51 protein-coding genes are annotated in these 56,842 nt (G+C 32.3%); 31 read left to right on the forward strand and 20 right to left on the reverse strand.

Annotated features, from left to right (window positions below):
- Positions 1-126 precede the first annotated feature (126 nt).
- Together AA088_RS16630 and AA088_RS16635 are read left to right on the forward strand one after the other, a co-directional pair.
- Positions 127-510 carry a hypothetical protein gene (locus tag AA088_RS16630; RefSeq protein ID WP_046746174.1) on the forward strand — a complete coding sequence of 128 codons (384 nt, stop codon included), beginning with the start codon at positions 127-129 and terminating at the stop codon, positions 508-510.
- Between the two features lie 18 nt (positions 511-528).
- Positions 529-1,317, forward strand: a complete 789-nt coding sequence (locus tag AA088_RS16635; protein WP_046746175.1) for a tRNA pseudouridine synthase A — start codon at positions 529-531, stop codon at positions 1,315-1,317.
- Between the two features lie 41 nt (positions 1,318-1,358).
- Here AA088_RS16635 and AA088_RS16640 read toward each other — a convergent pair whose 3' ends face one another.
- Together AA088_RS16640 and AA088_RS16645 are read right to left on the reverse strand one after the other, a co-directional pair.
- On the reverse strand, positions 1,359-3,536 hold the full coding sequence (locus AA088_RS16640; protein ID WP_046746176.1) for a T9SS type A sorting domain-containing protein: 2,178 nt from the start codon (positions 3,534-3,536) through the stop codon (positions 1,359-1,361).
- Positions 3,537-3,593: 57 nt separating this feature from the next.
- Positions 3,594-4,808, reverse strand: a complete 1,215-nt coding sequence (locus AA088_RS16645; RefSeq protein WP_046746177.1) for a multidrug effflux MFS transporter — start codon at positions 4,806-4,808, stop codon at positions 3,594-3,596.
- A gap of 103 nt (positions 4,809-4,911) precedes the next feature.
- Between AA088_RS16645 and AA088_RS17820 the strand changes: the two genes are divergently transcribed.
- Complete coding sequence (locus AA088_RS17820; RefSeq protein ID WP_157547313.1) at positions 4,912-5,631, forward strand: DUF6090 family protein; 720 nt, start codon at positions 4,912-4,914, stop codon at positions 5,629-5,631.
- A gap of 260 nt (positions 5,632-5,891) precedes the next feature.
- On the opposite strand, the gene AA088_RS16655 is transcribed toward AA088_RS17820, so the two are convergent.
- Entirely contained in the window at positions 5,892-8,414 is a 2,523-nt protein-coding gene (locus tag AA088_RS16655; RefSeq protein ID WP_046746178.1) for a DEAD/DEAH box helicase, read from the reverse strand.
- 494 nt (positions 8,415-8,908) lie between these two features.
- On the opposite strand from AA088_RS16655, the gene AA088_RS17825 reads away from it, so the two are divergent.
- Positions 8,909-10,921 carry a sensor histidine kinase gene (locus AA088_RS17825; RefSeq protein ID WP_157547315.1) on the forward strand — a complete coding sequence of 671 codons (2,013 nt, stop codon included), beginning with the start codon at positions 8,909-8,911 and terminating at the stop codon, positions 10,919-10,921.
- 4 nt (positions 10,922-10,925) lie between these two features.
- On the opposite strand, the gene AA088_RS16665 is transcribed toward AA088_RS17825, so the two are convergent.
- On the reverse strand, positions 10,926-11,819 hold the full coding sequence (locus AA088_RS16665; protein ID WP_046746179.1) for an EamA family transporter: 894 nt from the start codon (positions 11,817-11,819) through the stop codon (positions 10,926-10,928).
- Positions 11,820-11,992: 173 nt separating this feature from the next.
- Between AA088_RS16665 and AA088_RS16670 the strand changes: the two genes are divergently transcribed.
- Complete coding sequence (locus tag AA088_RS16670; protein WP_162199697.1) at positions 11,993-12,805, forward strand: hypothetical protein; 813 nt, start codon at positions 11,993-11,995, stop codon at positions 12,803-12,805.
- Positions 12,806-12,864: 59 nt separating this feature from the next.
- Here the strand turns inward: AA088_RS16670 and AA088_RS16675 are convergent, their stop codons facing one another.
- The gene (locus tag AA088_RS16675; RefSeq protein ID WP_046746181.1) at positions 12,865-14,019 is read right to left on the reverse strand and encodes an endonuclease/exonuclease/phosphatase family protein; all 1,155 of its coding nucleotides are present in this window, start codon (positions 14,017-14,019) and stop codon (positions 12,865-12,867) included.
- Positions 14,020-14,332: 313 nt separating this feature from the next.
- Here AA088_RS16675 and AA088_RS16680 point away from each other — a divergent pair, with 313 nt between their 5' ends.
- The gene (locus tag AA088_RS16680) at positions 14,333-15,208 is read left to right on the forward strand and encodes a M50 family metallopeptidase (protein ID WP_046746182.1); all 876 of its coding nucleotides are present in this window, start codon (positions 14,333-14,335) and stop codon (positions 15,206-15,208) included.
- Positions 15,209-15,418: 210 nt separating this feature from the next.
- On the forward strand, positions 15,419-16,345 hold the full coding sequence (locus AA088_RS16685; protein WP_046746183.1) for a M23 family metallopeptidase: 927 nt from the start codon (positions 15,419-15,421) through the stop codon (positions 16,343-16,345).
- A gap of 68 nt (positions 16,346-16,413) precedes the next feature.
- Here AA088_RS16685 and AA088_RS17830 read toward each other — a convergent pair whose 3' ends face one another.
- The 3 genes from AA088_RS17830 to AA088_RS16700 all read right to left on the reverse strand — a co-directional run bounded on the left by AA088_RS17830 (position 16,414) and on the right by AA088_RS16700 (position 21,501).
- Positions 16,414-18,498, reverse strand: coding sequence for a DUF2306 domain-containing protein (locus tag AA088_RS17830; RefSeq protein ID WP_052752942.1), 2,085 nt, complete (start codon positions 18,496-18,498; stop codon positions 16,414-16,416).
- Between the two features lie 147 nt (positions 18,499-18,645).
- Positions 18,646-19,386, reverse strand: a complete 741-nt coding sequence (locus AA088_RS16695) for a LytTR family DNA-binding domain-containing protein (protein ID WP_046746184.1) — start codon at positions 19,384-19,386, stop codon at positions 18,646-18,648.
- A gap of 138 nt (positions 19,387-19,524) precedes the next feature.
- Positions 19,525-21,501, reverse strand: a complete 1,977-nt coding sequence (locus tag AA088_RS16700; protein WP_046746185.1) for an alpha-ketoacid dehydrogenase subunit alpha/beta — start codon at positions 21,499-21,501, stop codon at positions 19,525-19,527.
- A gap of 258 nt (positions 21,502-21,759) precedes the next feature.
- Here AA088_RS16700 and AA088_RS16705 point away from each other — a divergent pair, with 258 nt between their 5' ends.
- From AA088_RS16705 to AA088_RS18495, 6 genes are all read left to right on the forward strand, one after another.
- The gene (locus tag AA088_RS16705; RefSeq protein ID WP_046746186.1) at positions 21,760-22,710 is read left to right on the forward strand and encodes an isopenicillin N synthase family dioxygenase; all 951 of its coding nucleotides are present in this window, start codon (positions 21,760-21,762) and stop codon (positions 22,708-22,710) included.
- Positions 22,711-22,868: 158 nt separating this feature from the next.
- Positions 22,869-23,219, forward strand: a complete 351-nt coding sequence (locus AA088_RS16710; protein ID WP_046746187.1) for a translation initiation factor — start codon at positions 22,869-22,871, stop codon at positions 23,217-23,219.
- A complete protein-coding gene (locus AA088_RS16715) occupies positions 23,220-24,149 on the forward strand; it encodes a hypothetical protein (protein WP_046746188.1) in 930 nt (309 codons plus the stop codon).
- Positions 24,142-25,011: a nucleoside phosphorylase gene (locus AA088_RS16720; protein ID WP_046746189.1), complete on the forward strand. Its 870-nt coding sequence runs from the start codon at positions 24,142-24,144 to the stop codon at positions 25,009-25,011. Before AA088_RS16715 ends, AA088_RS16720 begins: the two co-directional genes overlap by 8 nt.
- 10 nt (positions 25,012-25,021) lie before the next feature.
- Positions 25,022-25,876, forward strand: coding sequence for a substrate-binding domain-containing protein (locus tag AA088_RS16725; RefSeq protein ID WP_046746190.1), 855 nt, complete (start codon positions 25,022-25,024; stop codon positions 25,874-25,876).
- A gap of 340 nt (positions 25,877-26,216) precedes the next feature.
- On the forward strand, positions 26,217-26,381 hold the full coding sequence (locus AA088_RS18495) for a hypothetical protein (RefSeq protein ID WP_157547317.1): 165 nt from the start codon (positions 26,217-26,219) through the stop codon (positions 26,379-26,381).
- A gap of 79 nt (positions 26,382-26,460) precedes the next feature.
- On the opposite strand, the gene AA088_RS16730 is transcribed toward AA088_RS18495, so the two are convergent.
- Positions 26,461-27,126: a uracil-DNA glycosylase gene (locus AA088_RS16730; protein ID WP_046746216.1), complete on the reverse strand. Its 666-nt coding sequence runs from the start codon at positions 27,124-27,126 to the stop codon at positions 26,461-26,463.
- Positions 27,127-27,379: 253 nt separating this feature from the next.
- On the opposite strand from AA088_RS16730, the gene AA088_RS16735 reads away from it, so the two are divergent.
- The 13 genes from AA088_RS16735 (at position 27,380) to AA088_RS16795 (ending at position 40,710) form a co-directional block, all read left to right on the forward strand.
- Positions 27,380-28,081 carry a hypothetical protein gene (locus tag AA088_RS16735; RefSeq protein WP_157547319.1) on the forward strand — a complete coding sequence of 234 codons (702 nt, stop codon included), beginning with the start codon at positions 27,380-27,382 and terminating at the stop codon, positions 28,079-28,081.
- A gap of 52 nt (positions 28,082-28,133) precedes the next feature.
- Positions 28,134-29,294, forward strand: coding sequence for an alpha/beta hydrolase-fold protein (locus AA088_RS16740; protein WP_046746192.1), 1,161 nt, complete (start codon positions 28,134-28,136; stop codon positions 29,292-29,294).
- A gap of 205 nt (positions 29,295-29,499) precedes the next feature.
- Positions 29,500-31,671 (forward strand): endonuclease MutS2, encoded by a 2,172-nt coding sequence (locus AA088_RS16745; RefSeq protein WP_046746193.1) that lies wholly within the window; start codon positions 29,500-29,502, stop codon positions 31,669-31,671.
- Between the two features lie 567 nt (positions 31,672-32,238).
- Entirely contained in the window at positions 32,239-33,000 is a 762-nt protein-coding gene (locus AA088_RS16750; protein WP_046746194.1) for a hypothetical protein, read from the forward strand.
- The gene (locus AA088_RS16755; RefSeq protein WP_046746195.1) at positions 32,987-34,108 is read left to right on the forward strand and encodes a hypothetical protein; all 1,122 of its coding nucleotides are present in this window, start codon (positions 32,987-32,989) and stop codon (positions 34,106-34,108) included. Before AA088_RS16750 ends, AA088_RS16755 begins: the two co-directional genes overlap by 14 nt.
- Positions 34,098-34,997, forward strand: a complete 900-nt coding sequence (locus AA088_RS16760) for a radical SAM protein (protein ID WP_046746196.1) — start codon at positions 34,098-34,100, stop codon at positions 34,995-34,997. Before AA088_RS16755 ends, AA088_RS16760 begins: the two co-directional genes overlap by 11 nt.
- A gap of 142 nt (positions 34,998-35,139) precedes the next feature.
- Positions 35,140-36,657 (forward strand): DUF4041 domain-containing protein, encoded by a 1,518-nt coding sequence (locus tag AA088_RS16765; RefSeq protein WP_046746197.1) that lies wholly within the window; start codon positions 35,140-35,142, stop codon positions 36,655-36,657.
- A 209-nt stretch (positions 36,658-36,866) separates the two neighbouring features.
- The gene (locus tag AA088_RS16770; RefSeq protein WP_046746198.1) at positions 36,867-37,367 is read left to right on the forward strand and encodes a GNAT family N-acetyltransferase; all 501 of its coding nucleotides are present in this window, start codon (positions 36,867-36,869) and stop codon (positions 37,365-37,367) included.
- Positions 37,364-37,777, forward strand: coding sequence for a GNAT family N-acetyltransferase (locus AA088_RS16775; RefSeq protein ID WP_174442410.1), 414 nt, complete (start codon positions 37,364-37,366; stop codon positions 37,775-37,777). Before AA088_RS16770 ends, AA088_RS16775 begins: the two co-directional genes overlap by 4 nt.
- Before the next feature lie 140 nt (positions 37,778-37,917).
- Positions 37,918-38,337 carry a thiol-disulfide oxidoreductase DCC family protein gene (locus tag AA088_RS16780; RefSeq protein ID WP_046746199.1) on the forward strand — a complete coding sequence of 140 codons (420 nt, stop codon included), beginning with the start codon at positions 37,918-37,920 and terminating at the stop codon, positions 38,335-38,337.
- Between the two features lie 190 nt (positions 38,338-38,527).
- Positions 38,528-39,391 carry a GIN domain-containing protein gene (locus tag AA088_RS16785; RefSeq protein WP_046746200.1) on the forward strand — a complete coding sequence of 288 codons (864 nt, stop codon included), beginning with the start codon at positions 38,528-38,530 and terminating at the stop codon, positions 39,389-39,391.
- Between the two features lie 68 nt (positions 39,392-39,459).
- Positions 39,460-40,200, forward strand: a complete 741-nt coding sequence (locus tag AA088_RS16790) for a hypothetical protein (protein WP_162199698.1) — start codon at positions 39,460-39,462, stop codon at positions 40,198-40,200.
- A gap of 84 nt (positions 40,201-40,284) precedes the next feature.
- Positions 40,285-40,710 (forward strand): hypothetical protein, encoded by a 426-nt coding sequence (locus AA088_RS16795; protein ID WP_157547321.1) that lies wholly within the window; start codon positions 40,285-40,287, stop codon positions 40,708-40,710.
- Between the two features lie 67 nt (positions 40,711-40,777).
- Here the strand turns inward: AA088_RS16795 and AA088_RS16800 are convergent, their stop codons facing one another.
- Complete coding sequence (locus tag AA088_RS16800) at positions 40,778-42,979, reverse strand: TonB-dependent receptor (RefSeq protein ID WP_052752943.1); 2,202 nt, start codon at positions 42,977-42,979, stop codon at positions 40,778-40,780.
- A gap of 73 nt (positions 42,980-43,052) precedes the next feature.
- Positions 43,053-43,439, reverse strand: coding sequence for a DUF6660 family protein (locus AA088_RS16805; RefSeq protein ID WP_052752944.1), 387 nt, complete (start codon positions 43,437-43,439; stop codon positions 43,053-43,055).
- Between the two features lie 52 nt (positions 43,440-43,491).
- Between AA088_RS16805 and AA088_RS16810 the strand changes: the two genes are divergently transcribed.
- Positions 43,492-44,577 carry an adenylate/guanylate cyclase domain-containing protein gene (locus AA088_RS16810; RefSeq protein WP_046746203.1) on the forward strand — a complete coding sequence of 362 codons (1,086 nt, stop codon included), beginning with the start codon at positions 43,492-43,494 and terminating at the stop codon, positions 44,575-44,577.
- A gap of 127 nt (positions 44,578-44,704) precedes the next feature.
- Here the strand turns inward: AA088_RS16810 and AA088_RS16815 are convergent, their stop codons facing one another.
- The 4 genes from AA088_RS16815 to AA088_RS16830 form a co-directional block, all read right to left on the reverse strand.
- Positions 44,705-45,367, reverse strand: a complete 663-nt coding sequence (locus AA088_RS16815; protein ID WP_052752945.1) for a LamG domain-containing protein — start codon at positions 45,365-45,367, stop codon at positions 44,705-44,707.
- Between the two features lie 161 nt (positions 45,368-45,528).
- Positions 45,529-46,263: a hypothetical protein gene (locus tag AA088_RS16820; protein WP_046746204.1), complete on the reverse strand. Its 735-nt coding sequence runs from the start codon at positions 46,261-46,263 to the stop codon at positions 45,529-45,531.
- Between the two features lie 420 nt (positions 46,264-46,683).
- The gene (locus AA088_RS16825) at positions 46,684-47,085 is read right to left on the reverse strand and encodes an acyl-CoA thioesterase (protein WP_046746205.1); all 402 of its coding nucleotides are present in this window, start codon (positions 47,083-47,085) and stop codon (positions 46,684-46,686) included.
- A gap of 102 nt (positions 47,086-47,187) precedes the next feature.
- Positions 47,188-48,087: a DUF72 domain-containing protein gene (locus AA088_RS16830; RefSeq protein WP_046746206.1), complete on the reverse strand. Its 900-nt coding sequence runs from the start codon at positions 48,085-48,087 to the stop codon at positions 47,188-47,190.
- Positions 48,088-48,242: 155 nt separating this feature from the next.
- On the opposite strand from AA088_RS16830, the gene AA088_RS16835 reads away from it, so the two are divergent.
- Complete coding sequence (locus AA088_RS16835) at positions 48,243-48,662, forward strand: hypothetical protein (RefSeq protein WP_046746207.1); 420 nt, start codon at positions 48,243-48,245, stop codon at positions 48,660-48,662.
- Positions 48,663-48,683: 21 nt separating this feature from the next.
- Here the strand turns inward: AA088_RS16835 and AA088_RS16840 are convergent, their stop codons facing one another.
- From AA088_RS16840 to AA088_RS16850, 3 genes are read right to left on the reverse strand one after another with little or no spacing between them, the layout of a single operon-like run.
- Positions 48,684-49,364 (reverse strand): DUF2461 domain-containing protein, encoded by a 681-nt coding sequence (locus tag AA088_RS16840; RefSeq protein WP_046746208.1) that lies wholly within the window; start codon positions 49,362-49,364, stop codon positions 48,684-48,686.
- A 46-nt stretch (positions 49,365-49,410) separates the two neighbouring features.
- Positions 49,411-50,631 carry a bifunctional alpha/beta hydrolase/OsmC family protein gene (locus AA088_RS16845; RefSeq protein WP_046746221.1) on the reverse strand — a complete coding sequence of 407 codons (1,221 nt, stop codon included), beginning with the start codon at positions 50,629-50,631 and terminating at the stop codon, positions 49,411-49,413.
- A gap of 56 nt (positions 50,632-50,687) precedes the next feature.
- A complete protein-coding gene (locus AA088_RS16850; protein WP_046746209.1) occupies positions 50,688-52,250 on the reverse strand; it encodes a protein adenylyltransferase SelO in 1,563 nt (520 codons plus the stop codon).
- Between the two features lie 124 nt (positions 52,251-52,374).
- On the opposite strand from AA088_RS16850, the gene AA088_RS16855 reads away from it, so the two are divergent.
- The 3 genes from AA088_RS16855 (at position 52,375) to AA088_RS16865 (ending at position 54,895) form a co-directional block, all read left to right on the forward strand.
- Positions 52,375-53,067, forward strand: a complete 693-nt coding sequence (locus AA088_RS16855; protein WP_046746210.1) for a pseudouridine synthase — start codon at positions 52,375-52,377, stop codon at positions 53,065-53,067.
- Between the two features lie 67 nt (positions 53,068-53,134).
- A complete protein-coding gene (locus AA088_RS16860; RefSeq protein WP_046746211.1) occupies positions 53,135-54,271 on the forward strand; it encodes a sodium:calcium antiporter in 1,137 nt (378 codons plus the stop codon).
- 69 nt (positions 54,272-54,340) lie between these two features.
- On the forward strand, positions 54,341-54,895 hold the full coding sequence (locus tag AA088_RS16865; protein WP_064972177.1) for an ExbD/TolR family protein: 555 nt from the start codon (positions 54,341-54,343) through the stop codon (positions 54,893-54,895).
- A gap of 62 nt (positions 54,896-54,957) precedes the next feature.
- On the opposite strand, the gene AA088_RS17835 is transcribed toward AA088_RS16865, so the two are convergent.
- Both AA088_RS17835 and AA088_RS16875 read right to left on the reverse strand, forming a co-directional pair.
- Positions 54,958-55,350, reverse strand: a complete 393-nt coding sequence (locus AA088_RS17835; protein ID WP_052752946.1) for a hypothetical protein — start codon at positions 55,348-55,350, stop codon at positions 54,958-54,960.
- Positions 55,351-55,462: 112 nt separating this feature from the next.
- On the reverse strand, positions 55,463-56,842 hold a 1,380-nt coding region (locus AA088_RS16875), incomplete at its 5' end, for a T9SS-dependent choice-of-anchor J family protein (protein WP_157547325.1).

A 56,842-nucleotide genomic window follows, 5' to 3' on the forward strand; every position in this document is an offset into this window, starting at 1 on the left:
ATGGGTTTATTGAGGGGTACACACCATTGCTGAACCGTATTGATTGAATACGCATGGAATAGTAGCAGCATGAATAATGCTCGCAACCAAAAAAAATCCGTATCATTGCAGTATTGAAAACACAGCATGTTTGAGCAATTATTTTATAAAACGATTCTAAGCTATAAAGCACAACCTAAAAAGCGGAAACATCAACAATTGATGAGTTTGGCAACCATTTATATTTCTATACTACAATTGAGTTTATTACTGGTATTGTGTGTCGTATTAATCAAAGCTACTCGCAGTAGTTTTTTACGCTTTTATGAAATATATACGCCTATTTTTTATATTGTTTTAGTTTGGATTGTATTGTATTTGTTTAATTCGTTGTATTTTAATGGGAAACGCATGTTGCAAATTAAAAATAAAGCAATTAAAGAAAGTACCAAGCCAACGGATGTCTGGAAGCTTTGGGCAATTCCAATTATTTTATTTTTATTGAGTTTTATTCTTTTTAAAGCAGCTTAAAACTGAAAAAAGGTTCTTTTGAAACGAAAACGCTATTACTACTTACTTACACTTCAATACTTAGGATTTCGCTATCACGGATGGCAAAAACAACCAGATGTGAATACGGTTCAACGTATGACAGAACGCACGTTGGCCTACGTATTTGGTCATAAAAATTTTAAATTATTAGCTGCAGGAAGAACAGATGCAAAAGTATCTGCTAATGAAATTTTGATTGAGCTATTTTTAGATAATGAAAAACTGGATATAGAAGCATTTTTACCTTTATTTGATAAAAATTTACCACAAGATATTCGGGTATTAGACATTATAGAAACAGATGAAAAATTCAACATTATTCAACATCCAAAAGTAAAAGAGTATGTATACTTATTTGCTTTTGGTGAAAAATACCATCCATTTGCAGCGCCATATATGACTAATGTTTTAGGTAATTTGGATATTGAATTAATGAAAAAAGGAGCAAAGCTCTTTGAAGGAACTCACTACTTAAAAACGTATTGCTACAAACCTACAGAACATACAGTACTTGAAGGAACAATTGCCCTTTGTGAAATTATTGAAAACAACCTTTTTACAGCTAACTTTTTTCCAGAAACAAGTTACCTCCTTCGTGTAAAAGGAGAAGGGTTTAAGCGTCATCAAATTCGTATGATGATGGGGACACTTATTTTGTTAGGAAAACATGAACTCGATTTAGATTTTATTCAACGTTCTTTACAGCCTAATTCAGACTTGGAAGTAAACTACATTGCCCCAGCTTCAGGATTAATTTTAAATAAAATGATTCTAAAAGAGAAGTGATTGACGCATTCTCAAAATCATCAAATTTTTAAAATATAGAATTACTCGTGAATTACTTTTTTCTGCAAGATTAATTTCCCGGTAGTATTATATGCCTTTGCAAAATACATTCCTGTTTGCAATGTAGGCAGTTGTATTGTTTTTTGAGTAGAATACACTGTTTCAGAAAACAATAAACGCCCATCGATGGCATACAATTCAAATGTTTTTATTTGCTCATTAGTCGCTTCAATAGTCAGTTGGTTTTTAAATGGAATAGGATACAAGCGTGCATTTTCAACATCAAATTCTTCAGTGCTTAATAATCCGTTGAATAATAAGTTTGCTTTTTCAAAAGCATCTTCTCCAATTTTAATCCCTATAATTCGCCCTCTTATATCATCAATAGGTGGATGAATTCCTCCCCAAATTCTTGATAAACTTGTTTGGTCAGAAGCATCACGATACGTTGCCCATTGCAATGTGAATGGCGCACTAGGTCCGCGCTCAAATGCCAAGAAATTATCTTGAGGAATGTCAAAAGTTCCCATTCCACCAGGAAAATAGGCATCGCCAGTAATTAATGTCAATACTTCTGCTGCAGCTCTAGAAAAAGTAGAATGTCCTGAAAGATACCCTGCAAAAGGAGGTGTTACAAAAGTTCCTCGTTGATAGGGCCACCAACGTGTTCCTAAAATCCAATCGACACCAGCAATATCTTGCGTAGGATCATTGATATAATCAGGGCCTTTCCAAGCATATACTTTAATTTTCCCTACATTTTCATCATTTGTACCAGCAAGTGGATCGCCGGTTTGAATTAATTCAATATAACCAGGAATTAATGGCAAACCATGCGGATCATAACTAGGTAAGGAAGCATCAGAGCTTTGTCCTTTTCCTGCCATATAACGAATGGCTGAAATTGGACGAATGTAATCATAATATCCTTTTATTCCCCAAGTGTTTACAGCTGCATCGTGCATTGCTCCGCCTAAAGTTAAATACGATTTTACATCCCATTGCAAGTCGTCTAATATTGGGCCTGTTCCGTTCCAACGTTTTACAAGTAATGCATGGTCATTTACATAATTCATGATAGTGAACCAATGTCCTGGAGGCGTTTCTGAATCTGGCCCGTCTGCCCAAAATTCTGCCAATACACGAGCGTAGTCCGCTTTTTTTACCATTTGTGGAGTATAGGGCTGATTCGTCACAGGATTTAATGCATGTCCTGTACTAGGATCGCCACCCAAAAGCAGGTCGTAAAATTGTTTGTATTCTGCAAAAGTATCAGGAAAAGCGGTTGGATCTAAATTCCCTAACGAAGCTGGAGAAATATCAATCATAGTATTATCGGCAGGATCTAAGTGTGAAGACCAAACCGATACTAAAGTAAAATGCCACTTATATGGATCATCAATACCATCTTCATTAGAATTTTGAATATATTCTGGTGGTCCAGGATTATTGTATACATAACAATTAAATCCTTCGTTAATAATTTGCAAATCTTCTGCTTTTAAGGCAAAAGGAGTTACTTGTCCCCATTCTGGACTTAAGAATGCAGGTACATTGGTAGGAAAAACGTTTCCACTTTGATCAATGTATACATTAAATGCCAAAGGTTGCCATTTATTGGGTTGGATGTTTGTATTGTCTTGATACGTTTGTAAAATTAACGGGTTATTGGAAGGCGAATAAAATTGGTTTGCATAATCATTTTGCTCATTTGAACCATCTTGCAAACCAAAATTAATGATTTCATTAGCGAGGTAATTTCCAAGTGCAGCATACGAACCTGCGCTATAATCTGTAGATGTAAAGTTACTATCGTATCCATACGACTGAAACAGTGTTTGAATAGATGCTAAAGAAGAAGAAGCTCCGGGAGAGCTTGCAAATCGATGATTTAATAAACGATACATAGCATAGCTCATCATTTCATGTTGAGCTGCAGCTACATCGGTAGGTGTTGTAATTCCATTAAAATTGCATGTATAATTCCCGAAATTTTTTCCTAAAAACAAGGTTTCATTAGAGGTAAATACTGCCCAAGAATCGTACATCACGATGGCGCTGTGGAATAAATTACGAGCGTGAACTGTAGGACGAGCAAAATCATTACGAATAGCGTTCAATAATTCTTCATTCCATTCACGTGCTACAGAATGTTGGGCTTGAACCACTGGAATGGAAAGTAAAAAACTCCACAAAAAGAAGATAATAATCTTTTTCATTTTTTAGGGTATCGAGGTTATACCGTAAACTTAATTAAAAGATTATTTTTATACAAACTATGAGGTTGATAGTGAAGTAGTTTTTACTATTCTTTTAAGCATTCCTAAAATCATTAAGGAACAACTCCCGCAAATTAAGAATCCGACAAATAGAGGAGAAGCAGTATTTTTAACAAAACCACCAATGTAAGTAGCAATGGGAACTGCCATAACTGTTGATACAAACCCATTGATAGCAGCGCCAATTCCAGCAATATGTCCTACAGGCTGCATGGCTAATGACCGAAGATTTCCGAAGAGGAATCCTATGGAAAAAAATTGCAACCCAAAAAAAGAGACCAAGATGTATACACTTGGATTTGTTGTACCGTAAAAAAATAATAAATATAGAATAGGTATTGTAGTAAATGCAATCATAAATGCACGTACCATTTTGTACATTCCATATTTTAAAACCAAAGTTCCGTTTAAAAATGTGGCAAAACCTACTGAAATTGCTAGTGCTGCAAAAATGAAAGGAAACTCTTCTACAAGACCATATTGATTTTGAAATATTTCTTGAGAAGCACTTAAGTATACCATAAAAGAGCCTGTAATTAACCCAGAAATTAGAGTGAAAGCAATTGAGGTTTTAAATTTTATAAACTCTTTTAATCCATTAATAAATAATGATTTAGATAGTCTTATCTTATTCTTTGGATGAAGTGTTTCGGGTTGACGTTTCCAGAGCCAAATCATGATGAATAAACCAAAAATTAATTGACTATTAAAGATGGATTTCCAGCCAAAAGAGTCCAACATAAGCTTTCCAAGTGCAGGAGCAATCACAGGAACTAGAATAAAAATAGCTACAATAAACGACATAATTTTTGCCATATAATCACCGCTAAAACTATCTCGCACCATGGCTATACTGATTGTTCTTGGTGCCGAGAGTCCAATTCCTTGAAGAATCCTACCAAAAACCATAAGTTCCATGCTTTTGGCAGTTACACAAATAAAACTCGCAATGACAAATACACCAAAACCAATATAAATAACAGGTTTACGACCAATGCTATCTGATAATGGGCCAAAAATCAATTGCCCACAGCCTAACCCTAAGAAAATCATGGTAATCAATAATTGATTTTGAGTAGAATCAGCAGTACCAACTGTAATTCCAATAGCTTCTAGAGCAGGCAAAATAGCGTCGATAGAAAGTGCTACGATCGACATTAACGAAGCCATTAATATAATGAACTCTGTTTGGGATTGATTTTTTGAAAACATTGTGCAAAAATACGGCTTCTATACGAGGAACTGTATTTTTAATGCAAAAGGTTTGTTAAATATGTATGAACAGATTTAGTATATTCGTTGTAGATTGTTTGTCATGAAAATTTTTAAAAAAGAACGCTCAAAGTCCATGAATGGGAAAAATATCAAGAAATATGTAAAATATGCCTTTGGAGAAATTATTTTAGTCGTGATAGGTATTTTAATTGCTGTTGGTATTAACAATTGGAATCAGCAAAATCAATTAAATCAGGCAAACATAGAATTGAGAGAAAATGTAATCAACCAGCTTATAGAAGATATCGTAGCTATTGAATCATATGAAAAACAGTTAGATACCTTACAAAATAACTACTTGAATATTTTAGATAAAGAGCATGATAAAAGCAAATTAAAAAGAGGAAGTGTGATTGAAACCTTGTTGTTTAAAGTGAATACCATGGATATGAATACACATGTTATAAATATGATAGATAATGCAAATTTGAATCAATCAAAAGCTTCTGAACAATTATTAAATTTAAGTTCTGTTTACAAAATTCACTTAGAAGAAATAAAATCTGTAGAAAAATTAATTTTTGAAACAATTACTGAAAATTTAAAAGAAATTGAACGCACACAAGATTGGTATGCAGATTTCATTACAGATTTAATTTGTAAAGAGGATTGTATAAATTATGTCTTAACCAATACACAACACAAAGCTCGCATGGCATCTTTACGTTTTTTATATGTAAATGGATATGGGAGTATCATTTCAGAATTAAAAAAGAATTTACTCAAATACAAAGAATCATTACAACGAATAGAAGACTAGAAAGAGGTTTTATTATTTTAGTGTCAATATTACTATTTAACATAATATAAATTATAATACATGTATTATATATTTAGAACTTGAATGCAATTCACGATTTATTGCGCATTATAAAAATTCAAAATGAACTTATCGAAAATGCTAATAAGAAACTTAAAGACGAAATTATAGATTTTAAAAAACGTGTTAATTATGGAACTGGGAAGTTTGAGTGAATTAAATTATAGTTATTCTTCAACTAAAGTTATATTACATCAAAATCAACCCTTTTTTAATTTAACAGGTTTTAAATATTTTTTTCTGAAAGCACTAGGAGTTAAACCTAGATTAACTAACAAATTACTTATTTCCTGATTTGATGCAGAAAAACATCCATAATTTATAATCCCATCAACAAATTGTCTTAATATTACTTTAAATAAATTTAATGAGTTTTCATCTATTACTCTAGTTTCCGGACTAGAATTTACATTCCAACCTTTAATATTAGGAGGTTGAAGAGTCACTAAGTTATATATAGCTGATGGACCATATAATTTTTTAAACCATTCTCCAGAACCTAATAATTGATTTATATTATCTCGAGTAATTTTATCATGAATAGCTCTTGACTTTGCCTCTAAGATTAAGTAATGATTGTCAGTCATAACCCAAAGTACATCTGGTCCATTTCCAAACTCTGCTTCTGGTTCTTGAGTATAGAACCCTATAAGTCTACCTACTTCCGCTAGTGAGTTCTCAAATTTTGTGTGAGGAATATCTTGACTAAAATGAAGGTCTTCCATGAGGCTTTCAAAATACATTTTAAAATCTTGAGAGGTTTCAAATCTTTTTACAAAATTTAATACTTGTGACGACTGTTCCTCATTAGCCATTATTTTAGTATAATTATGACCATTTTTCGATTGCAACATGTGTGATGTTGTCATAGAGGCTTTAAGTTGAAGATCATTTGATTTTGGAGCATTATTAAGATATAAATAATTAGCAGATTTTTCAAAATACCAACCTTTTTGCTTACTTGTTAAATCATTTGAATTTATAATACTTTCTAGAATTATATTGGATGCTCCTTCATAATCTCTTCTTCTATATTTTTGCATTGCCAATGACTCTACATAAGCTATTTCTAGGTTTTTAACTATTCTACTATCATTTTTATCAACTTCAACTTCTGACAAAATTCCTGAATGGTATTCTCTCCAACTCATATCTTGAATAAGACATAAATTTGCAGTTTGTTTAATAGTTTCTAAAGAATTAGTTTTTGACTCTCCGTCTAAGAGAGATAAACCTAATTTTAGTTGTCTACGTGTAACAGGTGTAAAATATTGTAGATTAGATTTGTTACCAACAAATTGTAATAAATCTTTACCCATTAAATAAACCGTACAGTAATCACTACCTGATCTTACTGCTCGCCCAAGTCCTTGTTCTATTATTTGAGCTTTTAAAGATGCTTTTACTGACTCCAATCTTAATTCTGCATATAATTGTTCATAAGAGCTAAATGAAGGATAACCATCTAAAATTAGTACTCTACACATATCTCCATTTAAATCAACGCCATCATAACGATTTACTAAAACATAAAATAATCCTTTTTGAGATTTCAATTTATCTATATTAGTATTTATGCTATCATTATTTATTATTTCAGCACCAACCTCTTCCCATTTATTAGCTCTTTCCCAAGAAGGAGTAAGCACCATAACATTAATTCCTGATTCTGAATAATCCTTGGCTAAAGACATAATTTGTTCATCAGTAATCCTAGAATCAAATCTTTGGGGAGCTAGAATTAATCTTTGACCTACATCTTTTCTATCTCTTGGTATTAAAGCATTCTTAATACTATCTTTATCAATCCCTAGATCTTTAATTAAGTCTATTTGGTCTTCAAATGTTGCAGAGAGTATATACCTATGTTTGGCTTCATTAAAGGCTCTAACATTATGATAAGGAACATAAGAAGGAGCTATCTCTATGCCCTTAGGACCAATATAGCAATCATATGATTCCAAATCATCGGCTATTAATCCCCATTTAAAATATAGTTCATCATCATTACTAAATTCTCCAATCAATTCAATAAGTTCATTATTTCTTGTTAACCAAGACCAATAAGGGACTTTCAATATTTTAGCATATGGATCACCTTGAATGAGTCGATGATATGTGCCTGGCGCCTGATACTTTAAATCATCTTCAAATAATTTTAGAAGTCTTTTGCTTAAATCATGTTCAAAGGAAATTGATATTGTTGTAGCAGTTCTAGCAATATCTAAACACACATGAGCATCATCTATGACTATTGATCCTACATCAATGTTATCTCTATCAAATATTGAACGTGAATTAAATAATTTTTGAAATGTACATAACAAAATTGCCTTAGAATTTAAAAAATCATCGGGAAAAATATTTCTATTATCATGTTTTTCAACTTCACAAACAGGAATTCCATATAAATTAGCTTGTATTTTAGCTTGTTCTAAAAGTTGCTTATCTGGGCATAAATAAAGGCTAGTTCCTACTCCTTCAACCATTTTAGAATAAAGCATTAATAGACTAACTAATGTTTTACCAGAGCCTGTATTCATCTTACATAGAACATCTCTTTGATTTCTTATATTATGCCAAGAATTTAAAACTTCTTCTTGAATTCCTCTCAAATATGCATAACCTTCTTTATGAAATAACGTTTGAAATAATTCAGTTGGTTCAAAGTTTAATTCTTTGGGTGTAGTATCTTCTAATTTCTTTTTAAATATGTTCATCATTATATGTTTATTCTTAACTTATAAGCATAAAAATACTAATTATTAGTAATTAAATATCTTACATTTTAATTAAATTTTTAGTATTTATATCATTCCACAACTATTCCACTTCGCTCCTACACTTCGGCAAACTCAGTGCAGGCATCGCTTGTGTAAAAATTGTTCCATTACCTTTCGTGAAGAAACTTTAAGTAAAAACTTTTATAGAAAAAGTATATAATGAAACTTCGCTTTTACCAAAGCAAAGTTTCATAACGCAAGTACATTATAATACATATATTATATATAGAAAAATAGCACAATTGTCGTATTTGTAAACCATAATGATATTATGCTATATATCCCAGAACCTTTAGAATTTTCTTTAGAGTATTTTGTACTTGGTTCATGAACATTTTTTAAGTAGAAATAGTCATTAGTATTTAATTTCCAAAAGTCATTTTTATTAATTACTTTGCTAGTTTGAATAACTAGTAAAATTGTCCCGAAGCATTTTGTTACTTAATAATGTACTGCTCACGAAAGTTTCTGCAAAGCAAATTACTTGTATGTGTTTGTTTTTGTTGAGTTCATTGTATGTGTTTGGCTTTCAAAATGAAACAATTTCAAATACGACTCCAACTATTTTTACTGAAGATACTACAGAAATTCCAATTGCTGATTCTTGGCAATTTTATTGGAATCAACTCTTAGAACCAGGACAATTTAATACAAACTCTTCATTTAGTACAGTTTCACTAACCAATTGGACTGAATACAAAGATACTACACAGAAAACATTGCCCTCTTTTGGGTATGCCACTTATCGTCGTACGTTTTCTATCCCTAAAAATCGTCCGTATCTTTCGCTGTATATACCAGCGACCTATGCTTCTGCCAAAACTTGGATTAACGGAAAACTTATTTCTGAAATAGGCCATGTTGGAACAACGCGTGCTGAAACAATACATCGTAGATACGCACAGATAATTCCTCTGAATTCTGAAGAAACGCAATTTGAAATCGTAATTCAAGTAGCAAACTTCTATCATCATAAAGGAGGAATTGATATGCCATTACTTTTAGGAAAAAGTAATCATTTTTCTGAGGTAAAGTTTAAACGTGTTGCTTCTGATATGACCTTTATTGGAAGTTTGACATTGATTGGCCTTTTCTTCTTACTATTTTTTCTGTTGTATTGGAATAAAGATCGTGCCGTTTTATATTTTGCCATTCTGTGTCTTTCATTATCATATATGGCACTGAACGATCGCTATGCGCCGTTTGCCAAGCTTTTCCCAACGGCAAGTTGGACTTTATTGACTACGATAGAATATATTGCCTTGTTTTTAGCAGGATATGCAGCAAGTTTCTTTTTCTATAGCATTTTCTACAATTTTGTCCATAAAGTATATGCTAAAATTAGCAAGTACAGCTTTTATTTACTGTGCATATTGGCCATTTTTCTACCTGCACCACATTTTACTCGATTGGTTCTCCCCTTTTTACTACTAATGATCATCAATTTGATGTATATCTTTTTTGTCATTATAAAAGCAATTGCAAGTAAACGACACGAATCAATGCTGGTATTAACAAGTACATTACTCGCTTCGTTTATCTTTTTTGCTCATATTTTTATTTTTTTAAATACGGATGGAAATACTATCATTTATGTGAATTTAGGCTATATTTTGGTCTTTTTATTACTCTCGATGTTATTGATGATGCGTTTTGCAGATTCGCTACGTGCACTGGAAAAAGCCAAAGAACTTGCTATAAAACAAAAAGAACAGATTTCATTCAAATCGAAAGAATTGGCAGACGTAAATACGAAATTGAAAGATAATGTTCGTCATTTAGAAAAAATGAATGCTGAACTCGATAGTTTTAATCATATTGTATCACACGACTTAAAAGCTCCTTTAATTGCCATAAATACGCTTGTTTCTTTTATTGAAGAAGATTTAGAGGAAATTCATAATGAAGAAGTAACGCAAAGTTTTGGATTGTTAAAAGGTAGAGTATCTAAAATGTATGCGCTTATCAACGATTTGCTAGAGTATTCAAAAATCACAAAAGGCAAAAAAGTTAAAGAGACATTTCAGTTGAACGATATGTTGCTAGAAATTGTTTCTATTGTCAATGCAGAGCAAAAACACGTTGTGAATTTACCTAAAGATGTGGAGATTCATACAAATAAAGTTCAGCTAGAACATGTTTTTCAGAACCTCATTCAAAATGCGATTAAGCATAACGATCAAGCGCAGGCTATTATTGATATTTCGTTTTCAAAAAAACAACATGAATACGAGTTTAAAGTTCGCGATAATGGTCCTGGAATTGAAGCAAAGTACCATACAAAAATCTTTGAAATGTTTAGCCAACTTACTGTAAACAATGAAGTAGAAAGCACAGGAATTGGACTTTCTATCGTAAAGAAAATTGTTACAGAAAATTACGGTGTTATTTCTGTTGATTCAGATAAAGGATTGGGCACTACAATTACCTTTACGTGGAGAGCTTAAAATATTATCGTCTTTTTCGGGAAGTGATAAAATATACTCCAATTAACAATATACTAGCAGCAATTAACGATTGTGTGGTAAGTTGTTCATTTAAAACATACCAGCCTAAAAATAAAGCGACTACCGGATTAACATATGCTGAAGTTGCTACTTTTTCTGTAGAAACTTCCTTAAGTAAATAATTGAACGCTGTAAATGCTACAATACTTCCAAAAATGACGAGTAAAAACATTGAAATTTGTACATTTTTAGTCCAATCTAGTGGAGAAATCCATGTTTCATCAAAAGATACACTTAATACCGCCAATAAGACACTTGCAATGAGCATTTGGTAACCCGTACTAACCAAGTGATTTTTTGGAATATCAGCTTTTGAAACATATACACTAGCATAACTCCAACCAATAACACAGGTAAATATCATAAAAATTCCAAGTAAGGTTCCTTCATCTGTAACCAACGCTCGTTGGCTTACCAAAAGATACATTCCTAAAATACCCAATGTAATCCCAATGATGGATTTTTTCTGCATTTTCTTATTATCCATCAATCGCATTAAAAGCAATACAAATAACGGTTGCGTAGAAGCTAATAAAGCCGCAAATCCGCTATCAACATATTTTAATGCCCATACAAACACACCATTTCCATATACCATGAAAAGAAATCCAACCAATAAAGAGTTTAAGAATTGCTTTTTGGTAATTCCTATCTTTTTTCCAGAGGCTTTGGCAATGATAAACAACAAAATACTAGCACAAAAAAAGCGAATAGAAGCTAAAAAAAATGGCGGTAACTCAGAAACCGCAATTTTATTTAGTAAGTAGGTGCTTCCCCATATTATATAGATTGCTATGAAAGCTAAAATGATAAGTGCTTTGGAAGAGGTTGGTTTCATGAGCTATAAATAAAGCGCAAAGGTACAACCTTGTTTTTATATATTTAGCTAAATTTTGCACCACTTCTCTGCACTATTTTTTTTAAGTTTTTTGTTAATTTTTGTAATTTTTCATCATTTAACGCAACTATTCAAAAAAAATGTATCTTATTAAGATAAAACCAAAATTCATTATGAAAAAACTACTATTGGTAATTTTTCTAATTTCATTAGGGATTGGCTGTACACCAGATACCATGACACAACCAGCACCATTAATTGTATATAATGGTAATGTAATATTACGAACGCAAGCAGATGTGGATGCGTTTGGGACACAAGGTTATACTGTCATTAATGGTTTTTTGAATATTGGTGATCGTTGGAGCGATACTCATATACCTGTCCCGTCAGATATTACAGATTTGTCTCCTTTGAACGGATTGACACAAATTGCGAGTCAACTGGAAGTACAAAGCAATCCGCAGTTAACATCTTTACAAGGTTTAGAGAATATAGAAGTAGTTGCAGGTTTGGTGCTAAGTGATAACGAAAATTTAACTTCTTTAACTGGTTTGGAAGGATTGAAAAGTATTTCAGGTCATACATTTTATACAGGTCAAGTTTTTTATAATGGCGGATTGATTTTTGTATTCAATAATCCATCACTAGCATCTGTGGAAGCTTTAGGAAACATAACTCCACAAACACTTTCACAAGTAACGATTAACAATAGTGGTTTGTCATCATTAGCAGGATTAGAAAATATTGTAGAAGTTTCTAAGCTTTATATAGTAAACAATGATGTGCTTACTTCGTTAGAAGCTTTAGAAGGTTTGATTAACATTAATTCAACTGTTTTTATTACGGGAAATGATACATTGACAAATTATTGTATTTTACAAAATCCTATTGGGAATAATCCTAATTTGGAAGTGTATAATGTGTTAGATAATCAATTCAATCCAACACAGCAAAATATCATCAGTGGAAATTGTAGTCAATAGTAAATAAAAGACATATAATATATAAAGACGCTTTTTGAATGAGAGCGTCTTTTTTTATTTTAAAGCTTACGTAATTTACTTTCTAAAAAACGTATAGAACTATTGGTTTTTATTTCAAGCCAAACTGGCAAATGATCACTAATTTGATTGCGTTTCCAATACCTGTTAAAATAGCTTTTATATTTAGCATTTGTAGTTAATGTAGTTGGATTATCTTTATGAGTTCTCATTAGTTGATGGTATTTTTCAATTTCTTCTGGTTCGTTTTTGTATACATAGTTAAATAAGTTAAAAACATCACCTATTTCCTTACCTTCATCATTTTTACCAATTTTAAAGTACTTCCCTACTCTCAAAAAAATTCGATCGTATATTTGATTGAGACTCGTATTGGTATACTTTCCTTCTAATCCATTACTTTCTTTAAAACCTTTGTCTTTCAGCAATTGCACAATATCATGATCTTCTTTATACAAGTTTGTATCGCCCAATACAATCATATTTCTATCTTCATATGATAATTTATTTATCTTTTTTTGAAGTGTTTCCATCAACAATCGAACTTCTTCTTTACGAATGGCATGATCACTTGGACCACTAGAGTTGCTATCTTCTCCAGGATGTAAATGCACACTGACAATAGAAAACTTTTTCCAACCACTTTCAAAACCTGTAAACGTAGGAGTTCTCTTTAATTGACTAATAATTGGATTGTTAGCAATCAATTCAGGTGGAATTACAATTTCACCAGATAATCCTGAATGTGTCACACGTCGCGAATCGTATATAAACCCAAAACGTTCGTCATTTCCTGCGCTTCCTTCAGTCACGTCACTCAAGGTATATTTCCAATGGCTTCCTAGTAGTCGTATTATTTTTTTAAAATGATCAATATCTCCATTGATTTCTTGAATAGCAACAATATCAAATGCATTAATTATTTCCGCAATGTAGTATAGTGATTCTGCGGTACGATCTTTAAGTTTTCCAAAATTCTTAATATTCCACGAGCATAGTAATATATTATCATCTACTTTTTTTGCTGGAATTTCAGCGGCAATTCCTTTTTGAAGACGAATAATATTCTCAATAGTACGTTTTTTATCATCGTCTGTAAGTAAACGTTGATAGTTGTTTTCTTTAGAATCGAGCATAATTAATGAAAATTGATCATTTGTCAACTCAGAATCAGGTCTTACATCATTATACCACATATCAATTACTTTTTTAACTATTTATTTTTTGTAAACTTTATAGTTGCATCACTAAAGATTTTACGTACATAAATTACAAATTATAAGTTTGTAGAGCATAATTTAATCTGTAAACAACTGAAATACACGATAAAAGAAATTATTTTATAGAGAATAAAAGTGCTTTATACCTAAAAAATAGCCGAAACACGTTTGTTTTCGGTTCATCGTTCGCGTTAAAATAAAAACCGAATGAGCCATTTATAGTCTTATCATGAAACAATAGACATATTTCCTATATTTTTCTAGTACATTTACATAAACTATTCACGTCATGCCGCCTACAATAGCACTTATTTTTATGGGTTCTTTGTTGACTTTTCGATTGTTGACAACCGTTTTTCATGAATTAGGGCATGCAATTCCAGCATTATTATTTACTAACGAAAAAGTGACTATATATTTAGGGTCTTATGGAAATCCTGAAAAAGCTGTAAAATTTCAATTAGGTCGGCTAGAATGTTTTTTTAAATTCAATCTTTTTTATTGGAAAGGCGGATTATGTGTAATGCATGAAAAAAAGATTCCATTATGGATTAATTTTGTGGTTACGATTAGCGGGCCTCTCCTCTCTTTTATCATTGCTGGATGTACTTCGTTGTTCCTTTTGTATGGAAATTTTAGTGACACTATAACGTTGGTATTGTTTGCATTGGTTTTTTCTTGTACGTTGGATTTTCTTCATAATATAATCCCTAATCAGGCTGCTATAGAATTGTATGATGGTCATGTTGTGCATAATGATGGCACACAACTGTTGCAGATTTTTAAGAATTATAAAATTGACAAATTGCTCGAAGCTGGCGAACTAGAGATGAAACAGGGAAACTACACACAAGCAGCTCAAAAATTTGAGCAGGTTTTAATGATTCGTGATGATCATGAAGTTTTTTATCGATTGATAATTCATGCGTATCTGATGATTGGAGATTTTGAAAAGGCTGAAAAGTTTCAAAAGATATATACTCAACGTTTTTCTAATAGTTTTGAGGTTGATGATTTTATTAATTTAGGCAACACTCAATTACATCATGAAGACTATGATAATGCGCTTATGACTTTTAAAAAAGCACAAGAAAAAGATTCGAAAAATAAGGAAATTCAAGCGTATACTAATAAAGTTGAACAGTTACGAAACTTAAAAGACTAGTGTTTTTACGTCATCTTTTTTAAACTAGCCATCAAAATCTTCAAAATAGACTAACATATTTTACAATATTTCACTAGCATACACGTAATTTTACAGTCTCTTAATTAAATTTGCAAAAAAAATAATCCCTTACAATTATTTATAAAAGATTACGTTATAGGTGCAATCCTAAAACTAGTTATTGCTAATATTAAATTTGAATACTACCATATGAAATCGTTTTATTTGATTATTTGTGCACTTTTACTATCTATTTCCGCACAAAGTCAGACTAAAGACAGTTTAGAAGTTGAAACTTACACTATCGATGTAAACATTCCAATTATTTCAAATGCATTGAATGCTCTTAAAACTGTGCAAGAAGCGTCTGGAAATAATGATAAAGATTGGATTACAGACCATTGGAATACAAAGGTTTTTAATCCTTATAAAAATCACACCAAAGAATATCCGCTTCAAATCAAATTTGACGATAGTACTTATGCTTCTCCTATTTTTGGGGAAAAAGTTGTGACGTCTCGTTATGGTTGGAGAAATCGAAGACCTCATAAAGGAATTGATATTGATTTAGTTACTGGTGATGAAGTAATGTCTATGTTTGATGGCGTAGTTCGCTATGTTAATTATCACTCTGGACATGGAAAAACAGTTGTAGTACGTCATTTTAATGGATTGGAAACTGTATATGCGCATTTATCTCAACAAGCGGTCAAAGTAAATGATACCGTGAGAAAAGGGCAAGTAATTGGACTTGGTGGTACTACCGGAAATGCACGTGGAAGTCATTTACATTTAGAAGTTTTGTATCAAGGTGTACAAATTCATCCTGAGTATTTATTTGATTTCTCAAACGAAGAAAACAAAATTAGAAATGATGAAATTTGGGTTACACGACGTTGGACAACTGCGTATAGACATAATTCTAAACGTAAATCAAAGGTTGAATTGTGTACTACTGAAGAAGAAGCCATTGCTAGTAGAGCCAATGAAAAGAAAATTTATACGGTTCGTAGAGGCGATACACTATCTAGAATTTCAAACAAATACAATGTATCTATAGCAAAATTATGTAAAGACAACGCTATTCGGAAAACGTCTACTTTGCGAATCGGACAAAAGTTGATTGTGAATCAATAAAAAACGAACAATATAAAAAAAGAAGGTCTTAAAGCTATATTAATTAAGACCTTCTTTTTTATTTGCAATTATCTATTCAGATTTTTTAGCGCTTTTGTGGCAGGCGTATTAGCAGGATATACTTCTAAAGATTTTTTAAACATCTTTTTTGCTTCTTCTTTTTTACCAAGTTCAACCAAACTTTCGCCATAATAATTGTAGGTTCTATTGGTATACACTCCTAATGGATACAATTGTAAGTTTAGCTGATAAAACATAATTGCTTCCTCGTATTTTCCTTGTTCTGCTAAAAATTGTCCATATTCGTTGAGTAAACGTTCAGAAATAGCATATTCAGAATCTGTATCATATTGATTTTTTATAAATTCAATCATTTCAGGTGTTGTCATTTGTGTTGCCAATGAGCTAATTGGTTTTCTGTGCAACATTAAACTACGCAACAGCCACCAATATTCAGGATCTGAAGTAGCGCTTCGTTCACTCCAACCTAAGAGCGTCAATACATCAACGGTTGTTTTATGAACTATAACAATATTTCGTTTAGGAATAACTGTAATAAATTGCCCAAAAGCCCCATGAGCAGCATACGCTCCTTCAAAATCTGGGTTGTCATAAAACCGTTCGTACAGCCACCACATGTATCCATAGGAAAGTTGTACCGGACTTGATACATCTCTATTGTATCGTTTTGAAACAGTATCTACTGGAGTTACTGGGGTTGTTATTTTTTGAATCCAATCTTCCGAAATTAATTGTGTTCCGTTCCACTTTCCTTTTTGCAGCATCAGTTGTCCAATTTTTGCCATATCACGTGTTGAAAGATGCATATGATAAGCAGCATAACGTGATTTTTTTGTGTTAGAAGATGAAAACTGATTGTCTATATGCCAATCTTGAAAGCCCAATGGTACAGCTAATTGGCTTTCTAATTCTTCATACACCGTGTTTCCTGTTTTTTGCGCAAGAATGTGTCCTGCTACATTAAAATCCCAATTATTGTATAAAAAGTAACTTCCAGGCTGCTGACTTCCTCTTTGTTGTACATTGTCCAAATCGTAACCATCATTTGCAGCTACATGAAATACTCCTGATCGAGCTGTTAATACATGATTAATTGTTGCTTGTTTTTCAATAGGAAGTAACCCATCATCTTCATCTATTCCAATAGCAGCAATAGGTTCATTTAGATTAATTGTTCCATTGGTTACATATTTTCCATACAACATTGCCAAAATACTCTTTCGCACAGATGCATTGTAGCTAATTTCAGAAACATCTCCATATTCAAAAACCACTTTACCGTTTTCCAATACTATCATACTTGTAGTATTTGATTCCTCTTTTAAAAATGATTCAAATTCTTCTAAGTGTTTTTTAGTAAATATTGATTTCTCTAATGAAGTTGCTTTCTTAAATTCAGTTCCTTCATAAGCTGCTTTTTTGTAGAGCCATGTTTGCGGACTTGTATATGACAATGCAAAGGCAAGTATTACCAAAGCTATGACGCCCATCATTACTTTTTTAATGTAAAAACGTTTATAAAATCGTTTGAGTTGTTCTTTTTTATGAAATAAAAGGTATATAATGAGTGTACTTGGAATCCAACTGAGCCAAACTGACAACCCGTAGGCTATTTTAAAACTACCTGTAATTGAAATCAACACAGGTAACATTAGTCGTAATAAAACTGCTGCAAAGCTTCCTACGTAGCTATATGACATGAATTCTTTGTGCTGAGCAACATTTCCTTTACGAATTGCTTTATATGCCAAATACGTGATAAATGTCCATATAAAAGCGCCAAATATAAATCCTATTTGAGTAAGGATTCCTCCTTGAACAAAAAAGCCTATATAGAATCCAACAGGACCACTTATAAATATAGAAACAACATAAATCTTCCCTATAACACGATGTAATTTTGGAAGTTCTAAGCGTATTTTTTCGATAAACTGTACCCAGCCAATCAGTAAAGCGATTCCTCCAAAAAATATGTGTATATAAAAACTCGTCATATACACGAAATCATTTAAAAGTTTTGAAGATTTTGTAGATAATAAGGCAATAGGTTCATCTGTAAAGAAATATTTTATTGGATGTGTTCCTACATACACACACAAACAGATGATAACGAACCATACTAATTTTTTCATTTTTACTATTTTTTTGATTTGATGATGCGCAAAAATAGAATCAAATGAATACTTCTGTAAGCAATCTGTATGTGAAGGTACAAAGCCCTATTTTTTAGGTAAAAATGGAGTGTTTAGGTATAAAAAATATCTTTTTAGGTACAAAAATCACAATGCTAATACACGTTCTTTGTAATTTTTAGACACAGGAAGTTCCATTTTTGTAAGTTCAATTGTAGAGGTATCTTTCCATGCTTTGAAATGAACAGGATTGATTAGGTGCGAACGATGAATTTGCACTAAAAATTCTAGATTAGATTGTATATTTTTTAAAGAACTGCGAATCAATTTTGAGCGTAATTCGTCATTTTCTATATAAAAAATCTCAACATAGTTTTGCGAATTGGAAATACAGATTAAAGACGATTGTCTAATTTTAAGTATGTCTAATTTATTTTCTCCTTTAATGGTAAGTAAATCACTTTTTTTAGGTAATAATTTTAAAGCGTAAATTCTGAGTAGAATTAGTATTGGCGTCAAAATTAATGCTGCAATTAAAATAATCTCTGTAAAAAATGTCCAAAAATTATAAAATCCTTCTACAAATGGACTTTTATAATAAAAATACGTTCCTAAAGTATATAAAACATAGAAAAGTAGAAGCATGAAAACTTCTAGTTTTGCATTCCATATTTTTGTTTTTTGGTAGATTCTTTTTTGAACCAATGCAAGGATTCCATAAGAAGTAAACGCAATAAAACTGAATCCTATACTTACATACACCCATTTTTCAAAATCCATTGTTCCGTGTTCAAAAGGACGAATAAAAAAGGCAAATAGAAATATCCAAACACTTATGAATACGCCTAAAAGAAAATGAAGTTTAAGAGAAGGGTTTAATTGTTTCATATGCACAAATACGATAGTTCAAAAATAGACATTCCTTTTTAAAATTTGTTACCCTTTTTTTTTAAAGTAATCAATCATAAAAAAAATCCTGAAACAAAAAGTATCAGGATTTACAATATGCTTTCGTAAAAAGTTTATTTAGTATGCTAATATAGCAAGCAATGCAGCTTCAAAATCATTTTTTGCTAAGTACTGCTGTTCCAGTCCTTGATCAAACGGAATAGGTGTTTCCATACTAGCGACACGTTTAACAGGCGCATCTAGGTATTCAAAACAATTTTCCATAATCATTGCTGAAATATCACTTGAAATACTTCCAAATAGTGAATCTTCTTGTAGTATAATCGCTTTTCCTGTTTTCTTTACTGATTCGTAAATTGCTTCAGTATCTAAAGGTTGTAAACTTCTAAGGTCAATCACATCTGCTTGGATATGAGCATGATTAGAGAGTGTTTCTAAAGCCCAATGCACTGCAGAACCAAAAGAGATGATTGTAATATCGTTTCCTTCTTTCAACAAAGAAGCTTTTCCTAAAGGCAACGTGTAATAATCTGTTGGAACATCTTGATAAATACTACGATACAGTGCTTTATGCTCAAAGAACAACACAGGATTTGGATCATTAATAGCTGTAGCTAATAAGCCTTTAGCGTCATATGGAAAAGCTGGATACACAACTTTTAGGCCTGGAGTTTTAGTAAACCAAGCTTCGTTGGTTTGTGAATGGAATGGTCCTGCTCCAACACCTGCTCCGCACGGCATTCGAACTACTACATCTGCATTCTGATTCCAACGATAATGAGATTTTGCTAATAAATTGACGATTGGATTGAATCCACTAGAAACAAAATCAGCAAATTGCATCTCCATCACAGCTTTCATGCCATTAACAGACACTCCATATGCTGCCGAAACAATAGCAGATTCGCAAATAGGTGTATTACGCACTCGTTCTTTCCCAAAATGATTAATGAACTTGTCTGTAATTTTAAAAACACCTCCATACTCTGCAATGTCCTGCCCCATGATAATCAAGTCGCTATGACGCTCCATTGATTGTTTTAATCCTTGAGAAATAGCATCTACAAAACGAATATTTTCTGTTTCGTTGGTTACTTCAAACTCCTCATATTGTGAAGGTTGAAATACGTCATTTAATTCACTACTTTTAGTAGAAGCTATTTTATCTTCATCAAATGCTTTTTGTAAATGTTCGTTGATTTCAGCAGAGATTTCAGCTTTAAAAACTTCATCAATCTGTGTTGTTAGTAGGTTTTCAAACAACAAATAATTGCGAAATGTATCAACAGGATCTTTAGCTGCCCAATGATCCATTAACTCTTGTGGCACATACTTAGTTCCGCTCGCTTCTTCATGTCCACGCATACGGAATGTTTTAAATTCTAGTAAAACAGGTCTTGGGTTTTCTCGCATGCTTTCTGCTAGTTCAGATACTTTTGTGTAAACTTCCAGAATATTATTTCCATCAATTATATGCGATTCCATACCATAGCCTTTCCCTCTATCGGCTAAATTTTCACAATTATATTGCTCTTGAGTAGGCGTTGATAGTCCATAACCGTTATTCTCAATACAAAAAAGTACAGGTAAACTCCACACGGAAGCCACATTTAAAGCCTCGTGAAAATCGCCTTCACTTGTTCCTCCTTCTCCAGTAAATACAGCACACACTTGTTTGTTATTCTTCAATGTATTTGCCAAAGCAATTCCACTAGCTACTCCAAGTTGAGGGCCGAGATGAGAAATCATTCCCACAATTTTATACTCTTGAGTTCCAAAGTGAAAACTACGATCACGCCCTTTTGTAAATCCACTGGCTTTTCCTTGCCACTGCGAAAAAAGACGATATAATGGAATTTCTCGTGTAGTGAATACTCCTAAATTTCGGTGCATTGGTAAAATATATTCTTCTGAAGTAAGTGCTGATGTTACACCAACAGCAATGGCTTCTTGTCCAATTCCGCCAAACCATTTAGAAATTTTTCCTTGACGAAGAAGAATAAGCATTTTTTCTTCTATCATCCTTGGTTTCAGCATTTTCTTGTATAAAGAGATCAACGTTTCGTTGCTCAGTTTTCCTTTATTATATAACATTTGGTGTTAGGTCGTTGCAAGCCGTTAAAGCCGCATAATTATAAATTCAAAATTCAAGAAAAAAAATGGTTCGTCAAAACACAAAAGGATAATTTTTAAAATTGTTAATAACTCTCTTTTTTCAACCGTATATTTTTAGCTACATTTGTAAAAATAAGCCTTTAAGGCTTATAAAGTTATTAACAATTGATTTTATAAAGCGCTATTTTGTACTTTAATCAAAATCATGCGTTTTTCTAAAAATTAAACTTGAATTACATGAAAAATATACCTAGCGTAAATCTTGCCGATTTCTTATCTGATGATCCAAAGAGAAAGCAAAAATTTATTGATGAAATTGGAAAAGCCTACGAAGATATTGGCTTTGTCGCTTTAAAAGGACACTTTTTAAGCAATGAACTAGTTGACAAACTTTATGAAGAAATCAAAAAATTCTTTAGTCTTCCTTTGGAAACCAAAAGCAAGTATGAAATAGAGGGAATTGGTGGACAACGTGGTTATGTTTCTTTCGGAAAAGAAAGTGCTAAAGGTCGTAAAGTTGGAGACCTTAAAGAGTTTTGGCATTTTGGACAATATGTAGAAGGAGATGATAAACTAAAAGCTGAATATCCTGCAAATGTAGAAGTAGAAGAATTACCAGAATTTAATAACGTAGGGAAAGAAACCTATAAAATGCTTGAAAAAACAGGCGTATATGTTTTAAGAGCGTTGGCTTTACACTTAGGGTTAGACGAATTTTATTTTGACAACTATATTAAGAACGGAAATAGCATTTTACGTCCTATCCACTATCCACCAATTACAAGTGAACCAAAAGATGCTGTTCGTGCGGCAGCACATGGCGACATCAACTTAATTACGTTGCTAATGGGAGCGCATGGAAAAGGATTGCAAGTGCAACGTCATGACGGAGAATGGTTGGATGCTATTGCAGAACCAGATGAATTAGTAATTAATGTAGGCGATATGCTATCTCGTCATAGTAATAATAAGCTAAAATCTACAATTCATAGAGTTGTAAACCCTCCAAGAGAACTTTGGGGAACTTCACGCTACTCTATTCCTTTCTTTATGCATCCTATAAGTGAAATGCCATTAGATTGTTTGGAGAATTGTATAGACGGTGAAAATCCAAAAAAATATGAAGATATTACTGCTGGAGAGTTTTTAAATCAACGTTTAATTGAATTAGGCTTGATTAAAAAATAATCTTTACAAATTATTATCTTATTTATAGATAACACTGAATGTAAAAACGTTCAGTGTTATTTTTTTATAGAAACAATACTTCCTGCTGCGCTACTCTTCATGAAATTAAGTATCTTTAAAGTCCGAAAAAAATAATCATACAAAAAGATACGTGTCGTATGGCAAAGAAAAAGCTCAACAGTCTGGAAGATCTTGGAGGATTTGTGTTTTCTACCAATGATGATTTTGAACTGCATACTGAAACTGTTGAAGAAACTCTCGCTCCTAATGAACAACAATTAGAAGCTCATTTTAGCAATAAAGGTCGAGGCGGAAAAATAGTTACCGTTGTAAAAGGATTTGTAGGAAATGAAGACGATTTGAAAGCGTTGGCAAAACTACTTAAAGTAAAATGTGGTGTTGGCGGAAGTGTTAAAGACAATGAAATCATCATTCAAGGGAATTACAGAGATAAAATTATACAAATTCTGCAAAAAGAAGGATATCAAGTAAAACGTGTTGGTGGATAAATGCTTCATCAAACCCTACATATAGTAAATGGAGATAGTTTAACACCTAGACTTAAAGACATTGGAATCACTGATGATCAATTAGTTTGGCGAGAAATGTTATGTGAAGGCAAAACAGTGTACGATTTGCGTTCTGACGCGTTTAAAGAAGTTCGCATTGCGTATTTAAAGCCCTATATTGATACAGAAATCACGTATGACGAGTCGTTTTTAATTCCTTTGCTTACTACCAATTTTGCAAAGTATAGTTCAATTATGTTATGGTTTGAGTATGACCTATTCTGCCACATTAACATGATTGCAGCATTAAGTTATTTAAAAAGTTTAAAAATACCAGGAAAAATCTATTTGGTGTGTAGCGGTTGGGTTGAAAATGATACGCAACTTAAAGGATTGGGTGAATTATCTAACGAGCAACTTCGTCAACATTACAAAGAAAAAATCGTACTCACCCAAGAAGATATCGCACTAGCAGATACTCTCTGGAAATTGTATTGTTCTGATAATCATTCCTCTTTTAAAGAATACATTACAATTCCATCTTCTTTTTCATATATGAGCAACTGTCTCAATGCGCATTTAAAACGATTTCCCAATGTAAATAGTGGACTTAATGTATTAGAAACTCACATTTTAAAAATTATTGACAGTAATGAAATTAAAAGTGAACGACAATTAATTGGGTATGTCCTGCAATATCAAGGGTTTTATGGCTTTGGAGATTTACAAATACAAAATATAATTCATAGATTAGCACCCTTTTTTGAAACAAAAAATGGAATTATCGTTTTAAACAGAAACGGACTATTGGCTAAGGACCAATTAAAAAACTTTTATGACTTACTGGCAGATAACACCTTTTATGGAAATTGTAAAAAATACGACTATTGTTATCATTCAGTACCACAAATAATTACAAAACATGAGTAGAATAGCAGAATCTGAACTAATTATAAATCCTGATGGAAGTATTTATCATTTAAACTTACGTCCAGAAGATATAGCTCAAACAGTTATTACCGTAGGAGATCCTGATAGAGTAAGCGCTGTCAGCAACTATTTTGATACAATTGAGTATAAAAAAGCAAAACGAGAATTTGTAACACATACAGGAACTCTAAATGGGAAGCGTATTTCTGTACTTTCTACAGGAATAGGAACTGATAATATTGATATTGTTTTTAATGAACTTGACGCTTTGGTTAATGTTGATTTTAAATCTCGTGAAGTAAAAGACACTCTTACCCAATTAGACATTATTCGTATTGGTACTTCTGGCTCTATACAAAAAGACATTCCTCTTGATAGTTTTTTGATTAGTGAATATGCAATTGGTTTTGACAGCTTACTTCATTTTTATGATAGTGAACATGTATTGCTTACTGATATTTCTGAAACGTTCAAACAGCAAACCAATTGGTCTTCTAAAAAATCTGATCCATATGTGGTTCAAGGAAGTTCTCAACTAATTGAAAAAATACGTTCCGAAAAAACAGTTACTGGTTTTACAGCTACCAATGTTGGGTTTTACGGCCCACAAAGCCGTAAAGTGCGTCTACAAGTCCAAGATCCTCTTTTAAATGATAAACTGGCTAATTTTGACTATCAAGGAAAAAGAATAACCAATCTTGAAATGGAAACGGCTGGTATATATGGATTGTCTAACTTATTAGGACATCGCGCTATTTCAATGAATGCCATTATAGCCAACAGACCTCTTGGCGAGTTTAGTCAACAACCAAAACAAACAGTAGATCAGTTGATACAGTATACATTAGAAAAAATTGCATAATACATCCCGAATGAAAAAGATAAAAATTGGTGGTGTTCCTGAACACTTTAACCTTGCATGGTACTTAACACTCAAAGAACGAGCATACGAACAAAAAGGTATCAGTTTGCGTTGGAAAGACTATCCAGGAGGAACAGGCGCTATGTGTAAAGCACTCCGAAGTGAAAAAATTGACATTGCCGTAATTCTTACTGAAGGAATCATTAAAGATATAATAGATGGAAACCCTTCTAAAATTGTACAAACGTATGTGCAATCGCCTTTAATTTGGGGAATCCACGTCGCTGTTGATTCAAAATACAATACTATAGACGATTTACAAGGTACCAAAGCTGCTATTAGCCGATATGGTTCAGGTTCTCATCTGATGGCGTATATCAATGCTGAAAATAACCAATGGAACACTGAAAATTTAGAATTTGAAGTAATCAACAATCTTGAAGGAGCTATTAACGGACTCAATAAAGGCAAAGGAGATTATTTTATGTGGGAGCATTTTACCACAAAACCATTGGTAGATCAAGGAATTTTTCGTCGTGTTGGTGATTGTCCTACCCCATGGCCATGTTTTGTAATAGCTGTGCGCAATGAATTGTTAGAAAATGATGAAGAAACCGTTAAAACGATATTAGAAATTATCAATGAAATGACTGTACAATTCAAAGAAATTCCAGATATCGATAAAGAAATAGCTTCCCGTTACGATCAACAGTTAATCGATGTTCAAAAATGGTTGTCACTCACCGAATGGAGTCAAGAACTTATTGATGAGGAAACCATTACCAAAGTACAAAACAAGCTACTCGACTTAGATATTATACCCGAAAAATGGGATTATAAAGACCTTACTCACAAAGTTTTATAACACAAAAAGCGAACATAAGAGTTCGCTTTTTTTTACGTTTTTTTTTACTATACACTACTGCTTATTGCCATGCACACCCGTAAAAACACTTGTTTGTATAAGGGATTTTTCCCCTTTTTAAAACAGGGTTTTATGTCGACGAACGGTATAAATCACCCTGTGAATCGACGATAAAACACGATTTTATGTAATTTAACGAAAATTTAAACAGGTAAACGAGAAAATGTGTCGGTTAATGGTCGTGATGGTACATTTGTATCAGAAAGTAAAAAGGGCAAAATATTACTTTCACGCTTAAACCAATTATTTATCAGATTATTAACATTACAACAAAACTATCATGAAAAAATCAATTTTACTTATCGCAGCAGCAGGTTTACTATTAGCATCTTGTGGATCTAATTGTATGGGAAAAGGAGTTAACTTTGCAGATGCAGATGACGCTAAAGAAAACTACATTATGACAGCAAACGCTGAAGAAGCTTCATGTGTAGAAGTATACTAAGAAAAAACTATCCAATTATATATAAAGGGTTGTAACTTCATGTTGCAACCCTTTTTTTATTGCGTTCTTTTGCTACCTATTACCATCTAATTGCTTCTATTCGCTTGCTAACTAAATAATCATTACATCGACTAAAATGCTTATTATCAAACCAATATCCTCTATTTGCGCTTAAGGGAGAAGGATGCCCAGAAGTCAATACGCAATGTTTGCTTTTATGTACCTTCGCTCCTTTTTTCTTAGCAAATCCTCCCCAAAGTAAAAAAACTATATTCTCTTTTTTTTCAGAAATCACTCGGATTACTTCATCTGTGAAAGTTTCCCAACCTTTTCCTTGGTGACTTCCTGCTTGATGGGCTCGAACGGTTAATGTAGCATTCAGTAATAAAACACCTTGCTTTGCCCAACGTTCTAAATTGCCACTTTCTGGAGGTAATACGCCTATATCTCGATGAATTTCCTTAAAAATATTAACCAATGAAGGCGGATGTTGCACGCCATCATTCACGGAAAAACACAATCCATTCGCCTGTCCTATTCCATGATACGGATCTTGCCCAATAATGACTACTTTTAAGCGATGAAATGGACAATGATCAAACGCGGCAAAAATATCTTTCCCTTTCGGAAAACATGTGTGTTGCGTATATTCAGACTTAACAAAAGACGTTAACTCTTTAAAATAAGGTTTTTCAAATTCATCTTGTAAATGATATTTCCAGCTTTCTTCAATCTTTACGTTCATTCCAATAACTATTCTTAGCATATATAAAGGATTTTCTCTTTCAAACAAGCATAATGAATTCATTAAAAGTTCTTACAAACTTAACATTCAATAATCTTGCCCTTGCTCAAAGATACTATCTTTATGTATAAAAATGGAGGAATTTAAAAACGAATCAAAACACTTCATCTATAAAAAAAAATCACCAAAAAAAACAAATACTGTAACAATTCAACTAAAAAAGAATCATTACTACAATTAAAAGTACTTGAAAATGAAAAAACTCTCTTTGATTAATCTACTATTATTGATTGGTATTATCCTGTATCTTTTGTCAGATATGTACAAAAAGGAACACACACATTTTGAAAAACTAACTGCCGAGCGTATTGATATTGTAGGAGAAGATGGCAATAAGTTTATTGTTTTAAGTAACCCAAAGCAGCAAGCATTAGCTACTACGAACGGGAAAGTAATAAACCCTGAAAAAACAGAACGCAACACACCAGGTCTCCTCTTTTTTAATAGTGAAGGAGATGAAGTTGGCGGATTGGTCTTTGATAAAGAAAACGAAAGCACCTATCAAATGTTAACCTTTGATCAAAACAAAAACGATCAAATTATGGTTCTTCGAAAGGATGAATATGAAGAAAATGGCCAATGGTATCGAAAATATGGTTTAGAAATTAGTGAACGATCAGAAAAACCATATATAGAAATTATTAAAGAATATAATGCAATTAATAAAATAGAAAACGCTGAAGAAAGAGAAGCTGCCTTTGACAAATTTTGGAGTAATCCAGAAAATTTAGCTCCAAAACGTTTGTTTCTTGGCAGATTGGAAAGTATGGATACTGGACTATTTCTCTTAGACAAAAATAATCGATTAAAACTATCGATATACGTGGATGCCAATGGTACTCCAGTAATACAATATGTAGATAGTCTTGGAAACAAAAAGAATTTACTCAAATAATATCAATATAATCTTATATTTAAACAATATAAGATCAATTATCGCCTTCAATATGATAAAAAACATTGCATTCATATCTTTCCTCTTTTTCTGGTCTGTATTGACATATGGACAACATATTGCACGAGTTGAGAATGTTAAAATTTCATCAAAAGTATTAGCTCAAGAAAGAGAAATCTTAGTATATACACCCATAGATTATGATTGGAGAAAGAATGAATATTTTAATGTTATTTATGTATTTGATAGCCATAGTCGAGAGTTTTTTGACTACACAAGTTCCATTATTTCGTTTATAACCAATAATACAAAATCATATATAGTTGTTGGAATAACGTCTCCTTATAATGAAAAACTCGATTATGCAAGAAACAATGATTTATTGCCAACATTAACTAGTAAAGAATCAATTGCGAGGTACGGAAAATATGCTGGAAACGCAGAAAATTTTTATACGTATGTCAAAACAGAAGTGATTCCTTATATAAATTCACATTACAGGACGCTTCCTAATAGTATAGCAATTGGACACTCTTTAAGTGCTTCCTTTATATTGGACTCCTTTACAAAAGACTCTCATTTGTTTCAAAATTATATTGCTATTTCTCCAAATTTGGCATACGAACAACAACAACTTGCCAACAAGCTTATACACTTTGATTATTCAAAAGTAGATCGGTTAACATATCTCTATATTAGTAATGCCAATGAAGGAGTCAATTATTGGAAAGAATGGAAATCTGCTAGAGAGAAAACCTATTCTTTTTATAAAGAACCCTTAAAAAATGACCTTCTCAAAATTCAACTCAACGAATTTCCTGAAAACAATCACTGGAATACATTTCCTGTAAGTTTATACAAAGCACTGGATTATTATTTTAAAACAATTTTTGATACACAAAACAAATACGTAAGTGATAAAGAATATCATGTAACCATTAAAGTAAAAACACTACATAAAGACGATACAATTTACATTGTTGGAAATCAAGAAAGTTTAGGAAATTGGAATCCGCAGAAAGTAAAAATGGAAAAAGTTTCTGATTATGAAAGGGAATTAAGTCTGACACTTAAAAGTCCAGCTCAATTCAAGTTTACCAAAGGAAATTGGAAATCTGAGGCAGAAGTTAATGGAACTTATGGAAACATTACAATTAAACCTGAAGAACAATCACTCTTTGAATTTGAAATACAAAACTTTTTTGACCAGTAATTGTAGCCAATCTTAATCAATTTTAACATCAATACGATTAGCATATCTCTTTGCCTGCAACTTTTGCGTCCTTTCCTTCAAAACAAAGAGAAACACTTGTTCATAATATGTATGGCTATTTCTAAATCAATACAGAAATAAGTACCTTTGCCATCGGCTAAAAAATACGGCAGGTATTGCAAATTCAGTTTAGCCCCTATTTACAATGATTAAAATACATTCCAAAACATTAGATGACTTAGAGTTTGAAACGGTTTTACAACAAGTTTCAGAGCATGCTATAACGGCTTTTGGCAAGCAAAAAACAAAGAGTACAACTCCTTTTTCTGACAAAGAAATACTGTTGACTCACTTGTCATATGTCAATGAATATGTAGCCTCTTTTGAAAATGAAAACGTAATTCCCAATCATGGATTTGAAGGAATATCATTGGAAATTAAACTACTGGCAATAGAAAACAGTTTCTTGGAAATTGAAGGGTTTCGCAAAATTGCTGCAATCTCAAATACGGTTAATCTCTTGCTTAAGTTTCTAAAAAAATTCCAAGAGTACTATCCTACCTTGGCTTCTAGAGCTGCACAAATTGAGTTTACAAAAGTACTTATTACCGAGATTGATAATGTAATCAATCGTTTTGGAGAAGTTAAAGATGCAGCTTCTCCCGAGTTGGCACGTATTCGTCGAAGTATTCTAAGTATTCGAGGAAAAATCAATCAAAGTTTTTCTGCTGCTCTAAGCAGATACAGTCAAGCCGAATATCTGGATGAAATCAGAGAAACAGTTGTTGACAATCGTCGCGTTTTAGCCGTAAAAGCCATGCACCGCCGCAAAGTAAAAGGGGCTATCATGGGCAGTTCTAAAACAGGAAGTATTGTATACATTGAACCTGAAACAACACTGCACTACTCTCGTGAGTTATCCAACTTGGAATATGAAGAAAGAGAAGAAATTACTCGTATTTTAAAAGAGCTTACCAATTTTACTCGTCCATTTGCTCCGCTTTTGGAAGACTATCAAGACTTTTTGAGCGATTTGGATGTAAGTCATGCCAAAGCCAAATATGCAGCGTCGATGAATGCTATTCTTCCCGAAATTACTGAAAAACGTGTGCTGTTTTTAAAAGATGCGTATCACCCACTACTCTATTTGACCAACAAAGAACGTCACGAACAAACGTATCCGCAAACCATTGAACTCACTCAAGACAATCGAATTATCGTGATTTCTGGACCAAATGCAGGAGGAAAAAGTATTACTCTCAAAACGATAGGATTATTACAACTCATGTTGCAAAGTGGTATGTTGGTTCCTGTGCATGAACGCAGTAAAATGTGCTTATTTGAACGAATTTTAACAGATATCGGAGATGGGCAATCCATCGAAAATCATTTAAGTACTTATAGTTACCGCTTAAAACAGATGAACTATTTCTTAAAAAAGTGTAATGACAAAACATTATTCTTGATTGATGAATTTGGTACAGGAAGTGATCCTGAATTAGGTGGTGCATTGGCAGAAACTTTCTTAGAAGTATTTTACGAACGAGAAGCCTTTGGTATTATTACAACACACTATTCCAACCTAAAAGTATTGGCAAATGAATTACCGCATGCTACCAATGCCAATATGATGTTTGATAGTAAAACATTACAGCCAGTATACAAACTTGCATTGGGACAAGCAGGAAGTTCCTTTACCTTTGAAGTTGCTCAAAAAAATGGAATTCCATATAGCTTAATCAATAAAGCAAAAAAGAAGATTGAACGCGGAAAAGTTCGATTTGATGCCACCATTGCCAAGCTACAAAAAGAACGCAGTGTGATGGAAAAAACTTCGCAACAACTAAAAGAAGAAGAGCTCAAGGCTCGCGAAGAAAATGAACGATTGGACAAATTAAATTCCAAGATGAAATCTAAACTGGAAAGTTACCAGCAGTTGTACGACCACGACAAACGCATGATTCAACTTGGAAACAAAATTAATGATATTTCAGAGCGGTATTTTGAAAACAAAAAGAAACGCCCACTAATTTCCGAGTTTTTGCGCATTGTTGAAACAGAAAATTCAAAACGCAAAAAGCAAACAGCCAAAGAAAAGAAAGCGGAAAAAGAAAAACAACAAGCCGCCAAAAAAGAAGTTATTCAAAAAGTAGCGATTATTCGAGAAGAAAAGAAAGTGGCTAAGAAAAAAGCGGAAAAGAAAGAAGCCGAAAAACCAAAGCCAATCTTAAAAGTTGGCGATCGCGTTCGTATGCCCGATGGTAAAGCGATAGGCACTATAGATAGTTTGGAAAAGGGAAAAGCCGTGGTAAACTACGGATTATTTACAACTACGATTTCCGTAGATCAATTGGAATTGGTACAAGCAGCAAAATAAATAGCTATCGTTATATGTATCAATCTGTTGATATCAAAAAATAATCATAATAATCAAACCCGAAATAGGTGTATCATGTTAGGAAAAAACCATTTTATTCGGTTCTAAACTCATATGTACCCCTCAATACACTCATTACAGTCGGTTATTAACCATCTATAATCGGTTCTGCAATGGGTAGTACCCCCTCAAAGAACCCCTTGTATTCGGTTTTGAACCCCTTTTTTGGGGTATACAACCTATTATATTCGGTTCGGAACCGCTTCGAACCACTTCCCTAACCCAATTTATTAGGTTGTATAACCGAATAGAACCTATTTTAGACCGCAACGAAGTACTTCCCCAACCCATTCGAATTTTTAAAAAACGTCAACTAATTCGTATATAACCACATTGAGCTATTTTTGTGGCACCTCTTTACGATAACTATATATTTTGAAAGTATTTTTTTAGAAGTTTACGGAAAACCTCATTGCGTGTATGTGGTATTTATTTTACATTTATACAAAATAACAAGAAGTTAGTATATATAGAGTTCCTGTTATACATACGTTATCTTTAATTATAATGAACCTTTGTACTCAAAATATAAATCAAAAAATAGAAAGTGTAATTTCGAGCTTCTTTAAGAAAGAGTACGACTTATTTTTAATTGGTAGTAGAGCAAGTGATTATTTTAACGAAAATAGTGATTTTGATTATATATTGATTACAAATTACAAATTTGAAATATGCATTCTAACAAAAATTTCAAACGAATTAAACACCAAGCTTAATAACATATTCAAATCAAAAATTTCTGTAAAAGTATTTGATTTAGCATCTTTTGAAAATTTATATTTTCAAGATTATTTTCGCTATTTAGAGTATAAGATTTCTCATGAACCCATAAAAAACATAAATAAAGTATTTAGTATAAAATTTAGTGATTTAACAAATGAAATTCTGTTCAATCAATTAATAAATTCGATACTAATACAATATTGGTGGTCTATAATTACAATATCTAACAATCCTGAAACGGAGCAAAAAGTATTGAAAAAGCTTAAATACAGAATTAGGCGAAATATAGAACTCTACAATTCAATAACAGACTCAAATATTAGTCAGACAGAAATTGTCAAAAGTATAGTTAATAATACTCTTTATTCTAAAATAAATAAATTAGATATCAATAATTATAAGTTTTTTTTAGTTAAATATTTTGATTATTTCGAACACGAAATGATTAATAAATCAAATTACTATAATTACACATTAAAAGAAAAATTTCCAAATGTAAGAGCAACTATCAACAACATTAAAGCAACAATATATGAATTGGCTTAACTTTATTTACCCTTTATCCGTTTTCATACTTGGACTCATCGTAAGTATCTTTTTTGGTAAGGATTTAGAAAATCTGAAAAAGAAATTCCACTTTTGGGTTTATAGATTAAAAAATGGCTTCACAAAAAATAAAGAAGTAAAAAGTTTTTTCCATACACCAAGCGGTTATAATTCAATTGATTTAATTGCATATCAATTTGGGTTAAGACCTAACTTGCCAATTATTGATATTCTCTATTTAGAATTACTCAAAAAGATGCAAAAAAATGGCTCTATTAAAAAAATAGCCATTTTCCCAACTATCGATAAGTCAGCCACTAGTCAAACTGAACAAGATTTGAAAAATTTCAAAAATAATATTGCTTCTGTCTTTTGTCACGAAAACAATAATTTTGAAATAATAGACCCTTTTAGAAAATCCGAATTAACATCATCTGAACTCATCGAAGAAAGTTTTATTGACACATTAAATTATTTAGGTAAATTTGATTTTTACAGTGAAGTTTATGATGTTTCTAAGCAAAATATAAAAGGAATTCAAGATTTTAATAAATTCCATCCTAAAGAAAAAAGTGTAATGACACTAATAACACACATTTTCAAAGCTTGGGAAGTAAGAGAATACATCTTAAATTATATTGAACAATCGGAAAAAGAAAAAATGAACATAGGTTTTATTTTTTGGGAAGTTGAATATGATAAATGGGGAATCTATAACAGAACAGCAGAAGATGATAAAATTAATGAATTAACTCTGCTCATTGGTAAATCTATTTTAGGGAAAAACTTCAAACCTGTTGCTGTTTTTACTAGAGACGCTCTAGGTTTATTTGATGAAAAAGAAGTAATTCTTGATAAAATCACCAAACATAGTAAGGAGCAAGTTTCAATATTACTTGAAATTGTTTCTACAATTCTGCAAGACAATTATGAAGTAGAACTTTCAAAAAATACAATCCTACAAGAATCAATAGACAAAATTAATTCGTTAAATGCAAGTAACAAAGTCTTTGGTTCTGTCTACAATGAATTAAAAGATAAATTTACTGATAATGAAAAAGTCCTTTTTACATTGATTTTACAATTGCGAGCAAAGTATGGCTGTTAAAGATATTGTTAGTAAATATTTCAATAAGCATTTGTTTGTTTTTTTACCAAACTTATGCAATTCAGGTTGTGAATTTTGTTATGTTGAACCATTAAATGGTAAATCTGCGAAACTATCAAGAAAATTATTAAGCAATTTTGAAGTTTTAATAACTCAAGCGAAAGAAATAGGTTTTGAAACTATTAGAATTACTGGAGGAGAGCCATTAATTTTTTCTAACTTCTTGGAGATAATTAAAATTTTAAAAAAAAATCAGCTCAATTACACTCTTATGACCAATGGTCAAAATATTCATAATTATTTAACGGATTTTGAAGAATATCTACCAGCTAAAGTTACCGTTAGTTTTCATTCTTTAAAAAGATATTTTGAAATATTTAAAAATGATATTGACTTAAAAAAGTTTTTCAGTACAATAAAATCTTTAAGGGAAAAAAAAGTTGAAATAGCTACAACTACTCTATATCTTGAAGAAAATCATAAAGAATTACCAAACTTAATTAAGTTTTTTGAAAAAAAAGAAATTGATAGTTTGAAAATAATTTATCCAAATAATAATAAACAAAATTCTGAACTAATTAAAAGGTTTGTAAATTCAAATTTTAAATCTTCAACCGAATTAAGGATTACTGATTTTAATCAAAGTAATTGCCTTTTAAAAACTAGAGGATTCTTATCCGTAATTTTGGGAGATTTAAGTATTTATAATTGTTGTACAACAGTTGGCAAATCAGAAAACAAAACAGAAATTGACAATGGATTTGATTTAGGAAAACTCACAATAAAACAATATGAGAATAATTTAAAAATAAGTCAATTCCCTTGTAAAACTAATCTTAATACTTGCCCAATAGCATTGAAAAAAATAACTAAAGGTAACAATGCATAAAAATAATAGCGGTTGAATCGCTAAAACGAAAGTAATCAAATATAAAAAGGTCTGTATTTACCGAAAAATTAGTGATGCAAAATCTGCTATTATTCTTATACGAGACCGTTAGTAACAAATACTGAAAAACCAAACCGACTAAATGGAATTAGGGTTAATAATAACATCAATAGTTTTGGTAATTGCGTTAATTGTAACGATTTTGAATTACCTCAAAACTAAGAAAAAGTTCAAATCGGCATTAGAGCAAAAATCGAAAGAATCGGATAAACTTCATTCCGACTTAAATAGATATAATGGAATTACATCAATAGAAAAAGAAATTGAAAACAAAAATTCTGAATTGGCTGAATTACAAAAAACTGCTAAATCCTTCAATGAAAGCATAAACGATTTACAAATATTAAATTCAGAACTCGATAAACTTAAAGTCTCGAAAGAAATTAAGGAAAAAGAATTGAATGAAATCCAAAATAAAGCTTCAAATCTTAATGACAGATATACTGAAGCTAAATCCATTTTCAAAGAGTTAGAAAAGGATATAAAACTTTACAGAAACGACCTTGAATTTGTTGAAATTGGTATTTATGAGCCAATTTTTGACTATGAAACTTCAGAAAAATACAAGGAAGAACTTACTAATATTCAAACCAAACAAAAAGAATTAATAAAAAGCGGAAATGCTTGTGTTTGTAACACTAATTGGCACGTTGAAAATAGTAGAAAGCAAGGAGAAATAATGACAAGACGTTATATAAACCTGACGTTAAGAGCATTTAACGGAGAATGTGACACTCTAATTTCCAAAGTAAAATGGAATAATGTCAAACGTTTTGAAGAACGTACAACAAAAGCTTTTAACGCAATTAACAAACTTGGCAAATCAAATGATGTTCATATTACAGATGACTACTTAAAATTAAAATTGGACGAACTTCATCTAGCTTATGAGCTCGAACATAAAAAACAACAAGAAAAAGAAGAACAGAGAGCCATAAGAGAGGAACAAAGAGAAGAAGAAAGAGCACAAAGAGAATTTGAAAAAGCAAAAAAAGAAGCGGAATTAGAAGAAAAGAGATTCCAAAAAGCACTTGAAAAAGCTCAAAAAGAACTTGGATTAGTAAGTGGAGAAGAACTTGAAAAATTAAATACACAAATAGCCGAACTTCAAAAAAACCTTCAAGAAGCACACGAAGCTAAAGAAAGAGCAATTTCAAGAGCGCAAGAAACAAAATCGGGACACGTTTACATTATTTCAAATATTGGTTCATTTGGCGAGAATATATATAAAATAGGTATGACAAGAAGACTTGAACCAATGGATAGGGTTAGGGAATTAGGAGATGCTTCCGTTCCTTTTAGATTCGACTTACACGCTCTTATCTTCACTGAAAATGCACCTGAATTAGAGAATTTATTACAAAAAGAGTTTGACGACAGAAGAATAAATAAAGTAAACTATCGAAAAGAATATTTTAGAGTTACACTTGACGAAATAGAACAAGTCATCCAAGAAAAATATGACAAAGAAGTGGAATTTATTAAAGTTCCAGAAGCACAAGAATACAGAAAAACAAAATCAATAATAAAACAATTAGAGCAAGCTAAACAAGAACAAATTGAAAACGTAATTGAAAAATATCCTGATACTTTGCTTTGAAAAAGTACTTGCCACAAGAATGACTATAATCCATTACTAGTTCTCGCCTATTTGCAAAAATTCTCGAAGATTTTCTATTTAACGTGGCTTGTATTTACTAAATTCGTTCTATAACGCTCAACGACATCATACACAAACACGTTCGCAAAAATTTATTGAAATCATTTTTATAAAAAAACTTTGCCCATTCAAGTGGAAGATAAATAGACATGAATTTTATATTTAGAAAAGGAACAATAGCAGATAAAGAAAAACTACAAGCATTAGGTATTCTTTCATACAGTCAGCATCAACAAGCCATGACATCGGAGAATTGGGACAAGTACAATTCTTTTATTTCAAATCCCGAAACATTTACATATTTATTGAGCACTTCAACCTGTTTCGTATGTGAATACAATGCTGAAATTATTGGAATGGCATTTTTAGTTTCAAATGGATATCCTACCGAAATGTTTGAAGATACATGGAGTTATATTAGAATGGTTGGCGTAAACCCAAGTTTTGGCGGCAAAGGAATTGCAAAGAAATTGACGCAAATGTGCATCAACTATGCAAAAGAAACGAACGAAGATTTTATTGCATTACATACATCCGAGTTTATGAATGCCGCTAGACATATTTATGAAAACTTTGGTTTCAAAGTAGTTAGAGAACTTCGTCGATATGACAAAAAATATTGGATATACCTTTTAGAACTAAATACATGATACAAATTAAATACCAAATAGAAGACAAAATATCAGTAGACGAATTTAAAAGCGTGTTGATACGTTCAACATTAGGAGAAAGAAGACCTATTGATAATCATAATACTTTATCAAAAATGATTGAACACGGAAATTTGATCGTAACCGCAAGAGAAAATGGAAAACTAATAGGAATTGCGCGTTCTTTGACAGATTTCAACTATTGCACTTATTTATCCGATTTAGCTATCGATGAAAAGTATCAAAAAAAAGGAATTGGTAAAGAGCTCATTCGTCAAACAAAATTGGCTTCTCCCCAAGCCAAATTGATTCTGCTTGCTGCACCTAAAGCTGTGAATTATTACCCAAAAATTGGAATGACACAATGGCAACAATGCTATGTTTTAGATGACATAGAAGATTTAAAATGAGAGTTCATAATTTAACAAGAAAACAACTCCGAAATAGTTAGAAACTCTCACTTTATAGAAATTGGTTATAAGCTAAAATACCACGTACATATTTATCATTTCATTATCGTATCTTTGTGTGAATCATCAACAATCGCAATATGATAGAATCCTTACCAAAAGATAAAAAAATTGTGCTATTTGATGGCGTATGCAATCTCTGTAACAATTTTATTGATCAAATCATTAAACGCGACAAAAAAAATGTATTTGTTTTTGCGTCTTTACAATCAGATATTGGTATTGCAATTCGTAAACATCTACAATTAGATACATCTACAATGGATTCGGTAATTTTGTACGAACCTGGTATAGCCTATTATAAAAAATCTACGGCGGCATTACATATTATGAGCGAATTTGGAGGTGCATGGAAACTTGTGAAAGGCTTTTTATTTTTACCAAAATTCATCCGTGATGCAGGATATGATTTAGTTGGAAAATATCGCTATAAACTTTTTGGCAAAAAAGAAACCTGTCGCATGCCAACTCCTGAAGAACGCGCAAAGTTTCTAGACTAATCTACATTTTATCACAACTCTTTTAGCAATACATAGTGCTCAAAATGTTGTCCTATATAAGTATAAAAGTAAAATTGTCGATTATTCACTTCACTTAAACGGCAATTTTCTTGCTTGGCATACTTTTAGGTAGCTTCTTTATAAAATCCGTAAAACACTTCTTATTTTTACCATATAAAACCGAATTCTCATGAAAAAATATATCAGTATTGTATTACTTGTGTTATGTTCTCTTCCTGCAATAGCACAGAAAAAAGAAAAAATTAAAGGAAACCGTGAAGTCACTACCGTTATTTATGAACTCGATCCGTTTACTGCTATTGATATAAGAGAAGATATTGAAGTTGTCTTAATTAATGGTACAAAATCACAAGTTGAAGTAAATACCGATGAAAATTTGCACGAAGTATTTGATATTCACGTTGTGAATGGAACACTGACGATTGCAACTACAAAAGAAATAAGAAGTAGTAAGCGTTTAGAAATTTTTATTACGGTTTCAGATACTTTACAACGTATTCATGCTGGAGACGATGTAGAAATTAAGTCACTTACTACATTAGCCATGAACACCATTGAACTCAATGTAATGGAAAACGCTGAAATGGATTTAAAAATACGAGCAGATTCATTGACAATCAATGGATATGGAAAAACCAAACAGCGTTATGAAATATTCACAAATCAATTGATTCTTACTGCCTTTGAAGATGCTGACATACAAGCAACCGCACAAGCTACAAACACAATAGCAACTGTAGAACATGCAGATGTTGAGCTAGAAGGAACTACTGAAACTTTAGCACTGGTAGTAAAAGAAAAAGGCGAATTTATGGCGTCTGATTTCGTTTCTAAAGAAATTGATGTAACTGCTACAGATCAGGCAAAAATTGCCGTTCAAGCTTCACAAAAAATAACTATTGATGCTAATGATCGGGCTGAGATTAGTTTGTTAGGAAACCCTTCAGAGATTAATATGCGTGTTTTTGACGGTGAGGCAGTACTGCAAAAAGTAGATATTCATAAAAAAGGATTTTTAAAACGTATTTTTTAATCAAACCCTTTATTTTTGTGTAAACCCAATCCTTATTTACAATGTCGTTTACACTCGTACTTGTTTTCATGCTTATAGTCATCTTTATATTGGCTGTAATGGTGGCATTTATTATTAAAAAATCATCTCAGCATAAAAGCCAAGAATTTATAGAGAATGAACGGCAACAAATGCGCGATAGTCTTTTAAAAAAGCGCAAAAAACTAAGCCCGCATACGGCAGATTTGTATAAAAAAGTAACGGATGCCATGATTTTTGAGACTGAAGATGCCGTTACGTACCTAAAAACTTCTGGATTTATATATAGTGAACAACAAAAACCTCTTATTGCTTTTGAACGTATTGAGCGTGGTATGTATGAAAAAGGACATATTATTGCGTTCACAAAAAAGCAAGAGTTTTTGTTTGAATTTCATGGGTCAGAAGTTATATTTTATGTTGATGGCGAGCTTTTGGGTAGACTTGATAAAAAAGGACAATTAGCTGACTCGCATGAGCAAATAATCGGAAAAGCTACGCATCCACTACATACCACGTTTGGTATTAATTTTTACAAGCGTTCGCACACACGTACCAATGAAGGTCTTTTTCCACTAATTATGAATGGACGCAAATTGGCTTCAATATCTGTAGCGCCTAATTATGGTGAGATAGGACAACGTATTACAGTGAGCGATGTATTTGATACACTTGAATTTGGTACTCCAATTATTTCACTTTTGGATACACCAAATGCTATTGAAGAAAAATGGTTGTTGGCATTTGCCATTTTTGAAACTGTTTTTCATGGAAAAAAACTCATTCCCTAATTCAAATGATGCGTTTACGCATTCGTGCTTTATTTTTTCATTTTCAATGATGTAATTTAACGTATTAAATATCATCAATCTATTATGAAAACATTTTACAGCTGTTGCCTCCTACTCTTTACATTGTCTATTGGATATGCCCAACAAGAGAAACTAACAACGCACACATTACACATTACACCTTTTATTGATAAACTTGAAAATGATGAGCAATTTACTTTGCATTACTCTTCAACAGGTTGTTTTCACAGCACTAAGGAAATGATTACTTTTACAAAAGAATCAGGGATGTATTATGTTGTTTTTCAGAATAAACGAAAAAAGTTAGATCGTTTACATCTTGAAAAGATTCGAGTTTTCGAAAAAGAACTAGCGCAACAAACCCATCAAGGTTGTACAACTGTCGACAATTATTTGTTGATTTATCATTCTTCTCAGCGTATCATAAGCGATGGCAGTTGTTCTTGGAATGGATATACAAAACTCAAAAAAGAGCTTGGGCTTTCTTGATAATGTTCAAAATAGCAATAAAACAGTCTGAAATAGAATACTTATTTCAGACTGTTTTTTTTAGTATCTACTCATCGTGATGTTCTGTATGATTTCCAAACGGTTTGATTATAATTCCTAAGCTAAAGATAAAACCATCTGTTGGTGCATAGATTTCGGGAAACGTTGGATTGCTATGTGGTGGCGTTACCAACGACGAGAAACGACTTTGTCTGCGATCAGTAAAGTTTTCAAAATTGGCAAAAATTCCGCCCCATTTAAAGTTACGCATCGCAAGAAACCCCATTGTGACAAAATCAGTTGTTTTAGTACCGTTAGAGAGTATTTGCGATCCTGTATAATACGTTTCATATCCCACTCGCCACTTACTGGTTTCATACATAAGTACACTTCCGGCATTATGCTTGGCTGTTAATGGTTTTCTAGGGTTTCCAGATAAATACAAAAGTTTAGTATCTATCAATGCATAGTTTATAAACCATTTAAAATCATTGTACGAGAATTTTATATTGGTTTCTGCTCCTTTGCTCAAAATTGACCCATTAGCGTTTTCAAACTGAAAAAATCCATTGGCGTTTTCAGAAAGTAATAAACCATTATCGATGGCTGTAACGTAAAATAATTGATTGACAGAGAACCCTATTGCATCATCAAAGAGTTTTGTTTTATAATTAAAATCAAGGTTTAAGCCATACGAACGTTCTGCTTTTAATGAGTTTTGATCTATTCGCAAAATATTTTCAAAGTTGATAAATTCTGCTTCTTCTGTAAAGATGTCTGGAGTTTTATAACCCAAACCACCACCTAATCTACTTGAAAAACCCTGCTCATTTTTATACAGCAAGGAAACTCTAGGTAGTACAAAAATTCCCCATCCTTTGGCAAAATCTGTACGTACACCTGTTTCTAGAATCCAATTGTCTGAAAGATCCATATTGGAGTTTACAAAAAGTCCAAAAGTTACATCGTTTTGATCTCGTTGCAAGGGAGCACTGTCGGCTTCATCAAAATTAGTGGTGTAAAGATTTGCCCCAAGTGTCCAATCATTTTTTTCATAATTGTGTTGTAATGTTGCTTCACTAAAGGAGTTGAGTTGTTTTCCTTTAAATTGCATATTGGGAACATCTAACGAGCGATGAAAGTAAGAAAAGCTATTTTTGAGAGTCAATACACGTAACGAATCAATTTGTGTTGAAAAAACAGCTTGTGAACTTATTCGTTTTGAGATATTTTCTTCTGTGTATTGGTGAATTCCATTTTCACCATTTTCAATTTTCTCTACATCTCCTCCTATTCGATCATCATAAGTACCATTAAGTCCTATCCAAAAAGTAGTATTTTCATTAGGATAATAGTACAACTTAGGATTTAATGAAATAGATTGCGTTTCTGGCAAATTGCTAAATCCATCATCTTCCGGATCAAATAATTGTTGGTAATTCCCTGAACCATATAAACTTATTCCAAATTTTTCATTTCGCTTGCTATAAAATATATTGGCTGTACTTCCCAACGCATGTGTTTGCGTAAACATGATATCTAAATTTGGTTCATAATCTGGTGTTTTAGAGATTAAATTGACCAAACCTGCAATTGCGCCACCACCGTATAAGGTAGAAGCACTTCCTTTAATAATTTCAAATTGTTTGAGATCTAACGGAGGAATTTGCATGATACTTAATCCACTTGAAAATCCTCCATACAATGGAAATCCATCACGTAATAATTGAGTATAGCGTCCATCTAACCCTTGAATTCGGATGTTGGTGTTTCCGCTACTCAATGATGTTTGTTGCATTTGGATACCAGTGCTTTCGCGTAATACCATTGAGATATTGGTAGCATTCATCATGTTTTTTTCAGCGAGTTCTTCGCCTCCTATAATTTCTATGCGTGTGGGAATTCTACGTATATCTCTGGTACTTCTTGTGGATTCAATAATCACTGCATCCAACTCACCTTCTGTTTCTTTTAAATAAAAAACGAGTTGTTGTGTTACAGGTACATCTATAGTAGTTTTTATTGTTTGATAGCCAAGATATGAGATTATCAATTCATATGTTCCATTGGGAATTCCTGAAAAAGCAGCCATTCCTTCCATGTCTGAAATCGCTCCTTTTTGTAATTTTTTTAAAAGTATATTGGCACCAAACAAAGGTTGCTTATCTTCTTGAGATAAAACTTTTATTGAAAGATCATTGGTTTGTGCGTTGCCCCATCCGCAGCATATACAGAAAAGCAACACGCTCCATTTTTGTAATTGTGACATATGTTTAATTTTTTGTGATAATATATTTTTGAGACACCTATATAGCGTGTCTTTTGAAGATGAATAGTATATATTACACAAATTGTGGCGGTTGCCAGATATTGAAAAGTCGGTCGAATCGATAATGAGATTCGTAATATGATTGAAGTACTGTTGAAATTATAATTTTACTTTGCAGCGAGTATGTTGCTGGTTTTTGGTATACAATTAATACGCCGCAACAATTACACACACAAAGTATGGCGCAAGAGTCATCGTGATCGTTTTGGTGACTATGTTCTGTACTGGTTTCAGTAATGGTATCATGCTCTAAGTTAAATCCGTCAGAACAAGGCTTTAATGCTAAAGCCAATAATAAAACACCTATGACAAAACTGATACTTTTCATTGCAAGCAAAGATAGTATAAAAGCTTTTTTACAACCTCTAAAATGTCTTTTTTGTTCGTTAATTTTTTTCACTTGTTTGATTTCTTAGTGTATTTTATACGCAACTTTTAGTATTTTGCAGCCTATGAAAAGAACCCTACGACAATATTTAGTTTATACGCTTCGCTCTGTCGTTTTTTGGATACTTGCTTTTAGTTTTTTAATCATCATACGGTATTTTGGTATTTTTGAAGAAAAAGGCGTTAGTATTCTACCTAAATATCAAGTTCCATTGATAGAATTACTTACTTATGTATCGTTGTCTTCTATTCCTTTTGGAATTTTATATGCTTCCATTGAGTTTTTCTTTGATCGATTTTTAGCTAAAAGTCTATCCTTAGGTGTGATTCTTTTTACAAAAACCTTTATTTATTTAGTCATTCTAATCATATTAGTGACGATTGTTGTAGAATATACTGGTTATGTGTTGGATGTTCCTTTGACTGAAGGAAATGACTGGTGGAGTAAGAATAAAACGTTTTGGACAATTGTACTCTTTTTTATTGTTGCTTCTCTTATTTTTTCATTTATAAAAATTGCAAATGAAAAATTTGGACGTGGTGTATTTATGAAAATGTTGCTTGGAAAATATCGTAAACCTCAAGAAGAACAACGTATTTTTATGTTTTTAGATTTAAAATCTTCTACAACTATTGCTGAAAATTTAGGACATTATACGTACAGTCAATTGATACAAGATTGCTTTTATGACTTGAACACCGTCGTTAGAAAATACGATGCCGAAATTTATCAGTATGTGGGAGATGAAGCTGTTTTAAGTTGGACATATGCCCGTGGAATTAAGCGCAATAACGCAATTGAATTGTACTATGGGTTTACAGAAAAATTACTTTCTCGTAGTCAACACTATCATGACAAATACGGTTTACTTCCTGTATTTAAAGCCGGAATCCATGGAGGCGCATTGATGGTTGCCGAAGTTGGAAGCGTAAAAAAAGAGTTGGCCTATCACGGAGATGTTATTAACACAACGGCTCGTATTCAGGCAGAATGTAATACTTATAATGCGAATGTGTTGATATCAGAGAATTTATTAGCAGAAATGTCACTTTCTGAAGAAAAGTATTTCACAAAAAAAATTGATGATCTTTTGCTTAAAGGAAAAGCAAAAACCATCAATATTTATAGCATTTCAAAAATAGCGCTATAATAAATTTTAATCTGTTTCTTCCAAGAAAAAAAATGTAATGATTGGAAGTTTTCACACCTAATTTTCTTTCTTAAAAAATACGAAAAAAAGTTGGTAATAGTAGAAACGGATTAGTGAGGATAAAAAATTACTCTTTTACAATAATCATGGTTGCTTTGACACCAGTTGTTAAGTTCCATTCGTTTGCAGAAATGAGCTCACCTTTGTCATCATATACACGAAACTCAGCAGTATTTGGTCCAGAAGATCCTTGATTTAATGCTTGAATTTGAATTTTGTTGAACCCCGATTTTAAAGGAATATCAAGCTTTTTGTATGCTGCTTCCAATAAGATATTTTCTATGACAACTTGATCGTTCAAATATACGCGAACTCTATCTCCATCAACAAATTCATGATCTCTACATATAATTTTTACAAATTCACCATTGCTTCTAAAATCACCTAAATATTGTTCCACTTTATATTCAGGACGAATTTCTTTGTCTTTGTTATTTAGTTTACGTTCAAACTCTTTGTTTCTCGTAACGTATTGTTCTTGTCCCGTAAAACTGATTTCTTTTTCTTCTTTAAGTGACGCACGATTTGATTCTGGTAATTTAATCAAGCTTGTGCGTTTGTTGACCAATAAACTTGGCGTTTTAAACTCCATAAAGTTTATTGTACTTTTTTCAGGCTGTAAAGGCTCTGTCGCTTTAGGAAAAGGTAGTTTGATGCGACCTTTAGTTATATCAACATCTGTAGTTGTAGTGGTTTTTGTAGTATCTTTTTGAGCTTGTACAAATTGCATACAACAAAGCATTAACAAGCTAATGATGCTATATTTTACTGTTGAATTTGTGACTAAAAACCTCATGAATTCTTTTCTGTAGCAAATAGTTAATACAATATTACACATTTTTTACGTACCCATTTGCTTCTTAACATACAATTATCATTCCAATTGCCGTATTAGTTCCATGGAATTTCAGCAAGTTGTAAGTGAACTATTTTCTTAATCCCAAGATTGATATTTTTTCGCTTCCAAAATCCACTATTTGGGTGATGTACTTGATATTCAACATCAATTACACGTGAGAGTTCTTGAGAAATGATTCCTTTGAAAGCACGTGTACTTCCGTTAACATAGTAATCAAATTTGTATTGCTTTAAATAATTCATGAAGTCATTTCGGTACTTCAAATTAATCCAGCCGTAAAACCAAAAATTGAGACGTGTTTGATTACTTCCTGTTTTACCTAATAAATAGTGTAATGATGTTTGATAAGGAACTAGTGTGTAGAAAGTGACTTGAAAATTGGTAGTTTCATGAGCTGTAATACGCTTCATTAATTGTAAAAACCCAGCTTTAAAACTCTGAAAATATCCTGCCAACGGATTCATCGCTCGGAAGCTATTCTTATAATCAAATTCGTTTTTATCAGGCGCTTCCACTGCAAATAATACGCGCGTGTAGGTTACATTTTCGCTTGGTGCCATTTGTGGAACTCCATTTTCAATCCAAAATGTCCATGGCTTCACCAAATGTGGCATTCTAAAAAAACGATCTTTTATAATTACGAAATCACCTTGAACATCAAAAAACTCTTCATCTTCATTTGCAATGAGTTTAAAATCATCTATTTTAAGACTTGTGACACGTTTACTTTTTCGATTATATACAGGAATTGTTTGAACAATTTTCATATCGGGGAATACTTTTGCGATTGCATAAATACGTATTCTCGATTAGATTCAAAATTATTTTTTTTAACAATATCTTTGTTAATTACTTTTTTCAAAAAAAAATCGTCCTTGATCAATGACCAAGGACGTTCTTTTTGATCAATATAAATAAGCCGAATTGATCAATAGATCGAAAATCGTTAACTAAACAGCAAATCTTTTAACTTATTTTCGAATCAAAAAAATACAAAAAAAAGAGCTCAATAAAAACTATTGAGCTCATAAAAACTTGTTAAAGTTTTTTGGTAGTATTGCTGAATTGCAAACCTACCACTTTTTATTTTTTGTAGGAAATTTATTTTTATAAAATAAGTAAATACTTTTTATTATATAAAATTGAATCTCAAATTATGAGTATTTTACATTCAATTTTGTAATGTATTAAGTATCAGAATTCAAGTCTAAACGATCTTTTACAAATTCTACTTCATGTTTCCCATGTGGCACTGAATTTCCGTGTTCGTCTAAGTTTACCATTACAATATTATCGACCATGACAATGGTTTCGCGAGTCATTTTGTTACGAACTTCACATTTTAATATTAACGAAGAACGTCCAAATTTTACGACTTCTATACCAATTTCAATAATGTCTCCTTTTTTTGCAGAACTCCTAAAGTCAATCTCAGACATATACTTAGTGACAACACGAGGATTTTCTAATTGAATTATGGCATACAATGCCGCTTCTTCATCAATCCAAGCGAGCAATCGTCCTCCAAATAATGTCCCGTTTGGATTCAAATCTTCAGGTTTAACCCATTTTCTTGTATGAAATCTCATAATGCTTATTTTTTGTAAAAATACAATCGTTTATAGGTTTTTTGTAGTGTTTTGAATAGAGATTCTTGATACTACTAATTTCTCTTTTTATGATTGTATGTTTTAAAATAAAGTTGGTGGATTGTTAGGTGTACTAATTGTTTTAGGAACCATTACATTGGTGTGCAAACGATTGTTCAATTTTTTGATAAAATAGGCCGATAATAATGGAGATTCTTTTTCTAAGTTTTGATGTACAAAAAAATGAATTTTTTGCAATCCTTGTGTGATCCAAGTTTCCAAACGGTCAACCCAATCATCTAAACGAGAGGTGTCACTTTCATGATTCGCACCTACATAACGAATAAACGCTTCATTATTAGTCAGTCTCATGTGCATTATATCACGTCTGCCGGCTGTATCTACCAAAATATTTGCGATATTATTTTCTTGTAGTAAATGATATAACTCTTCAGCTACTTTTTCATCATTAAACCAATCTGTATGCCTAAATTCTACAGCTAGCGGAACTTCTTTAGGCCAAAACTCTATAAAATGTATTACTCGGTCAAAATCTTTTGGAGAAAAGTTGGTATGCATTTGCAGAAAGATTGTCCCTAGTTTTTCTTTTAGATGGCTTGCATGATATAAATATTGATCTACAACAGCTTCAGTGGCTTGCAAACGCTTCCAATGACTAATTTCTTGTGATAGTTTGGGGAAAAATCGAAACCCATTAGGAGTTTTATCATACCATTTTTTAAATTGCTCTGCAGGAAACATACGATAAAATGTAGCATTGAGTTCTATAGAGTTAAATTGAGATGAGTAATACGCTAATTCATCTTTAATACCACGTGGATAAAATCCTTTTAAGTCTTGCTTATTCCATTTAGCACAACCTACATAAATAGAAGGTTTAGAATCATTTTTATACGATCGCAGAACAACTTCTGTTTCTGGATGATCTTTAGGTAAGGTAAAATCAATTTGCTCAGGATTAGTCACTTTTCCAAATTTCATACATCATGCTTTTAATTGTATAAAAATACACATTTATAGCCCATTTATTTGGAATTTACTTTAAATAATCATGTTGATAACATGGTTAACAAGTTGTTTATAACCTGTTAAGAATCAAGGTCATTAATTTTTAATTTTAGTAAAACATTATTGTCATGAACGATCGAGAAAACGATTTACTCAAAGCACGACCTCAAATTTCCCCGAAGTCCATTTCAGAAAATATGTCTAAAGATGAGCGTTTTCAAAACACTACTTTACGACCTGTTATCAAACTACAAAGTCCCCTGTTAATTGCTGCTTTTCGTAATTATATTAGTAAGCACAAAAATGTATTTCATGGGTTATCTTTAGAAAAGCGTTTGTTGTATATCGAAAATGCAATTCAAAAGGATATGAAATTCCGTAATTCACTTAAAGGAATGATTATTGGACAGTTTACGATAGAAGAATATCAAACATATATTGAAAATTCTTCAGCCTTAAACAAACGCATGATGAACATTGTTGTAGAACGTTTAAAGGATAATATTTTACTGTTTGAAAAAGAAGTAGCGTTTAGCGCCGTTATTTAGCAATAAACGTCAAACGTTTTACTAATCTATCAATGACACTCCATTTAAATCGGTAGTCAATACATCGCTCATATAGTCAAAAAATGGACGAATGGCTTTGAAAGATTCATTGACTTTGTCCATAAAATCTCTAGAAGTAACTTCTTTGTCTGTAAATTTTTTGGTAAAAATGAATTGTTTCTTTTTGATTAAGTCAATAGACTCGTGTTCTTTAGTAAATCCTTTGGGAGCCGTTTTTACTTCGTCTCCTTCTAATTCTCCCCAAATATTTTTGAATGATTTTTCATGAATGATTTTACGTAATTCTGAAGCATCCATTTCAAATTCTTTTCGAATTCTATGAAGATCTTCTTTATTAGGATCCCAAAAACCCGTAGCAATAAATGTTTCATTATTAGGAGCTATATGAAGGTAATATCCTCCTCGTAATCGTGGTTTGATTCGATGAAAACTTCCCGCTAAATGCGTTTTATAAGGTGTTTTATTTTTAGAAAAACGTACATCACGGTATATTCGAAACATTTTCATTCGATCTATTTGATCGTGTTTATTTAGCAGTTCATACAATTGATTAAAGAATTGTTTTACTTCTCGTTCAACTTCTTTGAACTCCTTTTTATGGTCTGTAAACCATTCTCTGTTATTATTCTTTTGTAAGTCTTGTAAGAAAGAAAAGGCTTCTCTTGGAATTGTTTCGTTCATGTATTGGTTTTTTACTAATGTACAAAATATTACTACGAAAGTGAAATTAGAACATTAGTTCACTTTCAAGAATTACTTGGCTCTCTAAAGTTCGATGTACAGGACATCGTGCGGATATTTCTTTTAGGCGTGCTCGTTGCGCTTCTGATAAATGACCTATTAATTGTAATTTTTTAGTGATAAAATCAATTTTTGTAGGTTTCTCCATAGGAATATTCAAATCCGTATTTTTTCGTTTTTCATGAGAAATATAGACAAATACTTCTTGTAAATCCCATCCTTTTCTATCAGCATACATTTTAAGCGTCATGGTAGTACATGCGGCTAAACTTGCATACAAGTATTCATATGGCGAAGGACCAAAATCATCTCCACCAATAGAAAGCGGCTCATCTGCTACCATATGATGGTTTTTGGTTTGCATTGTGGTTGTGAATTTGTCTTCTATCAGGTTTAAATGTCCTATTAGTAATGCCTCATTCGGATTTACTATTTCTTCGTTTTGAATCGGAAAATACCGTGCCGCCCATGCTCCAATCATATTTCCTGCATATTGACTATCTCTTGTATTAGATAGTAAATGATCAGCATTATCAAGAGAAATAAAACTTTTTGGATGATGAGCTTGAATGTACAATTCTTTTGCATTTTCTATACCTACAATTGTATCAATTGGGGAATGCAATATTAGTAACGGTTTTCGCAAGTTTTTTACAATCGTAGGCAAATCAGTTTTATCAAAATCTGAAATAAATTGTTTGTCTATAGTAAATGGTCTGCCTCCTATATTTACTTGTAGTTCTGTATTTTCGGAAAGCTCATCAATATTATGTGTAAATAGACGTTTTACATGTGTAACTGTGGCAGGAGCTCCAATTGTGGCAACTGCCTTGATATCATCCAATTGGGAAGCGGCAGTTATAACAGCAGCACCTCCTAGCGAGTGTCCTACCAACATGCAAGGAGCTTTGTAATGTGTTTTTATATATGTATGTACAGAAAGAATATCTGCTACGTTACTTGAAAAGTGACTTTCGGCAAATTCACCTTCACTCCTACCTAATCCTGTAAAATCAAAACGTATTACGCCAAACCCATGAACCGTAAGTGCCCTACTTATATTTTTTACCGCTTGTAAACTACTGCTACAAGTAAAACAGTGTGCAAAAATTACAAAATGACTAGGTTTTTGATTGGCTGGTAATTCTAAATATGCATGTAACGTATGTCCTTTGGAATTAAGTATTTGAAGTTTTGTACTTTTCATTGGATGGTTCTTTTTGAAAAATTGATACTGTGTTAGTCTTTGATTGTACTCAAACATTACGAACTACACGATAACATTGAACACCCTACTTTATGTCTTGCCCACTCTGGACGTTTTGCATACCATTTTTCAAACTCTGGTTGTTCGTCATACGGTCGCTTTAATACTTGATATAATTCTTCAATTATATCATATTTACCTTTAGTCGCTTCATCAATGGCTATTTGTGCCATATAATTTCGTAAAACATATTTTGGGTTCACTTCATACATCTTAAATTTCCTTGCTTCATCAGTTTGCTCTTCTTGTTGTAATAACGAAATATATAGAGTAAACCATTGATTCCACATTTCTGCTGTTGCTCCAGATACTTCTAGTGGTTTGTAAAATGCTTTGTGTATTTTTTGAAAAGCTTCTTGTGACGTATTCTTTTTTTGAACACGGGCAAGCTCACGAAAAAAGATAGTCATATCTGTCTCTGTAGCTTGTAAATTCTTTTCGAGTCCTTCAATAAGCCTTTCAACAGATTCATTTACTTGAACAATCCCTATTTTACGCGCCATCATATCAACATATTCTTTATCAAAATCCTTTTGGTATTGTTCTAAAATTGCTTCGAGAGGTTTAGCCTCATTTATCAAAGGATATAAGGCATTTGCCAATTGGACTAAGTTCCATAAGGTAATTCCTGGTTGATTGCCATATGCATATCGATGATGTTGACTATCTGTAGTATTTGGTGTCCAATGTGGATCATAGCCTTCTAACCATCCGTAAGGACCATAATCAATCGTTAGTCCTAAAATAGACATATTATCAGTATTCATCACACCATGAACAAAACCTACACGTTGCCAATGAATTACCATTTTTAATGATGCAGTAACAACTTGCTGAAAAAAATCAATATATTTTTGAGCGCCTTCTGTTTTTATATGGGTATAGAAATACTTGATTGTATAATCTGCCAATTTTTTTAGATTGTCAATTTCTTTACGTGCTGCAAGTATTTGAAAGTTTCCAAAGCGAATAAAACTCGAAGCAACTCTACAGATAACCGCTCCTTTTTCATACGCTTGATTGCCATCATATAGCATATCGCGTAGTACTTCATCTCCTGTTGTTATGAGTGATAATGAACGTGTTGTTGGTACTCCTAAGTAAAACATCGCTTCACTACATAAGTGTTCACGAATAGATGAACGTAACACTGCCAACCCATCTGCAGTACGAGAATATGGTGTTTCTCCGGCTCCTTTGAGTTGTAATGCCCATCGTTTTCCATTTGCAATTACTTCCGCTAAATTAATTGCCCTTCCATCTCCTAACTGTCCTGCCCAATGTCCAAATTGATGTCCTCCATAACACATTGCATACGGTTGAGTTGATGGATATACTTTTTTCCCTGAAAAAATGGTTAAAAATTCCTCCGAATTCATATCCTTTTTTACTTCTAATAGTTCTGCCACATCATCCGCAACGTGAACTAATTTTGGATTGGAAGGGATTCGAGGAATAACATACGAAAAACAGGCATCAAATACTTTTCTTCGGGTGTTATTCTTGTTTGGATCGGCAGGTAATTCGGCAGTAAATGTATTGTGTATATGAAGTTTCATTTTTTAGCGATTCTTTATAAAATACAAACCTAAAAAGGAATGTATTTCTTATTCTTGTAAAGATACTACATATTCTTTGGAGCACCAATGCAAGGTTTAGAAGATAGATCTCTATTTTTGTACTATGATTTTATATGAGGATGCATATATTCTAGCGCTATACAAACCCAATAATATGTTGGTTCATCATTCGTATATGGCAAAAAATCAAGCCGAAGAAATGACGCTTTTGGAGTCGTTTCAACAGAAATATCAAAGAAAAGTGTTCCCGCTACATCGTTTAGATCGAAAAACTTCTGGATTGGTTCTTTGTGCAAAAGATACAACATACGTCGCAACTTTTCAGCAATTATTTACTTCTAGTACGATTGAAAAAGTATACTACGGATTGGTTCGTGGTTTTACTCCAAAGCAAGGTGAAATCAATTCTCCTGTAAAAGGTCGTGATGCGAATGTATATAAAGAAGCATTTACTTTTTACAAAACTTTACAATGTGTAAGTTTGTCTATTCCAGTTCCTCCGTATGAGACATCAAGATATAGTTTGATTGCAATGATTCCTAAAACAGGGCGTATGCATCAATTGCGAATTCACATGAATAAAATTAATCATCCATTAATTGGTGATCCAAAGTATGGAGATCGTTTTCATAATCGTATGTTTCAAACCAATTTTGAAATTGATACACTTTTTTTACATGCTGCATCTTTGGTTTTTACACATCCGTATTCTCAGAAACAAATTGAAATTAAATGTCCTTTTCCACAACATTGGCAGGATATTGCTAAAAAATTCAATTGGACTCTTCCATCATAAATTAATTGAAAAGAAGTTGTATTAAAAGTATCGAAATGTATAGTTTTGCTTCGCAAATATTTCAACTATGGACATTATTGCTTCTTTAGGGCTTATTATCATTACTTGTATTATTATTTGGCGAGCTTGTGATGGGTTTGAAATGGCTTCTGATTTTTTGGGTAGAAACTTAAAAGAAGGTATTAAAGGGGCTACAATTAATGCCATAGGAAGTAGTTTGCCTGAATTGTTTACGACACTTTTTTTTCTGTTTGTACTAAATGATAAGGATGGATTGTCAGGCGGAATTGGTACAACTGCAGGAAGCGCTGTTTTTAATGCAATGATAATACCTGCGGTAGTGATTATGGCAGTAATTGGAAAAGGAATTGTTCGAGGAATTACTGTTTCTAAGAAAGTTATAAAACGTGATGGAATATCTTTGATTCTTTGCGAAATTGTGCTCATTTTACTTGTTACGGGTTCTGAGTTATATTGGTATCACGGTTTGGTATTAATGCTCTTATACGTAGTATATATTTCGTATATGTTGTTAAGTCAAGGGTCTGGCCATATTGACAATGATTTTGAAGAAAATGCAAATGGTGGCAACAGAGCGGTTGCATTTTTTAAAGGAGATCTTGCCACTACAGTTTTGGGCGACACTAAAATCAACGTATCAAAAGCTTGGTTGTTGATGTTTCTTTCTGTTTTTTTTATAGGTATTGCATGTTACTGGTTGGTGGAAGCTTGTGAATTGTTTGGAGAAGCTATTGGGATGCCTGTATATTTTGTTTCTGTAATTTTAGCATCTGCAGCCACGAGTGTTCCAGACACTATTATTTCGTGGAAAGATGCTATGAAAGGAAATTATGATGATGCAGTAGCCAATGCTTTGGGCAGTAATATTTTTGACATCTGTTTTGCGCTTGGGTTGCCATTGTTTTTGTTTACTTTAATCAATGGACCCGTTACCATGAGTCCCGAAACTGTAGAAAATATTGGACAATTACGTATTTTGCTTCTTATCATCACTGTGATTGCCTTTTTTGTGTATTGGATTCCTAAAACAATTAAAAAAGCTCACGGATATCTGCTCATTACACTTTACGGGCTTTTTGTTGTGTATATTGTTTTAAAAGGATTTGATACCAGTTTGCCTATTATTACTAATACTTCAGATGCATTATCTGCTATGGCAGATTTTTTTAGTCGTTTGTTTTAGAAACTTTTCCCTTTAGTTTTCGGCATTACTTTTGATGTTAACATTTTTTTAACATTAAAACCGATTATTATGAAAATGTCAAGAATGACCACTTCTGGCGTAAATGCAGGCTCTATGGCAGATATAGCCTTCTTACTATTGATTTTTTTTCTTGTAACTACTACTTTTTCTGAAGATGAAGGAATACGGAGTTCCATGCCTAGTCCTTGCCCTCAAGGTGTGGATTGTACCTCTGAAATACAAGGAAAAAATATTTTTACAATTCGTCTGAATCATAAAGATGAACTGATGGCAAACAACGAATTAATCTCTTTGAGTGAACTTCGTGAAAATATTAAAGCTTTTGTTGATAATAATGGAGATAACTCGTGTGCGTATTGCAATGGAACAAAACGTAAAAATTTATCCGACAATCCTCTTAAAGCTGTGATAGCACTATATACGGATAGAGAAACTTCTTATAAAAGTTATATAAGTGTGCAAAATGAATTGGTAAGTGCATATTATGAATTGCGAAAGGAATTAAGTAACCGAAAATTTCAAAAATCTGTAGAAAACTTAACAGAGCAAGAGTTGAAAATTTTAAAAGAATCCTACCCTTTACGCATTTCAGAAGCAAATTAAGAATCGTGCAATCATAAAAAAACGACTCTTACCACGAGTCGTTTTTTATTTTTTAAATAGCTTTATTGTTTTACATATTCATGGGTAAAACAGTCAATACAATCTTCAATCAATACTAAATTCGAACCCGTAATTTCGAAGATAAACTTAAATTCATTTTCTTGAATAATCATTTCATATAAATCATTGTAAATTATTGATATACTTGTATTTATTAAATAATTAATTTGAGATTCTAGAGTTCCATTTCGGTATCTTTTAATTGAGTTTGCAGAAATTTCTATAATTCGAGTATCTCCTGTAGATTGTGGTGTTTCCTCAATTCCTGCAATTCCTCCTGAACTACTTGTCCAAACCCACGTTCCTATTAATGCAGAATTATGTTGAGAATCATCGTCATTGGAACAACTAAATAATGTACTTCCTATTATTAAAGCTACTAGTATTTTTTTCATTTTAAATTATGTTTACATATGAGATTCAAATATTTTGTAAACGTTGCGTGAATGAATAAAAAAAGCTGTACCAATTATTGATACAGCTTTTTTTGAGAAACGAATATTTGTATTACTTTTTGATAAACTTTTTAGTTAATGTGTGTTTTCCATCAAAAACTTCGATAAAGTACATCCCTGAGCGAAGTGTATCAACTCGAATTTGCGATTCTGTAGTCCCAGAATCAATCACTTGTCCATAGAGGTTTAGTATTCTATACGAATTGATAGTCCCTTGATTTAGTTTTACATTGAGTATTTGTCCTTTTACTGGGTTTGGATAAATAGTTAATTCATTCGTTGTAAATTCTTCTTCTGTTTCAAGAGTTGTAGTCGTTTTTGTTTGTTGAGCATCTTGACGAGCAGCAAGTAACGTAGTAAGTCGTGCATTATCAATTGCTACATCTGCTTGCCAAGTTCCTCCTGTTACTCGATTAAAGCGTAATTGTACACTTCCGCCAACATATTGAGAAATGTCAAGTGATACATTGAACCATTGATTTCCTTTATTACCAGATTCACTCCATAAAGCAGACCATGAAAGTCCATTGTCATTACTAGCTTCCAAAGCAATAGTTCCCATATCATTTGATCCATACATGTGGTAGCTAAAACTAAAAGTTGCATTTAGTTCATTTGTTAAATCGTAACAAGGAGAATTGACAATTGCTTGTTTGTTTGGATATCCTGTTCCGTTTCCTGAAGCCTCTACATACATGTAGTAACTACCATCGGTTGCAGCAGATGATCCTGTACTACTTGAAGGTGTTGCATTTGCATATACAGTCCAATCAATATCATCTTGTGTAGATTGTGTCCAATCCGCTAGAGTATTTTCAAAACTTTGTGCATATGGATAATTGGTTATGCCTCCACTACATCCTTCAACGACAAATATTTCATCTGTAAGACGGATATCATCAATAGCTACGTCTGCTCTCCAAGAACTTGCAGTTACGCGGTTAAATCGTAATTGGATTGTTCTTCCAGTGTACGAAGACAAATCGATGGTTGCTTTTTGCCATGCATTTCCTTGATTTCCTGACTGACTCCAAATGGCACTCCAATTCTCTCCATTATTTTCACTGATTTCAACAGTTAAAGTACCTAAATCTGTTCCATACATATGATAGCTAAAGTTGAATGTAGCTTCTGTTAAAGCCGTTAAATCAAAACAAGGAGAAGTTATTATTGCTTGCTTATTTGGATAACCTGTCCCATTTCCTGAGGCTTCTACATATAAGTAAAAACTTCCTTGTGCCGCATTGTCTGGTCCTGTTCCACTGGAAGGTGTTCCATTTGTATGTAAGGTCCAATCAATATCGTCTTGAGTTGATTGTGTCCATCCGCCTAAAGAGTTTTCAAAACCTTCTGCATAAGGAAATGTGTTGATTCCATTAACACAACCAGTAGATACTTCGCTCACAATAATAGTTCGCACTACCTCTACAGC

This window comes from Kordia zhangzhouensis, from assembly GCF_001005305.1.
In the GTDB taxonomy this organism is placed as follows: Bacteria; Bacteroidota; Bacteroidia; order Flavobacteriales; family Flavobacteriaceae; genus Kordia; species Kordia zhangzhouensis.

Excerpts from the sequence above, each read along its gene's own strand:
- AA088_RS16860 (WP_046746211.1), top strand. The coding sequence starts at position 53,135 with ATGGACATTATTGCTTCTTTAGGGCTTATTATCATTACTTGTATTATT.
- AA088_RS16640 (WP_046746176.1), bottom strand. The coding sequence starts at position 3,536 with ATGAAAAAGATTATTATCTTCTTTTTGTGGAGTTTTTTACTTTCCATT.
- AA088_RS16730 (WP_046746216.1), bottom strand. The coding sequence starts at position 27,126 with ATGAACGTAAAGATTGAAGAAAGCTGGAAATATCATTTACAAGATGAA.
- AA088_RS17820 (WP_157547313.1), top strand. The coding sequence starts at position 4,912 with ATGAAAATTTTTAAAAAAGAACGCTCAAAGTCCATGAATGGGAAAAAT.
- AA088_RS16655 (WP_046746178.1), bottom strand. The coding sequence starts at position 8,414 with ATGATGAACATATTTAAAAAGAAATTAGAAGATACTACACCCAAAGAA.
- AA088_RS16770 (WP_046746198.1), top strand. The coding sequence starts at position 36,867 with ATGAATTTTATATTTAGAAAAGGAACAATAGCAGATAAAGAAAAACTA.
- AA088_RS16815 (WP_052752945.1), bottom strand. The coding sequence starts at position 45,367 with ATGCAATTTGTACAAGCTCAAAAAGATACTACAAAAACCACTACAACT.
- AA088_RS16820 (WP_046746204.1), bottom strand. The coding sequence starts at position 46,263 with ATGAAAATTGTTCAAACAATTCCTGTATATAATCGAAAAAGTAAACGT.
- AA088_RS16835 (WP_046746207.1), top strand. The coding sequence starts at position 48,243 with ATGAACGATCGAGAAAACGATTTACTCAAAGCACGACCTCAAATTTCC.
- AA088_RS16720 (WP_046746189.1), top strand. The coding sequence starts at position 24,142 with ATGAGTAGAATAGCAGAATCTGAACTAATTATAAATCCTGATGGAAGT.
- AA088_RS16725 (WP_046746190.1), top strand. The coding sequence starts at position 25,022 with ATGAAAAAGATAAAAATTGGTGGTGTTCCTGAACACTTTAACCTTGCA.
- AA088_RS16685 (WP_046746183.1), top strand. The coding sequence starts at position 15,419 with ATGAAATCGTTTTATTTGATTATTTGTGCACTTTTACTATCTATTTCC.
- AA088_RS16630 (WP_046746174.1), top strand. The coding sequence starts at position 127 with ATGTTTGAGCAATTATTTTATAAAACGATTCTAAGCTATAAAGCACAA.
- AA088_RS16800 (WP_052752943.1), bottom strand. The coding sequence starts at position 42,979 with ATGTCACAATTACAAAAATGGAGCGTGTTGCTTTTCTGTATATGCTGC.
- AA088_RS16760 (WP_046746196.1), top strand. The coding sequence starts at position 34,098 with ATGGCTGTTAAAGATATTGTTAGTAAATATTTCAATAAGCATTTGTTT.
- AA088_RS16830 (WP_046746206.1), bottom strand. The coding sequence starts at position 48,087 with ATGAAATTTGGAAAAGTGACTAATCCTGAGCAAATTGATTTTACCTTA.
- AA088_RS16745 (WP_046746193.1), top strand. The coding sequence starts at position 29,500 with ATGATTAAAATACATTCCAAAACATTAGATGACTTAGAGTTTGAAACG.
- AA088_RS16775 (WP_174442410.1), top strand. The coding sequence starts at position 37,364 with ATGATACAAATTAAATACCAAATAGAAGACAAAATATCAGTAGACGAA.
- AA088_RS16645 (WP_046746177.1), bottom strand. The coding sequence starts at position 4,808 with ATGTTTTCAAAAAATCAATCCCAAACAGAGTTCATTATATTAATGGCT.
- AA088_RS16780 (WP_046746199.1), top strand. The coding sequence starts at position 37,918 with ATGATAGAATCCTTACCAAAAGATAAAAAAATTGTGCTATTTGATGGC.
- AA088_RS16680 (WP_046746182.1), top strand. The coding sequence starts at position 14,333 with ATGCCGCCTACAATAGCACTTATTTTTATGGGTTCTTTGTTGACTTTT.
- AA088_RS16705 (WP_046746186.1), top strand. The coding sequence starts at position 21,760 with ATGAAAAATATACCTAGCGTAAATCTTGCCGATTTCTTATCTGATGAT.
- AA088_RS16855 (WP_046746210.1), top strand. The coding sequence starts at position 52,375 with ATGATTTTATATGAGGATGCATATATTCTAGCGCTATACAAACCCAAT.
- AA088_RS16710 (WP_046746187.1), top strand. The coding sequence starts at position 22,869 with ATGGCAAAGAAAAAGCTCAACAGTCTGGAAGATCTTGGAGGATTTGTG.
- AA088_RS16850 (WP_046746209.1), bottom strand. The coding sequence starts at position 52,250 with ATGAAACTTCATATACACAATACATTTACTGCCGAATTACCTGCCGAT.
- AA088_RS16765 (WP_046746197.1), top strand. The coding sequence starts at position 35,140 with ATGGAATTAGGGTTAATAATAACATCAATAGTTTTGGTAATTGCGTTA.
- AA088_RS17835 (WP_052752946.1), bottom strand. The coding sequence starts at position 55,350 with ATGAAAAAAATACTAGTAGCTTTAATAATAGGAAGTACATTATTTAGT.
- AA088_RS16695 (WP_046746184.1), bottom strand. The coding sequence starts at position 19,386 with ATGAAACAATTAAACCCTTCTCTTAAACTTCATTTTCTTTTAGGCGTA.
- AA088_RS16750 (WP_046746194.1), top strand. The coding sequence starts at position 32,239 with ATGAACCTTTGTACTCAAAATATAAATCAAAAAATAGAAAGTGTAATT.
- AA088_RS16795 (WP_157547321.1), top strand. The coding sequence starts at position 40,285 with ATGAAAACATTTTACAGCTGTTGCCTCCTACTCTTTACATTGTCTATT.
- AA088_RS16865 (WP_064972177.1), top strand. The coding sequence starts at position 54,341 with ATGAAAATGTCAAGAATGACCACTTCTGGCGTAAATGCAGGCTCTATG.
- AA088_RS16665 (WP_046746179.1), bottom strand. The coding sequence starts at position 11,819 with ATGAAACCAACCTCTTCCAAAGCACTTATCATTTTAGCTTTCATAGCA.
- AA088_RS16840 (WP_046746208.1), bottom strand. The coding sequence starts at position 49,364 with ATGAACGAAACAATTCCAAGAGAAGCCTTTTCTTTCTTACAAGACTTA.
- AA088_RS16790 (WP_162199698.1), top strand. The coding sequence starts at position 39,460 with ATGCTTATAGTCATCTTTATATTGGCTGTAATGGTGGCATTTATTATT.
- AA088_RS18495 (WP_157547317.1), top strand. The coding sequence starts at position 26,217 with ATGAAAAAATCAATTTTACTTATCGCAGCAGCAGGTTTACTATTAGCA.
- AA088_RS16740 (WP_046746192.1), top strand. The coding sequence starts at position 28,134 with ATGATAAAAAACATTGCATTCATATCTTTCCTCTTTTTCTGGTCTGTA.
- AA088_RS16785 (WP_046746200.1), top strand. The coding sequence starts at position 38,528 with ATGAAAAAATATATCAGTATTGTATTACTTGTGTTATGTTCTCTTCCT.
- AA088_RS16675 (WP_046746181.1), bottom strand. The coding sequence starts at position 14,019 with ATGTGGTATAATGATGTAAGACCTGATTCTGAGTTGACAAATGATCAA.
- AA088_RS17830 (WP_052752942.1), bottom strand. The coding sequence starts at position 18,498 with ATGAAAAAATTAGTATGGTTCGTTATCATCTGTTTGTGTGTGTATGTA.
- AA088_RS16845 (WP_046746221.1), bottom strand. The coding sequence starts at position 50,631 with ATGAAAAGTACAAAACTTCAAATACTTAATTCCAAAGGACATACGTTA.
- AA088_RS16810 (WP_046746203.1), top strand. The coding sequence starts at position 43,492 with ATGAAAAGAACCCTACGACAATATTTAGTTTATACGCTTCGCTCTGTC.
- AA088_RS16755 (WP_046746195.1), top strand. The coding sequence starts at position 32,987 with ATGAATTGGCTTAACTTTATTTACCCTTTATCCGTTTTCATACTTGGA.
- AA088_RS16825 (WP_046746205.1), bottom strand. The coding sequence starts at position 47,085 with ATGAGATTTCATACAAGAAAATGGGTTAAACCTGAAGATTTGAATCCA.
- AA088_RS16735 (WP_157547319.1), top strand. The coding sequence starts at position 27,380 with ATGAAAAAACTCTCTTTGATTAATCTACTATTATTGATTGGTATTATC.
- AA088_RS16700 (WP_046746185.1), bottom strand. The coding sequence starts at position 21,501 with ATGTTATATAATAAAGGAAAACTGAGCAACGAAACGTTGATCTCTTTA.
- AA088_RS16715 (WP_046746188.1), top strand. The coding sequence starts at position 23,220 with ATGCTTCATCAAACCCTACATATAGTAAATGGAGATAGTTTAACACCT.
- AA088_RS16670 (WP_162199697.1), top strand. The coding sequence starts at position 11,993 with ATGAAAAAACTACTATTGGTAATTTTTCTAATTTCATTAGGGATTGGC.